The sequence below is a fragment of the Nonomuraea sp. NPDC048826 genome, from assembly GCF_043198225.1.
Classification (GTDB): Bacteria; Actinomycetota; Actinomycetes; order Streptosporangiales; family Streptosporangiaceae; genus Nonomuraea.
Genome location: NZ_JBICUQ010000005.1, coordinates 168,770 through 224,904, shown reverse-complemented (window position 1 = coordinate 224,904; position 56,135 = coordinate 168,770). Strand labels below are relative to the sequence as shown.

General features: G+C 71.1%; 50 protein-coding genes and 3 tRNA genes (2 of these 53 running past the window's edge). 22 read left to right on the top strand and 31 right to left on the bottom strand.

Going from position 1 to position 56,135, the window contains the following annotated elements; all coding sequences use genetic code 11:
* A protein-coding gene (locus tag ACGFI7_RS19375; protein WP_393406101.1) for a DUF3515 family protein crosses the window boundary here: on the top strand, positions 1-363 show its 3' portion. Its footprint begins 66 nt before the window's first position; only the last 363 of its 429 coding nucleotides appear in the window; its start codon lies beyond the left edge, outside the window; its stop codon occupies positions 361-363.
* On the opposite strand, the gene ACGFI7_RS19370 is transcribed toward ACGFI7_RS19375, so the two are convergent.
* The 3 genes from ACGFI7_RS19370 to ACGFI7_RS19360 are packed head-to-tail and all read right to left on the bottom strand — an operon-like array spanning position 346 to position 3,178.
* Positions 346-1,443, bottom strand: a complete 1,098-nt coding sequence (locus tag ACGFI7_RS19370) for a D-alanine--D-alanine ligase family protein (protein WP_393406099.1) — start codon at positions 1,441-1,443, stop codon at positions 346-348. The genes ACGFI7_RS19375 and ACGFI7_RS19370 overlap by 18 nt on opposite strands.
* A gap of 57 nt (positions 1,444-1,500) precedes the next feature.
* On the bottom strand, positions 1,501-2,511 hold the full coding sequence (locus tag ACGFI7_RS19365; RefSeq protein WP_393406097.1) for an NAD(P)H-dependent glycerol-3-phosphate dehydrogenase: 1,011 nt from the start codon (positions 2,509-2,511) through the stop codon (positions 1,501-1,503).
* Between the two features lie 4 nt (positions 2,512-2,515).
* Positions 2,516-3,178, bottom strand: coding sequence for a lysophospholipid acyltransferase family protein (locus ACGFI7_RS19360; protein ID WP_393406095.1), 663 nt, complete (start codon positions 3,176-3,178; stop codon positions 2,516-2,518).
* 127 nt (positions 3,179-3,305) lie between these two features.
* On the opposite strand from ACGFI7_RS19360, the gene cofC reads away from it, so the two are divergent.
* Both cofC and ACGFI7_RS19350 read left to right on the top strand, forming a co-directional pair.
* The gene (cofC, locus tag ACGFI7_RS19355; protein WP_393406093.1) at positions 3,306-3,944 is read left to right on the top strand and encodes a 2-phospho-L-lactate guanylyltransferase; all 639 of its coding nucleotides are present in this window, start codon (positions 3,306-3,308) and stop codon (positions 3,942-3,944) included.
* An 18-nt stretch (positions 3,945-3,962) separates the two neighbouring features.
* A complete protein-coding gene (locus tag ACGFI7_RS19350) occupies positions 3,963-4,163 on the top strand; it encodes a hypothetical protein (RefSeq protein WP_393406091.1) in 201 nt (66 codons plus the stop codon).
* Between the two features lie 47 nt (positions 4,164-4,210).
* On the opposite strand, the gene ACGFI7_RS19345 is transcribed toward ACGFI7_RS19350, so the two are convergent.
* From ACGFI7_RS19345 to leuC, 4 genes are all read right to left on the bottom strand, one after another.
* The gene (locus tag ACGFI7_RS19345) at positions 4,211-4,510 is read right to left on the bottom strand and encodes an HU family DNA-binding protein (RefSeq protein ID WP_393406089.1); all 300 of its coding nucleotides are present in this window, start codon (positions 4,508-4,510) and stop codon (positions 4,211-4,213) included.
* A gap of 99 nt (positions 4,511-4,609) precedes the next feature.
* Complete coding sequence (locus ACGFI7_RS19340; protein ID WP_393406087.1) at positions 4,610-4,837, bottom strand: hypothetical protein; 228 nt, start codon at positions 4,835-4,837, stop codon at positions 4,610-4,612.
* Positions 4,816-5,403: a 3-isopropylmalate dehydratase small subunit gene (leuD, locus tag ACGFI7_RS19335; protein WP_393406085.1), complete on the bottom strand. Its 588-nt coding sequence runs from the start codon at positions 5,401-5,403 to the stop codon at positions 4,816-4,818. The genes ACGFI7_RS19340 and leuD overlap by 22 nt, the downstream gene beginning before the upstream one ends.
* Positions 5,404-5,600: 197 nt before the next feature.
* Positions 5,601-6,986: a 3-isopropylmalate dehydratase large subunit gene (gene leuC / locus ACGFI7_RS19330; RefSeq protein WP_393406083.1), complete on the bottom strand. Its 1,386-nt coding sequence runs from the start codon at positions 6,984-6,986 to the stop codon at positions 5,601-5,603.
* A 99-nt stretch (positions 6,987-7,085) separates the two neighbouring features.
* Here leuC and ACGFI7_RS19325 point away from each other — a divergent pair, with 99 nt between their 5' ends.
* Complete coding sequence (locus ACGFI7_RS19325; RefSeq protein WP_393406081.1) at positions 7,086-7,802, top strand: IclR family transcriptional regulator; 717 nt, start codon at positions 7,086-7,088, stop codon at positions 7,800-7,802.
* A 98-nt stretch (positions 7,803-7,900) separates the two neighbouring features.
* Positions 7,901-9,619: a hypothetical protein gene (locus ACGFI7_RS19320; protein WP_393406079.1), complete on the top strand. Its 1,719-nt coding sequence runs from the start codon at positions 7,901-7,903 to the stop codon at positions 9,617-9,619.
* Positions 9,620-9,752: 133 nt separating this feature from the next.
* Here the strand turns inward: ACGFI7_RS19320 and ACGFI7_RS19315 are convergent.
* The 4 genes from ACGFI7_RS19315 to ACGFI7_RS19300 all read right to left on the bottom strand — a co-directional run bounded on the left by ACGFI7_RS19315 (position 9,753) and on the right by ACGFI7_RS19300 (position 10,693).
* Positions 9,753-9,825, bottom strand: a tRNA-Glu gene (locus tag ACGFI7_RS19315).
* 18 nt (positions 9,826-9,843) lie between these two features.
* A tRNA-Glu gene (locus ACGFI7_RS19310) sits at positions 9,844-9,919 on the bottom strand.
* A gap of 77 nt (positions 9,920-9,996) precedes the next feature.
* Positions 9,997-10,578, bottom strand: coding sequence for a hypothetical protein (locus ACGFI7_RS19305; protein WP_393406077.1), 582 nt, complete (start codon positions 10,576-10,578; stop codon positions 9,997-9,999).
* A gap of 43 nt (positions 10,579-10,621) precedes the next feature.
* A tRNA-Gln gene (locus ACGFI7_RS19300) sits at positions 10,622-10,693 on the bottom strand.
* 144 nt (positions 10,694-10,837) lie between these two features.
* Between ACGFI7_RS19300 and ACGFI7_RS19295 the strand changes: the two genes are divergently transcribed.
* A complete protein-coding gene (locus ACGFI7_RS19295; RefSeq protein ID WP_393406075.1) occupies positions 10,838-12,805 on the top strand; it encodes a M3 family metallopeptidase in 1,968 nt (655 codons plus the stop codon).
* Positions 12,806-13,837: 1,032 nt separating this feature from the next.
* Here the strand turns inward: ACGFI7_RS19295 and ACGFI7_RS19290 are convergent.
* The gene (locus ACGFI7_RS19290; RefSeq protein WP_393406073.1) at positions 13,838-14,383 is read right to left on the bottom strand and encodes a PadR family transcriptional regulator; all 546 of its coding nucleotides are present in this window, start codon (positions 14,381-14,383) and stop codon (positions 13,838-13,840) included.
* A gap of 55 nt (positions 14,384-14,438) precedes the next feature.
* On the opposite strand from ACGFI7_RS19290, the gene ACGFI7_RS19285 reads away from it, so the two are divergent.
* Positions 14,439-15,947 (top strand): MATE family efflux transporter, encoded by a 1,509-nt coding sequence (locus tag ACGFI7_RS19285; RefSeq protein ID WP_393406071.1) that lies wholly within the window; start codon positions 14,439-14,441, stop codon positions 15,945-15,947.
* Here the strand turns inward: ACGFI7_RS19285 and gltX are convergent.
* Positions 15,841-17,214, bottom strand: coding sequence for a glutamate--tRNA ligase (gltX, locus tag ACGFI7_RS19280; protein ID WP_393406069.1), 1,374 nt, complete (start codon positions 17,212-17,214; stop codon positions 15,841-15,843). The two genes, ACGFI7_RS19285 and gltX, sit on opposite strands and share 107 nt — an antisense overlap.
* Positions 17,207-17,983: a fumarylacetoacetate hydrolase family protein gene (locus tag ACGFI7_RS19275; RefSeq protein WP_393406067.1), complete on the bottom strand. Its 777-nt coding sequence runs from the start codon at positions 17,981-17,983 to the stop codon at positions 17,207-17,209. The genes gltX and ACGFI7_RS19275 overlap by 8 nt, the downstream gene beginning before the upstream one ends.
* A gap of 102 nt (positions 17,984-18,085) precedes the next feature.
* Here ACGFI7_RS19275 and ACGFI7_RS19270 point away from each other — a divergent pair, with 102 nt between their 5' ends.
* Complete coding sequence (locus ACGFI7_RS19270) at positions 18,086-18,466, top strand: antibiotic biosynthesis monooxygenase family protein (protein WP_393406065.1); 381 nt, start codon at positions 18,086-18,088, stop codon at positions 18,464-18,466.
* 13 nt (positions 18,467-18,479) lie between these two features.
* On the opposite strand, the gene ACGFI7_RS19265 is transcribed toward ACGFI7_RS19270, so the two are convergent.
* Positions 18,480-19,079, bottom strand: a complete 600-nt coding sequence (locus ACGFI7_RS19265; RefSeq protein ID WP_393406063.1) for an HD domain-containing protein — start codon at positions 19,077-19,079, stop codon at positions 18,480-18,482.
* Between the two features lie 134 nt (positions 19,080-19,213).
* Between ACGFI7_RS19265 and ACGFI7_RS19260 the strand changes: the two genes are divergently transcribed.
* Positions 19,214-20,845: a heparinase II/III family protein gene (locus ACGFI7_RS19260; RefSeq protein ID WP_393406061.1), complete on the top strand. Its 1,632-nt coding sequence runs from the start codon at positions 19,214-19,216 to the stop codon at positions 20,843-20,845.
* A 43-nt stretch (positions 20,846-20,888) separates the two neighbouring features.
* Here ACGFI7_RS19260 and cimA read toward each other — a convergent pair whose 3' ends face one another.
* Positions 20,889-22,463 (bottom strand): citramalate synthase, encoded by a 1,575-nt coding sequence (cimA, locus tag ACGFI7_RS19255; RefSeq protein WP_393406059.1) that lies wholly within the window; start codon positions 22,461-22,463, stop codon positions 20,889-20,891.
* 192 nt (positions 22,464-22,655) lie between these two features.
* On the bottom strand, positions 22,656-23,303 hold the full coding sequence (locus tag ACGFI7_RS19250) for a DsbA family protein (protein ID WP_393406057.1): 648 nt from the start codon (positions 23,301-23,303) through the stop codon (positions 22,656-22,658).
* 88 nt (positions 23,304-23,391) lie between these two features.
* Between ACGFI7_RS19250 and ACGFI7_RS19245 the strand changes: the two genes are divergently transcribed.
* The 4 genes from ACGFI7_RS19245 to ACGFI7_RS19230 all read left to right on the top strand — a co-directional run bounded on the left by ACGFI7_RS19245 (position 23,392) and on the right by ACGFI7_RS19230 (position 26,359).
* Positions 23,392-24,048 carry an O-methyltransferase gene (locus ACGFI7_RS19245; RefSeq protein ID WP_393406055.1) on the top strand — a complete coding sequence of 219 codons (657 nt, stop codon included), beginning with the start codon at positions 23,392-23,394 and terminating at the stop codon, positions 24,046-24,048.
* A gap of 91 nt (positions 24,049-24,139) precedes the next feature.
* On the top strand, positions 24,140-24,490 hold the full coding sequence (locus ACGFI7_RS19240) for a YciI family protein (protein ID WP_393406053.1): 351 nt from the start codon (positions 24,140-24,142) through the stop codon (positions 24,488-24,490).
* Between the two features lie 5 nt (positions 24,491-24,495).
* Complete coding sequence (locus ACGFI7_RS19235) at positions 24,496-25,725, top strand: RNA polymerase sigma factor (RefSeq protein ID WP_393406051.1); 1,230 nt, start codon at positions 24,496-24,498, stop codon at positions 25,723-25,725.
* Positions 25,726-25,813: 88 nt separating this feature from the next.
* Positions 25,814-26,359, top strand: coding sequence for a Uma2 family endonuclease (locus ACGFI7_RS19230; RefSeq protein WP_393406049.1), 546 nt, complete (start codon positions 25,814-25,816; stop codon positions 26,357-26,359).
* A gap of 37 nt (positions 26,360-26,396) precedes the next feature.
* On the opposite strand, the gene ACGFI7_RS19225 is transcribed toward ACGFI7_RS19230, so the two are convergent.
* From ACGFI7_RS19225 to serA, 3 genes are all read right to left on the bottom strand, one after another.
* Entirely contained in the window at positions 26,397-27,494 is a 1,098-nt protein-coding gene (locus ACGFI7_RS19225) for a branched-chain amino acid aminotransferase (protein WP_393406047.1), read from the bottom strand.
* A 173-nt stretch (positions 27,495-27,667) separates the two neighbouring features.
* The gene (locus ACGFI7_RS19220; protein ID WP_393406045.1) at positions 27,668-28,714 is read right to left on the bottom strand and encodes a 3-isopropylmalate dehydrogenase; all 1,047 of its coding nucleotides are present in this window, start codon (positions 28,712-28,714) and stop codon (positions 27,668-27,670) included.
* Between the two features lie 597 nt (positions 28,715-29,311).
* A complete protein-coding gene (serA, locus tag ACGFI7_RS19215; RefSeq protein ID WP_393406043.1) occupies positions 29,312-30,901 on the bottom strand; it encodes a phosphoglycerate dehydrogenase in 1,590 nt (529 codons plus the stop codon).
* A gap of 237 nt (positions 30,902-31,138) precedes the next feature.
* Between serA and ACGFI7_RS19210 the strand changes: the two genes are divergently transcribed.
* The 5 genes from ACGFI7_RS19210 to ACGFI7_RS19190 all read left to right on the top strand — a co-directional run bounded on the left by ACGFI7_RS19210 (position 31,139) and on the right by ACGFI7_RS19190 (position 36,739).
* A complete protein-coding gene (locus tag ACGFI7_RS19210) occupies positions 31,139-31,993 on the top strand; it encodes a hypothetical protein (RefSeq protein WP_393406041.1) in 855 nt (284 codons plus the stop codon).
* A 52-nt stretch (positions 31,994-32,045) separates the two neighbouring features.
* The gene (locus ACGFI7_RS19205; RefSeq protein ID WP_393406039.1) at positions 32,046-33,428 is read left to right on the top strand and encodes an MFS transporter; all 1,383 of its coding nucleotides are present in this window, start codon (positions 32,046-32,048) and stop codon (positions 33,426-33,428) included.
* Between the two features lie 75 nt (positions 33,429-33,503).
* On the top strand, positions 33,504-34,061 hold the full coding sequence (locus tag ACGFI7_RS19200; RefSeq protein ID WP_393406037.1) for an FHA domain-containing protein: 558 nt from the start codon (positions 33,504-33,506) through the stop codon (positions 34,059-34,061).
* Positions 34,062-34,185: 124 nt separating this feature from the next.
* A complete protein-coding gene (gene dacB / locus ACGFI7_RS19195; RefSeq protein WP_393406035.1) occupies positions 34,186-35,727 on the top strand; it encodes a D-alanyl-D-alanine carboxypeptidase/D-alanyl-D-alanine-endopeptidase in 1,542 nt (513 codons plus the stop codon).
* A gap of 220 nt (positions 35,728-35,947) precedes the next feature.
* Positions 35,948-36,739, top strand: coding sequence for a CAP domain-containing protein (locus ACGFI7_RS19190; RefSeq protein ID WP_393406033.1), 792 nt, complete (start codon positions 35,948-35,950; stop codon positions 36,737-36,739).
* Positions 36,740-37,014: 275 nt separating this feature from the next.
* Here the strand turns inward: ACGFI7_RS19190 and ACGFI7_RS19185 are convergent, their stop codons facing one another.
* The 6 genes from ACGFI7_RS19185 to ACGFI7_RS19160 form a co-directional block, all read right to left on the bottom strand.
* The gene (locus ACGFI7_RS19185) at positions 37,015-37,266 is read right to left on the bottom strand and encodes a hypothetical protein (RefSeq protein ID WP_393406031.1); all 252 of its coding nucleotides are present in this window, start codon (positions 37,264-37,266) and stop codon (positions 37,015-37,017) included.
* A gap of 328 nt (positions 37,267-37,594) precedes the next feature.
* On the bottom strand, positions 37,595-38,578 hold the full coding sequence (gene ilvC, locus ACGFI7_RS19180) for a ketol-acid reductoisomerase (protein WP_393407124.1): 984 nt from the start codon (positions 38,576-38,578) through the stop codon (positions 37,595-37,597).
* Positions 38,579-38,601: 23 nt separating this feature from the next.
* Positions 38,602-39,126, bottom strand: coding sequence for an acetolactate synthase small subunit (gene ilvN, locus ACGFI7_RS19175; RefSeq protein WP_393406029.1), 525 nt, complete (start codon positions 39,124-39,126; stop codon positions 38,602-38,604).
* Positions 39,123-40,859: an acetolactate synthase large subunit gene (locus ACGFI7_RS19170; protein WP_393406027.1), complete on the bottom strand. Its 1,737-nt coding sequence runs from the start codon at positions 40,857-40,859 to the stop codon at positions 39,123-39,125. The genes ilvN and ACGFI7_RS19170 overlap by 4 nt, the downstream gene beginning before the upstream one ends.
* 202 nt (positions 40,860-41,061) lie before the next feature.
* Entirely contained in the window at positions 41,062-43,683 is a 2,622-nt protein-coding gene (locus tag ACGFI7_RS19165; protein WP_393406026.1) for a putative bifunctional diguanylate cyclase/phosphodiesterase, read from the bottom strand.
* A 239-nt stretch (positions 43,684-43,922) separates the two neighbouring features.
* A complete protein-coding gene (locus ACGFI7_RS19160; protein WP_393406024.1) occupies positions 43,923-44,843 on the bottom strand; it encodes a 2-hydroxyacid dehydrogenase in 921 nt (306 codons plus the stop codon).
* 38 nt (positions 44,844-44,881) lie between these two features.
* Between ACGFI7_RS19160 and ACGFI7_RS19155 the strand changes: the two genes are divergently transcribed.
* Positions 44,882-45,931 carry a PQQ-dependent sugar dehydrogenase gene (locus ACGFI7_RS19155; RefSeq protein WP_393406022.1) on the top strand — a complete coding sequence of 350 codons (1,050 nt, stop codon included), beginning with the start codon at positions 44,882-44,884 and terminating at the stop codon, positions 45,929-45,931.
* A gap of 3 nt (positions 45,932-45,934) precedes the next feature.
* Here ACGFI7_RS19155 and ACGFI7_RS19150 read toward each other — a convergent pair whose 3' ends face one another.
* From ACGFI7_RS19150 to ACGFI7_RS19140, 3 genes are all read right to left on the bottom strand, one after another.
* Positions 45,935-47,899, bottom strand: a complete 1,965-nt coding sequence (locus tag ACGFI7_RS19150) for a VanW family protein (RefSeq protein ID WP_393406020.1) — start codon at positions 47,897-47,899, stop codon at positions 45,935-45,937.
* Positions 47,900-47,991: 92 nt separating this feature from the next.
* The gene (locus tag ACGFI7_RS19145; protein WP_393406018.1) at positions 47,992-48,654 is read right to left on the bottom strand and encodes a response regulator; all 663 of its coding nucleotides are present in this window, start codon (positions 48,652-48,654) and stop codon (positions 47,992-47,994) included.
* Complete coding sequence (locus ACGFI7_RS19140) at positions 48,651-50,198, bottom strand: ATP-binding protein (protein WP_393406016.1); 1,548 nt, start codon at positions 50,196-50,198, stop codon at positions 48,651-48,653. Before ACGFI7_RS19140 ends, ACGFI7_RS19145 begins: the two co-directional genes overlap by 4 nt.
* A 144-nt stretch (positions 50,199-50,342) precedes the next feature.
* Between ACGFI7_RS19140 and ACGFI7_RS19135 the strand changes: the two genes are divergently transcribed.
* The 3 genes from ACGFI7_RS19135 to ACGFI7_RS19125 are packed head-to-tail and all read left to right on the top strand — an operon-like array spanning position 50,343 to position 53,356.
* Positions 50,343-51,323, top strand: coding sequence for a Bug family tripartite tricarboxylate transporter substrate binding protein (locus ACGFI7_RS19135; RefSeq protein WP_393406014.1), 981 nt, complete (start codon positions 50,343-50,345; stop codon positions 51,321-51,323).
* The gene (locus ACGFI7_RS19130; RefSeq protein ID WP_393406012.1) at positions 51,323-51,835 is read left to right on the top strand and encodes a tripartite tricarboxylate transporter TctB family protein; all 513 of its coding nucleotides are present in this window, start codon (positions 51,323-51,325) and stop codon (positions 51,833-51,835) included. Before ACGFI7_RS19135 ends, ACGFI7_RS19130 begins: the two co-directional genes overlap by 1 nt.
* The gene (locus ACGFI7_RS19125; protein WP_393406010.1) at positions 51,836-53,356 is read left to right on the top strand and encodes a tripartite tricarboxylate transporter permease; all 1,521 of its coding nucleotides are present in this window, start codon (positions 51,836-51,838) and stop codon (positions 53,354-53,356) included.
* Between the two features lie 35 nt (positions 53,357-53,391).
* On the opposite strand, the gene ACGFI7_RS19120 is transcribed toward ACGFI7_RS19125, so the two are convergent.
* Complete coding sequence (locus ACGFI7_RS19120; protein ID WP_393406008.1) at positions 53,392-54,726, bottom strand: MFS transporter; 1,335 nt, start codon at positions 54,724-54,726, stop codon at positions 53,392-53,394.
* Positions 54,727-54,841: 115 nt separating this feature from the next.
* A protein-coding gene (gene gatB / locus ACGFI7_RS19115) for an Asp-tRNA(Asn)/Glu-tRNA(Gln) amidotransferase subunit GatB (RefSeq protein WP_393406006.1) crosses the window boundary here: on the bottom strand, positions 54,842-56,135 show its 3' portion. 212 nt of this gene lie beyond the right edge of the window; 1,294 of the gene's 1,506 nt are visible here — the last part of the coding sequence; its start codon lies beyond the right edge, outside the window; it ends in the stop codon at positions 54,842-54,844.

Below are 56,135 nucleotides of genomic sequence, written 5' to 3'. Positions count from 1 at the left end.
CCGCCGACGCCGGAGGGTGAGGCCGCGGCCGCCTGCGACCGTCTGGCCGGGCTGCTCCCCGAGACGCTCGACGGTGACGGCCGCACCGCGACCACGCCGGAGTCGCCGTACGTCACGGTGTGGGGCGAGGGCGCGATCGCGCTGCGCTGCGGCGTGCCGCGCCCCGCCAGGATGGCGCCCACCGACACGCTCCAGGAGATCGACGGGGTGGGCTGGTTCGCCGATCCGGAGACGCCCACCCTGTTCACCGCCGTCGCCGCGCCGCTCTACGTGGAGGTCACGGTCGGCGGCTCGCACGTGGCCGGCGAGGTGCTGGCCACGCTCTCGGGCCCGGTCGGGCAGGTCTCACCGCAGGCCGGGTGACCGGCTCAGGGCGAGCTGGATGAGCCTGTCGACCAGCTCGGGGTAGGACAGCCCGGACGCCGCCCACAGCTGGGGCGCCACCGACAGCGAGGTGAAGCCCGGCATGGTGTTGATCTCGTTGAGCACCAGCTCGCCCTCGGGCGTGTAGAAGAAGTCGGCCCGGGCCAGCCCCTCGCACCCGAGCGCCTCGAACGCGCGCACCGCCAGCGCCCGCACCTGCTCGGCCGTCTCGGCGGGGATGTCGGCGGGCACCGTTAGCGACATCTGGTCGGGGTAGTACTTGGCCTCGAAGTCGAAGAACTCCTGCCCGCCCTCGACCTTGACCTCGCCGGGCACGGACGCGGCCGGCGGGTCGTCGCCGAACGACTGCAGCACCGCGCACTCGATCTCCCGGCCGCCGACCGCCGCCTCGATGAGCACCTTGGGGTCGTGCTCGCGGGCGAACTCGACGGCGCGCTCCAGCTCGGCCCGGTCGTGCGCCTTGGAGATGCCCTGCGAGGAGCCGGCCCTGGCGGGCTTGACGAACAGCGGCCAGCCGAGCTGCTGCTCGGCCTCCTTCATCACCCGTTCGCGGCCGACCCGCCAGTCGCGGTCGCGTACGGCGAGATGGCGGCCGATCGGCAGCCCCGCGGCGGCCAGGACGGCCTTCATGTAGCCCTTGTCCATGCCGACGGCGCTGGCCAGCACGCCGGAGCCGACGTAGCGGACCCCGGCCATCTCCAGCAGGCCCTGGATGGTGCCGTCCTCGGCGAACGGCCCGTGCATGACGGGGAAGACCACGTCCACCGATCCCAGCTCGACCGGGATGCTGCCCTGGTCGTAGGCGACCAGCTCGGCGCCGCCGGTGGGCAGGGCGAGCGACGCGCCGGAGGTGTCGACGACGGGCAGCTCGCCGCCCTCGATCTGGAACCGCTGGTCACCGGCGGCCAGCACCCACCTGCCGTCCTGGGCGATCCCGATGGGGATCACCTCGTACTTGCTCGTGTCGATCGCCTCCAGCACGCTCCCCGCCCCCATCAGGGACACGGCGTGCTCGGAATTGCGACCTCCGAAAACGACGGCGACGCGTGGCTTGCTCATGTCGTCCGAATCTACCGGGGCGTTCCCCCCACAGCGAGCCAAGCGCGCGGTGGCGGATCAGACGCCGTAACGCTCGGGCTTGGGCGAACGGGACATCAGAAGCATTCCGGCCTCGGTCGGCGACATGCCGTCGTGGACCACGCCCACCACCACTTCGGTGATCGGCATCTCCACGTCGTGGTTTCTGGCCAGCTCCAGCACGGACTCGCAGGACTTGACGCCTTCGGCGGTCTGGCGGGTGGCGGCGATGACCTCGTCGAGGGTCATGCCGCGGCCGAGGTTCTCGCCGAAGGTGCGGTTGCGCGACAGCGGCGACATGCAGGTGGCCACCAGGTCGCCCATGCCGGCCAGGCCCGCGAAGGTGTGGGCGTCGGCCCCCAGCGCGGCGCCCAGGCGGGAGATCTCGGCCAGCCCGCGGGTCATGAGCATGGCGCTGACGTTGGCGCCCATGCCCATCCCTGCGGCCACGCCGACGGCCAGCGCGATCACGTTCTTGACCGCGCCGCCCAGCTCGACGCCCACCACGTCGGTGTTGGTGTAGGGGCGGAACCAGGGCGGCAGGTGGCACGCCTTCTGCAGCCGGGCCGCCACGCTCTCGTCGGAGCAGGCCACGACGGCGGCGGCCGGCTGGCGCAGCGCGATCTCCTTGGCGAGGTTGGGCCCGGAGACGACGGCCACCCGCTCGTCGGGCACGTCGGCCACCTCGCGGATCACCTCGCTCATCCGCTTGGTGGTGCCGAGCTCGACGCCCTTCATCAGGCTGACCAGGACCGCGTCGCGCGGGATGAGCGGACGCCAGGACTCCAGGTTGCCCCGCAACGTCTGGGAGGGCACGGCGAGCACCACGAACTCGGCCCCGTCGAGCGCCTCCGCCACGTCGGTGGTGGCGCGCAGCGAGGCGGGCAGCGCGATGCCGGGCAGGTAGTCGGTGTTCATGTGGGTACGGTCGATCGACTCGACCACCTCGCGCCTGCGGCCCCACAGAATCGTCCGGTTGCCCGCCTCGGCGAGGATCATCGCGAACGCGGTGCCCCACGAACCGGTGCCGAACACCGCGATCTTCGCCATCTCGTCACCGTCCGTCGGGATCGTAGGGGGTCTGCGGCGGCTTCTCGCCCCGGAGCTCCGCGAGCTGCGCGGTGATCGCCGCCATGATGTCGGCGGTCGCCTCGCGCAGCACCGACGCGTGCAGCGGCCGGCCGGCGTACTTGGACAGGTCGACCGGCTCGCCCACCATCACCCGGAACGTCTTGCGCGGGAACAGCCTGGGCTTCTTCTCACCGTACGGGAGCAGCTCCTGTGCGCCCCAGTGGGCCACCGGGATCACCTTGGCGCCGCTGTGCAGGGCCAGCCTGGCGGCGCCGGTCTTGCCCACCATCGGCCAGAGCTGCGGGTCGCGGGTGCAGGTGCCCTCGGGATAGAAGAGGATCGCCCCGCCGGCCTTGAGCCGCTCCTCCGACTCGTGCAGCGACTTGGCCGCCTCGCTGCTGCCGCGGTAGACCGGGATGGCGCGCAGCGAGCGCACCGCGTGACCCAGGAACGGCACCTTGAACAACGTGGACTTGGCCAGCACGATCGGCCAGCGGCCGTTGTTGTAGAGGAAGTGGGCCAGCAGCACGGGATCGGTCCACGAGAGGTGGTTGGCCGCGATGATGATGCCCTCGGTGCGCGGGACGCGGTCGCCCCGCCGCCAGTCGCGCTTGACCAGGAGCCACGAGAGCGGTTTGACGATCACGACGGCCAGCGTTTCCCAGAAACGCGATGGACGCGTAAAGCGGCTCATGGTCTCCTCCAGCGCTGACGGACGGCGCCCCAAGTCTCCCGGTTGGCGGCGCGGGATGTCGAGGCGGGATGCTTAGCCTATGAGCTTGCGCTGGTCCCTGGTGATCCCGGTGAAGACGCTGGTCGCGGCGAAGACCCGGCTGGCCGCCGCCACCGGGCCGCACCGCACGCGGCTGGCCGTGGCCGTCGCCTGTGACACGGTGACGGCGGCGCTCGCCTGCCCGGCGGTGGCGCGGGTGGTCGTGGTGACGGCGGACCCGGCCGCGGCGGGGCCGCTGGCGGCGCTCGGCGCCGACGTGGTGGAGGATCCCGACCGGGGGCTGAACACGGCGCTGCGCACGGGCGCGGCGTACGCGTCCCGGCTGGCGCCCGGCGACGCGGTGGGGGCGCTGCAGGCCGATCTGCCGGCGCTGCGGCCGGCGGAGCTGGCGACGGCGCTGGCCGCCGCCGCCGAGTTCGACCAGGCGTTCGTGCCCGACGCGCTGGATGTCGGCACCACGTTCTACGGGGTACGGCCCGGCCGCCCGTTCCGTCCCCGGTTCGGCGGGGAGTCACGGGCCAAGCACCTGGCGGGCGGGGCCAAAGAGCTGTGCCCGGACGGCATCGCCTCGCTCAGGCGGGACGTCGACACGCCCGACGATCTGCGCGCCGCGATGGCCCTGGGGCTCGGGCGGCACACCGCCGCGGTGGTGGCCGAGCTGTGGCCGGAGTCCGGCTGACCCTCTAGATTGGCGTACGTGCAGGCCACAGTGCGCAGCTTCGACACCGGCACCCGATCCGGCACGGTCTTCCTCGACGACGGGACCGTGCTGCCCTTCCCCACGCACGCCTTCGACGCGGGCCCGCTCCGGCTGCTCCGCACCGGGCAACGGGTCAACATCGCGGTGGCGGACGGCGAGATCACCTTCATCACGCTGTCGACCTTCCCGCTGCCATGAAAGAGCCCGGGCTGCCGATCGTGGAGCCCGGGCGCCGCCATCGGCGGTTACTTCTTCTTCGCGGCCTTCTTGCCGCCCTCGTTGACCAGCTCCTTGAAGTCGGAGCCGGGCCGGAACTTGGGCGCCCAGCTCTCGGCCACCTTGATCTCGGCGCCGGTCGAAGGGTTACGGGCCGTGCGGGCCGGCTTGTGCACCATCTCGAAGGCGCCGAACCCGGTGATCGAGACCTTGTCACCGTTCGACACGGCCTTCTGGACGGCGTCGATGATCGCGTTGACGGCCTCGGTGGCCGTCCTCCTGTCGCCCACGCGGTCCGCGATGGCGTCGACGAGCTCCCGCTTGTTCATGAAAGTTCTTTCCCCCCAGTTATGGCTCGGGGTTCCAGCTCACGAGTCCGGCGTAGAAACCCCGTACGCGCTCGAAAGTAGGCGGGATCGCGGGGGAACTCAATCACCGTGCGTGTTTTCGGCATCGCGTGGCGTGTCGAGCAGGGCCATCAGATTTTCCAGGCGGGCGGCGGCCCGAGCGGGGTCGCGTTTGGCCAGATCACAGATCGCGAGATAACGGCGGCCCATCCTCTCCCGGTCGGCGGCGGGCAGCATGCGGACGCGGCGGTGCGCTTCGCGCAACCGCCGCGCCAGTTCGTCGTCTTCTAGACGGTGGTCGGCAGCCATGGCTGCCGACCATTCTCGTACGCGTCGATGTTCCCGGCGTGACGCAGGGTCAGTCCGATGTCGTCGAGGCCCTCCATCAGCCGCCAGCGGGTGTAGTCGTCGATCTCGAACGCGACGGCCTCGCCGGCCCAGCGGACCTGGCGCTCGACGAGGTCGACGGTCACCTGGAGCTCGGGGTCGGCCTCGACGGCGCGCTGCAGTTCCTCGACCCGGTCGCCGGGCAGCACGACGGGCAGCAGGCCCATCTTGGTGGAGTTGTTGCGGAAGATGTCGCCGAAGCGGGCGGCGATGACGACGCGGAAGCCGTACTGCTGCAGCGCCCAGACGGCGTGCTCGCGCGAGGACCCGGTGCCGAAGTCGGGCCCCGAGACCAGGATCGAGGCGCCGGCGTGGGCGGGGTCGTTCAGCACGAACGAGGGGTCCTCGCGCCAGGCGGCGAACAGGCCCTTCTCGAACCCGGTGCGGCTGACCTGCTTGAGCCAGACGGCCGGGATGATCTGGTCGGTGTCGACGTTGCTGCGGCGCAGCGGCGCCGCCTTGCCGGTGTGCGTGGTAAAGGCGTCCATCGGTCTGGTTCTCCTCAGAGGTCGGCACAGGGGAAGCACGTCGGTCAGGCGGTCTGGCCGCCTGACCGTGGCCTCCTAGAGGTCTGCACAGGGGAAGCACGTCGGTCAGGCGGTCTGGCCGCCTGACCGTGGCCTCCTAGAGGTCTGCACAGGGGAAGCACGTCGGTCAGGCGGTCTGGCCGCCTGACCGCGACCTCCTAGAGGTCTGCGGGGGCGGTCAGGCGGCCGGTGATCGCGGTCGCGGCGGCGACCTGCGGCGACACGAGGTGGGTGCGGCCACCCTTGCCCTGCCGGCCCTCGAAGTTGCGGTTGGAGGTGGAGGCGCTGCGCTCGCCGGGCTGGAGCGTGTCGGGGTTCATGCCCAGGCACATGGAGCACCCGGCCTCCCGCCACTCGGCGCCGGCGGCCTTGAACACCTCGTCCAGGCCCTCCTGCTCGGCCTGCTGCTTGACCATCATCGAGCCGGGCACGACCAGCATGCGGGTGGTGACCGTGCGGCCGCGCAGGACCTCGGCGGCGGCGCGCAGGTCCTCGATGCGGCCGTTGGTGCAGGAGCCGACGAAGACGGTGTCGACCTGGATGTCGCGCAGCGGCGTGCCGGGGGTCAGCGCCATGTACTCCAGCGCCCGCTCGGCCGAGGACCGCGCCACCGGGTCGGTGAAGCTCTCCGGGGCGGGCACGCTGTCGCCGAGCGGCAGGCCCTGGCCGGGGTTCGTGCCCCAGGTGACGAACGGGGTGAGCGTCGTGGCGTCGATCTCCACGACCCTGTCGAACACGGCGTCGTCGTCCGTCTTGAGGGTCTTCCAGTACGCCACGGCCTGGTCCCACGCCTCACCGGCGGGGGCGTGCGGGCGGCCCTTCAGATAGGCGAACGTGGTCTCGTCGGGAGCGATCATGCCCGCGCGGGCGCCTGCCTCGATGGACATGTTGCAGACGGTCATGCGGCCCTCCATGGAGAGCTTGCGCACGGCCTCGCCGCGGTACTCGATGATGTAGCCCTGGCCGCCGCCGGTGCCGATCTTGGCGATGATGGCCAGGATCAGGTCCTTGGCCGTGACGCCGACGGGCAGCTCTCCGGACACCTCGATGGCCATGGTCTTCGGCCGGTAGGCGGGCAGCGTCTGGGTGGCCAGCACGTGCTCGACCTCGCTGGTGCCGATGCCGAACGCGATGCCGCCGAACGCCCCGTGGGTGGAGGTGTGGGAGTCGCCGCAGACGATGGTCATGCCGGGCTGGGTGAGGCCGAACTGCGGGCCGATGATGTGGACCACGCCCTGACCGGCGTCGCCCATCGGGTGGAGCCGGATGCCGAACTCGGCGGCGTTCTTGCGGAGGGTCTCGACCTGGGTCTTGGAAACCGGGTCGGCGATGGGGCCGAGCACCGTCGGGACGTTGTGGTCCTCGGTGGCGATGGTGAGCTCGGGCCTTCGCACCTTGCGGCCGGCGAGCCGGAGCCCGTCGAACGCCTGCGGGCTGGTGACCTCGTGGATGAGGTGCAGGTCGATGTAGAGCAGATCAGGCTCGCCGTCGGCACGGCGCACGACGTGCTGCTCCCAGACCTTCTCCGCCAGTGTGCGGCCCATAGTTTCCTCCTGCTTACTGCGATGCCACCGCGTCGTGGCCCGCTCGCTCGGAACGCAACCGACTTGCCTTCTCATATGGCGAGACTGCAGTATCGGTGTATGGACAACTCTAGCGGAGTCGGAGTACTGGACAAGGCCGTTCTGGTACTCAACGCCCTCGAAGCCGGACCGGCATCACTGGCGCAGCTCGTTCAGGCGACCGGCCTGGCCCGCCCCACGGCCCACAGGCTCGCCGTCGCGCTCGAACACCACAGAATCGTGAGTCGTGACACACAGGGCCGGTTCGTGCTCGGCCCGCGGCTTTCCGAGTTGTCCACGGCCGCGGGCGAGGACCGGCTGCTGGCGGTCGCGTCCCCCGTGCTGACCCAGTTGCGCGACACCACGGGCGAGAGCGCGCAACTCTACCGCCGCCAGGGAGACGAGCGGGTCTGCGTGGCCGCGGCCGAACGCTCCAGCGGCCTGCGTGACACCGTCCCCGTCGGCTCGGCGCTGCCGATGACGGCGGGCTCGGCCGCACAGATCCTGCTGGCCTGGGAGGAGCCCGACCGGCTGCACCGCGGGCTGCGCGGCGCCAAGTTCACCGCCGCGACCCTGGCGTCGGTGCGGCGGCGGGGCTGGGCGCACAGCGTGGGCGAGCGCGAGCAGGGGGTGGCCAGCGTGTCCGCGCCGATCAGGGGCAACGGCGGCAAGGTGATCGCGGCCGTCTCCGTGTCGGGCCCGATCGAGCGGCTGACCAGGGCCCCCGGGCGGCTGCACGCGGTGCCGGTGGTCGGGGCGGCGGAGCGGATCACCGAGGCGATGCGGCGCACCTCGTGAGCGGCTGACGGCGTCCGGCCGCCGTATCCGGTCGAATGCCGCGGCGGTCCACGGAATTTGGGGGGCCGAGTGTCTCGCGGGAGCACTAGCCTGAGTGCGTGACAGATCGCATCGAGGTAGCCGCCACTGAGCTGCGACCCCTGCTCGAAGAGTTCATCTTGTGGGCGCGCGCCAACGCGCCTGACAGCGACCCTGAGCTGGTGGGTCCCGCCGCCCTGTGGCACCGTCTCGCCTTCTCGCCGGACCTCGGCACCTGGAAGCGCGCCGACCTGCGCAACCTGCTGCTGGAGCGGATGCCGAAGGTCGTGGACGATCCCGACGCCGCGGCCGACGGCATGCTGCCGGCCGTCGACGCCTACCTGACGTTCCTCGCGCAGACCGGCAGGCTGACCACGGGGTCCGACAGCATCGACGATCTGCGGGCCGAGCTCGACGACGTCGAGGACCAGTTCGTCGAGGTCATGGAAGACCTGATCGACGACCTCGAAGGCGACGAGGACGACGAGGAGGAGGTCGGGGACCTCGGCGACCTCGAGCCGTTCGCCGACGCGCTGGCCGGTCTGCCGACCATCCGGCTGCGCCCGGACTCGGAGCTGGCCGCCGCCGCCCGGGAGGTGCCGCTGGTCGCCAAGGCCCGCGACCTCGCCCTGTGGGTGGGCTCGGGCCGGCGCATGGGCGACGACACCCTGCTCAGCGACGCCGAGATCGAGGAGGCGCTGACCGCCGTCGGCCTGCCCAGGCCCGACACGACGGGCCCGCTGGCCGAGTCCGTGCCCCAGCTGTGGAACATCTGGAACCTCGCCGTGGACCTGGAGTTCCTGGAGCCGGGCGAGGGCAACACGGTCGCGGTGCAGGACGACACCTCGGAGTGGCCGTTCGACGACGACGAGGACGTGCTCGACGCGTGGATGCTCGGCCTCCACTCGGTCGACTACGGCGACCCCGAGCCGTCCGACGACGACCTGGCCATGGCCCTGGCCGGCCTGACCCGCAACCTGCTCGTCCGGCTGCTGCTCGGAGGCGGTTCGCGGGAGCTGCCCGAGCTCCGCGAGGAGCTGGCCGAGGCCGTCGCCGACAACGACGAGCTGGGCGGCGACGCCTGGGAGGCGGCGGGCGACCCGCTGGCCTCGGTGCTCGACTGGCTGACCGGCTACGGCATGGTCGAGCTCGACGGCGACACCCTCAGGCTCACCGCGCTCGGCACCGAAGGCGTCGTCCACCTGGTGGACGACTCCGACATCGAGATCGACGCCCGCCCGGCGATCGAGTCGATGAGCGCCCACGACCTGCTGGTGCTCAGCGCCGAACTGCCCGAGGAGGAGGCCGACGCCGAGCTGGCCGCGTGGATGCGGCTGCGCGAGCCGGTCAAGGCCGCCGAGGAGCTGCTGGAGGCCGCCGCCGAGGACGAGGCCGACGCGCTGATCAGGGTGCAGGCGGCCAGCGTGGTCGGCACACTCGGCGCCGAGGCGGTCCCGGCCTGGCAGGCGGCGCTGAAGGAGCCCTCGCTGCGCCCGTACGCGGCCACCCACCTGAGCCAGCTGGAGGTGGAGGGCGCGCCGCAGCCGACGCAGGACGACACCTACTGGCTGATCCTCGACATGTGGACGATCTCGGCCGGGCTGGGCCGGGCGGAGTTCGTGGGCAGTCTGCGCGACATCGATCCCGAGATGCTCAACGAGCTGCTCGAAGTGATCTGGAAGATCCCGCACGCGCACGTCGAGGAGTTGCTGGACCGGATCTCCCAGGTCCACCCCGACAAGCAGGTGGCCAAGGCGGCCCGCCGGGCGCTGTTCAAGGCCCGCTCCGCCCAGGCGTAGCCCGGAAACCCGCCGTCCGCCTCATCAGGGGCGGGCGGCGGATTCGGTAAAAGGAGAAGCTCGCGAGAATGGCGGAAGTTTCCCGGGAAAAAGCGAAAGACCCGGTCTGCGGACCGGGTCTTCGTCGAAGGCGTAGTCCCGACCGGATTCGAACCGGCGCTACCGCCTTGAGAGGGCGGCGTCCTGGGCCACTAGACGACGGGACCTTCGTGAGCTTGCGACAGTGGTAGTCCCGACCGGATTCGAACCGGCGCTACCGCCTTGAGAGGGCGGCGTCCTGGGCCACTAGACGACGGGACCCTGTCCGCAAGCGGTGTGCCGGGGTCTCCCCGGCAACGGACGTAACTCTACCGCACGCCGAGGAGCACTCCAAACCACTATCCAGCCAGCAGATCGGGCCTGTGACGGCGCACCCAGTCGCCCATCCGACTGTGCTCCCACCGCGGTTCGACGGCGCCCAGCGGGATGCCGAGCCACTGCAATCCGGTGGCCGGGTCGACCGGCACCCTGGACAAATAGGCACGCATCCACCGGGGGATGCGGGGCGGCACCTCGCGCTCGCCCCAGCCGACCAGACCGAGGCTCTGCATCGCTCCGGCGCGCACCCGGACGCCGCCGGGCCTGCCGACGGTCCGGGGGCTGACCATGCGGCTCTCGACCACGTCCACCCGCTCGATGTCGGCCCACTTCAGCCGCAGGCGGAATCCGTACGTGTCGGCCATCTCCACTCCCGTGGCGGAGAAGCGGACGACGGTGTCACGGACCATGCGGCGGTAGCGGGCCGCCAGCACGCCGACGAGCGCGCCGGTGGCGGCCACGCCGATGAACAGGCTCCACGGGCCGTCACCGGTGAGGGCGCCGCCCAGCGCGGTGGTGACGATGAGGAACAGCAGGAGAGGGAGCGCGAAGGGCGCGACGAAGGCGCCGAAAGCCCGATGCCGAATCCGGAACTCGTCCATAAAAACAAAAAACGGATGTCGCATACCGGACATCCGTTACATGCTGGGGTACCAGGACTCGAACCTAGACTAACTGAACCAGAATCAGTCGTGCTGCCAATTACACCATACCCCACCGCTTGCGAGCCCCTGCGGGGCGCACTCGGCGACGTCCGAAAGAATAGCCCAGTGAAGGGGGTAAGGCCAAAACGAATCCGCGACACCCCTCCCGGCATGCCAAGCTGAAGGGGACGAACCACCACGTGGAGGAGCCTCAGCGTTGGCCGACAACCCGTTCTTCGCCCCGAGCAGCCTGCCCTACCGGCTGCCTCCCTTCGCCGAGATCCGCGAGGAGCACTATCTGCCCGCGTTCGAGCGGGGGATGGCCGAGCACCTGGCCGAGGTGGAGGCGATCGCCGGCAGCGACGACCCGCCGACCTTCGACAACACGATCGCCGCCCTGGAGCGCGCCGGCCGGATCCTCGACCGCACCGCCACGGTGTTCTTCAGCGTGGCCGCGTCCAACACCTCCGACGCCATCATGGAGCTCGAGAAGCGCATCTCCCCCGAGCTGACCCGCCACAGCGACGCGATCCGGCTCAACCGGGCGCTGTGGGCCCGCATCAAGCAGGTGACGACGGACGACCCGGAGCAGGCCTGGCTGCTGGAGAAGTACCGCGAGGACTTCATCAGGGCCGGCGCCGACCTGACCGAGCCGGAGCAGGAACGGCTGCGCGAGCTCAACCAGGAGCTGTCGAAGCTGTCGACCGAGTTCTCCCAGAACCTGCTGAAGGCGTCGACCGAGTCGGCGCTCGTGGTCGACGACCCGGCGGCGCTCGACGGGCTCGGCGAGGCCACGATCAGGTCGCTGGAGAAGGACGGCCGCTACGTCCTGCCGCTGCTCAACTTCACCAACCAGCCCGCGCTGGCCCAGCTCACCGACCGTGACGTGCGCAGGCGGCTGTTCGAGCTGAGCGTGGGCCGGGCGCCGGTCAACTTCGGGCTCGCCGCCCGCATGGCCATGCTGCGCGCCGAGCGCGCCGCGCTGCTCGGCTTCCCCAACCACGCCGCGTACGTGGTCGCCGACCAGACGGCCAAAACCGTGGAGGCGGTCGAGGAGATGCTGGACCAGCTCGTCGGCCCGGCCGTGCGCAACGCCGAGGCGGAGGCTGCGGCGCTGGCCGAGCAGGCGGGGTTCCCCATCGAGCCGTGGGACTGGTCCTACTACGCCGAAAAGGTGCGCCGGGCCCGCTACGACTTCGACGCCGACGCCATGCGACCCTACTTCGAGCTGGACCGGGTCTACCGCGACGGGGTGTTCGAGGCGGCCGGGCGGCTGTACGGGGTGACCTTCACCGACCGGCCCGACCTGGCGGGCTACCACGAGGACGTCCGCGTCTTCGAGGTGTTCGACGCGGACGGCTCCGCACTCGGCCTGTTCCTGCTCGACCCGTACGCCAGGGCCAACAAGCGCGGCGGCGCGTGGATGAACAACCTGGTCGACCAGTCGTTCCTGTTCGGCGAGAAGCCGGTGGTGGTCAACAACCTCAACATCACCAAGCCGGCGGAAGGCCCGACGCTGCTCTCGTACGACGAGGTCAACACGGCCTTCCACGAGTTCGGGCACGCGCTGCACGGGCTGTTCAGCGCGGTGCGCTTCCCGCGGGTGTCGGGCACGAGCGTGCCGCGCGACTTCGTCGAATACCCGTCGCAGGTCAACGAGATGTGGATCACCTGGCCCGAGATCCTGGCCAACTACGCCCGCCACCACGAGACCGGCGAGCCGATGCCCGCCGAGCTGGTGAAGAAGCTGGAGGCGGCGGAGAAGTTCAACCAGGGCTTCAAGACGGTCGAGTATCTCGCGGCCACGCTGCTCGACTGGGCCTGGCACAAGCTGGTGCCGGAGCACGAGGTGGCTGACCCGGTGGCCTTCGAGAAGGCGGCGCTGGAGGCCGCCGGGATCGCGTTCCCGCTCGTCCCGCCGCGCTACCGGACCAACTACTTCATGCACATCTTCTCGGGCGGCTACAGCGCCGGCTACTACTCCTACATCTGGAGCGAGGTGCTGGACGCCGAGAGCGTGGAGTGGTTCAAGGAGAACGGCGGGCTCAAGCGGGCCAACGGCGACCACTTCCGCCGGGAGCTGCTGTCGCGGGGCGGCAGCGTCGACCCGCTGGCGTCGTTCCGCGCCTTCCGCGGCCGCGAGCCCAGCATCCGCCCCCTCCTGGAACGCCGCGGCCTGATCTAGCACCCTGACTGTCTTCTGGTGGACCACGGCCGGATCCAGGATCCGGCCGCCCATCGGTGGACCGCGGCCGGATCCAGGACCTTGGCCACCCACTGGTGGACCGCGGCCGGATCCAGGACCTTGGCCACCCACTGGTGGACCGCAGCCAGATCCAGAACCTTGGCCACCCCCAGGTGGACCGCAGCCTGATCCAGAACCTTGACCCACCCGCAGGTGGACCGCTCCCCGCCGCCGCTGGTGGACCGGCTCGACCTGGTCCAGAACCCCGACGGAGTCCCTGACCGCCCGCTGCCGGAGCGGCGCGGTGTCTGGTCCAGAACCCGACCGAACGCCTCTGCCTGCCCGGCTGCCCCGCGCCGACGTGCGCGGCGGGCGACCGGTGCTTTGCCGAAGGCCCCTGTTGCGGGCGTTGACACCCCTCGGTGGCGCCGCGCGACCGCGGCCACGCGTGACCCCCGCCCGATGGGCCCGCACAGAGCGCGAGCAGCGCCCCTCCCAGCGGCGCCTCCGCATCCGCGTCCACGTAGTGATCTCATCCGAGAGTCCCTCGCAGACGTCGCGAACGCGCCAGCCCCGAGCCGAAGTCCCTCGGTGACCCTTCACATCAGCTCCCCGGATGCGATCAGCCGCCTCCCGGCCCGCGCGAATGCGCCAGGCCCGAGCCGATGTCCCTCGGGTGGGCCCTTCACATCCGCGCCACGTACGCAGTCTCCCGCCCGATCGCCTCGCGCAGGAGGCGCGCACGCGCCCCGGCCGGGGGCCGAAGTCCCCTCGGTGACCCCCTTCACACCCGCGCCACGTACGCAGTTCCCCACCCGATCGCCTCGCGCAGGAGGCGCGCACGCGCCCGGCCGGGGGCCGAAGTCCCTCGGTGACCCCTTCACACCCGCGCCACGTACGCAGTCTCCCGCCCGAGCGCCCCGCGCAGGACGTGCGGAAGGTGGCCGGCAGGAGGGTCCTGGCTCTCGGGGCGCACGCTGGGGCAGCTTGTTGGGATTTGCTGGTGAGGGGGCGTACGGGAGTTTTGTGAGGTCATGGGGAGGGCTCCAGCTCCGCCAGGCGCTCGCGGAGCCATTTCTGTTCTGCCTGGCTGGCGGCGCGGGCGACGATGAGCATGCCGCGGCGGTACGGGTCGGGCTCGTCCTTGATCTTGACCGGGCGGCCGCTCTTCTGAAAGAAGCTGCCCGGGGTCTCCAGGAAGGCGAGCCGGCGGCGCAGCACGGCGGCCTGCTCTGCCGGGTCCGGTAGCGCCGACAGGAAGGCGAGCAGGGCGAAGAACCGGGTCTGGTCGCTGATGTCGAGGTCGGTGGGCTCGCGCAGGCGGCGGTGCAGTTCCTCGCGGCCGGCCTCGGTGATCGTCAGCACCTGCCGGCGGGCGGCGTGCGCGCCGGCCTCCTCGTGCCGTTCCAGCAGGCCCTTGCTTTCGAGCCGGGCGATGGCCGGGTAGAGCGCTCCGTCGCTGATGGGGCGCAGGTGGCCGGTGAGCGCCGCCAGCTCGGCCTTGAGCTCGTAGCCGTGCATCGGGCGTCGGCCGAGGAAGCCCAGGATGGTGAGGGTCAGGTCACCGCCGCTTGCCATGCGATGCATCGTAACGCTATACATCGATTCGCTGTATATCGAATCGAGGTATGTCATGGTCAGACTGGCGCTGCCGATCTACGTGGAACTGCTGACCGCCGTGGTCGCGGTGGGCGTGATCGACCTGCTGTGGGTCTCGGGGCTCGGCGCGGAGGCCATCGCCGCGGTGACGGTGGGCACGACGGTCGAGTACCTGGCGTACGGGCTCTTCCTGGCCGTGCCGACCGGGGTGACCGTGCTGACCGGCCGTCGCGACGGGCGGGCCCCGCTCGGGCCGGTGGTCAGGGCGGGGTGGTTGCTGTGGGCGGTGTTCTCCGCGGCCATCGCGGTGCCGGGGGTGCTGCTGCACGAGCCGCTGGCGGCGCTGTTCACCGATGACGGCGGGCAGACGGCCGGTTTCCTGCTGGTGCTGTTCGCCGGGATGCCCGTCTACTTCGCCCAGACGGTGGTGGACGGGGTGCTGAAGGGGCTGGGCGACACCCGGCGGCCGATGCGGCACGCGCTGCTGTGCAACGCGCTGGTGGTGGCGCTGGACCCGGTGCTCATCTACGGGCTCGGGCTGGGCGTGCGGGGGGCCGCGCTGGCCACGGTGCTGGCCCGCGTGGTCACCCTCGCCGTAGCACTGCGCACGCTGCTCAGAACGCTGGCCACCCGCCCGGCGACCATGAGCGACGCGACGGGTGGTGCGGTGGGCGGTCCCGCAAGTGGCATGGCGGGCGGATCGGCGGGCGATCCAGCGGGCGATCCGATAGGCGGCCCGATGAGAAGCCCGGCGAGCCTCGCGACGGGCGACGCGATGAGTAGCGCGGCGGACGGTCCGGCAGGCGATCCGGTGGGCGACGCGATAGGTAGCGCGGCGGACGGTCCGGCAGGCGGTCCGGCAAACGGCGTGATGGGTGGCCCGGCGGGCGGTGCGATGGGGGGTGCCGCAGGTCAGGTGGTGTGGGTCGGGGGGCCGATGGCGGGGGATTTTCTGGCTCGGGCGCTGGTCGGGATGGCGCTGGTCGACATCGTGGCCGGGTTCGGGACGGCCGAGCTGGCGGGGTACGGCGTCGGGCAGAAGGTGATGCTGGCCGGGGTCATGGTGTTCTACGCGCTGCGGCAGGCCGCGCTGATCCGCACCGCGCGCGGTGAGCCGGCCGGGCGGCCGCTGGTCACCGGCCTGGCGGCGGGTGCGGTCGTGGCGGCGGTGCTCAACGTGGTGGCCGAGCCGGTCGCCGGGATGTTCGCCGGCGACCCGGCAGCGGCCGTGGGTTTCCTGCGCTGGATGACGCTGTATCTCGTGCCGTTCGGCGGCCTGATCTCCGTCGGCGGGGTGCTGCAGGCGAGCGGCAGGGGCGGGCGGCTGCTCGCGGCGACCCTGGCGGGCTTCGCGGTGCAGCTGCCCCTCGCCTACCTGCTGAGCGCCCGGCTGGGCGTCACCGGGGTGTGGCTGTCGATGGCGGCCGGGGCGGCGCTCAGCCTCGCAGGCGCGACAGCGCGGCGCGGATCCGCTCCTTGGCGCGCTCGCGGCCGAGCACCTCGATCGACTCGAACAGGGGCAGACCGACCGTCCGGCCGGTGACCGCCACCCGGACCGGGGCCTGGGCCTTGCCCAGCTTGAGCCCGTGTGCGCCGCCGACGGCCTCCAGCGCCTCCTTGAGCGACTCGGGGTCCCAGCTCACGGTGTCGAGCCGGTCGAGGTAGCCGGTGAGGATCTCCTCGGGGGCGTTCTTCATCGCCTTGTCCCAGGAGGCCTGGTCGAACACCGGCTCGTCCAGGAACAGGAAGTCGACGTTCTGCCGGATCTCCGACAGCACCCCGACGCGGGTCTGCGCCAGCGGCGCGACCTTGCTGAACAGCTCACGGTCCCAGGACGGGTCGAGGTAGGGCAGGCAGCGCTCCTCGAACGTCTCCAGCGGCAGCGCCCGGATGTATTCGCCGTTGAAGGCGCGCAGCTTCTTCTCGTCGAAGAACGCGCTGGAGGAGTTGACGTCCTCCAGCCGGAACAGCGGCACCATCTCCGACCACGGCATGATCTCGCGGTCGTCACCCGGCCCCCAGCCCAGCAGCATGAGGTAGTTGACCATGGCCTCGGCGAGGTAGCCCTCGGCGCGGTAGTCCTCCAGGGCGACCTTGTCGCGGCGCTTCGAGAGCTTCTTGCGCTGCTCGTTGACGATCACCGGCAGGTGGGCCCAGACCGGCGGGGTCGCGCCCAGCGCGGGCCAGAGCAGCTCCTGCTTGGCGGCGTTGCCGAGGTGCTCCTCGCCGCGCACCACGTGGGTGATGCTCTGGGTGATGTCGTCGACCGCGTTGGCCAGCACGTAGAGGGGCGAGCCGTCGGTGCGGGCGATGACGAAGTCTTCCTGGGCCTCGTTGGGGAACTCGACGTTGCCCCTGATCAGGTCTTCGACCACGGTCACCCCGTCGTCGGGGGTGCGGAAGCGGACCGCGCCCGCGGTCAGCCCGCGCTCGCGGCAGTGGCCGTCGTAGCCGCGGTGCTCGGAGCCGGTGCGGGCGACGAGCCGCTCGCGGGTGCAGTCGCAGTAGTAGGCGCGGCCGTCGGCCAGCAGCTTGGCCACCGCCTCGCGGTGCTGCGGCTCGAACGCCGACTGGAAGTAGGGGCCCTCGAACGCCGGGTTGGTGCCGTTGACGCCGATCCAGTCGAGGGCGGAGATGATGCCCTCGGTCCACTCGGGACGGTTGCGCGAGGCGTCGGTGTCTTCGATGCGCAGCACGAACCGGCCGCCGGACTGCTCGGCCAGCGCCCAGTTGAACAGGGCCGTGCGGGCGCCGCCCACGTGGAACATGCCGGTCGGGGACGGGGCGAAGCGCACCCGTAGATCAGTCACGTGCGACCACCTTGTTCGTGAGAGTGCCGATGCCTTCGATGCCGACGCTGACCTCGTCGCCGATCTCCAGCGGACCGACGCCCGCGGGCGTGCCGGTCAGGATCACGTCGCCGGGGATCAGCGTCATCACCGCGCTGACGTAGGCGACCAGAGCGGGGATGTCGTGGATGAGCTGGCTGGTGCGGCCGCTCTGCCGGATCTCGCCGTTGACCGTGGTGGTCAGCGCCAGGTCGGTGGCGTCGAGGTCGGTCTGGATCCACGGGCCGAGCGGGCAGAAGGTGTCGAAGCCCTTGGCCCGGGTGAACTGGACGTCCTTCTTCTGCAGGTCCCTGGCGGTCACGTCGTTGGCGCACGTGTAGCCGAAGACGACGTCCTTGACCCGCTCGACCGGCACGTCGCGGCAGAGCCTGCCGATGACCACGGCCAGCTCGCCCTCGTGGTCGACGCGGTGGGACAGCGACGTCGGGTAGGCGATCGACTCGCCGTGGCCGATCACCGAGGTGGACGGCTTGATGAAGATCAGCGGCTCGTCGGGCACCTCGTTGCCCATCTCACGGGCGTGCTCGGCGTAGTTGCGGCCGATCGCCACGACCTTGCTCGGCAGCATCGGGGCGAGCAGCTTCACCTGGGACAGCGGGAACCGCTCGCCGGTGAACTGCACCTGGTTGAACGGATGACCGGCGACGGCGGAGACGAACTCCTCTCCGGGGCCGCCTTCGACCACGCCGAACGCCACGCCTTCGCCTGCGGAGAACCTCGCTATACGCACCCGACAAGGCTATCGCCGACACCGGCGGGGTCTGCCCAATGAGGGGGTCGCCCCCGTGATTTGCTTGTCGGGCAAACGCCGGAACGTCCTGGAGGAGCTCCCGTGTCCGTGGTGAAGATCAACGTGCTGACCGTGCCCGCCGAGATGCGCGAGACGCTGGAGAAGCGTTTCTCGAACCGGGCGGGCCTGGTGGAGTCGGCCGACGGGTTCGAGTGGTTCGAGCTGCTCCGCCCGGTCGAGGGCACCGACCAGTACCTCGTCTACACCCGCTGGCGCAGCGAGGAGGACTTCCAGCGCTGGCAGGAGAGCCAGGCCTTCCAGCGCGGCCACGCCCAGGCCGCCGCGGAGCGCGGCGGCGAGGGCCACGGGCACGGTCAGGGTCAGGGTCAGGGTCAGGGGCACGGACACGGCCAGGGCCCGGCCGCGTCCGGCTCCGAGGTGTGGACGTTCGAGGTGGTCCAGCACGCCGCTCCGGCGTCCTGAGCACCGGCCTGGATCAGAGGCGGTCCAGCGGGTTGGCGGCGATCCGCTCGATCGCGCCGCGCCGCAGGAAGGACCCGGCGATGCTCGACGGCTTGCGCCGCCCCTGCTCGCTGAGGCACCCGGCGAATTCCTTGGCCAGGTCGAGCCGCGGGTGGCGGCGCAGCACCTCGTCACGCACGCCCGGCGGGATGTCGTCGGTGCGCCGTCCCGAGATGTCCATGCCGGTCGACAGCTCCAGCAGGTGACCCTCCGGGTCGCGCTCGACCGGCACCTCGTCCCACATGTGCCGGACGATCACCTCGGCGGCGCGCACCCGCCGCTCCTCCGGCCACCCGGCGCCCGCCGTGAACGCCCAGGCCAGGTGGCCGCCCGCCTCCTCGAACGGCACCGTGTGGCTGTCGAACTCCGGCGTCAGCCCCATGTCGTGCAGCATCGCCGACACGTACAGCAGCTCCGCGTCGAACGCGATGCCGTTCGCCTGCCCGTAGGCGGCGGCGAACAGGTAGGCCCGGATCGAGTGGTTCATGAGCGAGGGCGTGTGGTACTTGGCCGCCACCTCGCGGGCGGCGTGGCATACGGGGGTGTCCGGAAGCACGATGTCGTCGTATCTCATGTCATTCAGCATGTCCGACGGCGAGCCGCGGCGGAGGCATCGGGCGGCTAACGATCGAGCGCCCGACTTGACCTGGTGATCGGGATTCGGACAGCATGATTCACCCCCACCCCTTTGGTCCGAAAGGAACAGGCGTGCGCCGCCTCGCGATCCCTCTTGCCCTCACGCTCGCCCTCGGCGTCGCCGGGAGCCCGGCGCAGGCGGAGGCCCCCGTCAAGCGCACCGCCGAGTGTCAGGGCGACTGGCTGCCCGGCACACCGACGGCCGACGACGTGATGCGCGGCGAGATCTCCCTGGTCGGGCTGCCCGCTTACAAACTGGGCAAGAAGATCAACTGGGGCGCGAGCCCGTACCGGAACCGCTCGTGGGAGTACGTCTACCACTCGCTGCGCTGGATGGGCACGCTCGTCGTCGAGTACGAGAACACCGGCGACAAGCGTTTCCTGGAGCGCGCCAAGGAGATCACCAAGGACTGGGTGGCGAACAACAAGCACGGCGCCCGCGGCACCGAGGCGTACGTGTGGAAGGACCACCCGGTCTCGCTCCGCACCCAGCCGCTGATCTGCCTGAGCAAGCACGTGAACGAGGGCTGGCTGAAGGAGAGCCTGGCCGTGCACGCCAAGCTGCTGTCGGACGCCCGGCTCTACAAGAAGGGCCACAATCACGGCATCGACCAGGACATCGCGCTCATGGCCATCGGCTGCCGCTACGGCCGCAAGGACTGGTCCAACCTGGCGTCCCGGCGGCTGACCGGCACGGTGAAGCTGGACGTCGACTCCCAGGGCGCGCTGATGGAGCAGGCCCCGCGCTACGCCGTCTACGTGTACGGCAGGCTCCAGGTGGCGATGACGAACATGAAGGCGTGCGGCCGCGCGGTGCCGGGCGAGATCAGCAAGCGGGCCGAGGCGCTGAAGGACTTCATCGCCCACTCCACCCAGCCCAACGGCTACATGGTGCCCATCGGCGACGGCAGCGCCGAGACCGAGCCCAAGATGGAGACGGGCACGCCGAAGCAGAAGGTCCGCACGTACCGGGCCGGGTACGTCTACGGCCGCACCGACTGGGACAAGCGCGACTCGGCGTACTACTCGATCAGGTACGGCCCCGGCATGAAGTATCACGGCCACGAGGACCACCTGGGCGTCACCTACTACGCGCAGGGCCGCGACATCCTCGTGGACGGCGGCTTCCACTCCTACGAGAAGACCGCGTACCGCTACTGGACCCTCTCCCCCGAGGCGCACAACGTGCCGACCGTGGTGGGCCAGCGGTTCCGGCCGCGCACCGCGAGCAAGCTCGACAAGACGAGGTACGGCAAGGACCGGCAGGCCTTCCGGCTGTCCGACCGGGCCTACGGCGTCACCCGCACCCGGTCCGTGCTGGTCAACCACGGCGAGGACGTGATGGCGGTGCTCGACACCGCCTCGGGCGGGAAGAAGGCCCGCAACCTGTGGCGGTTCGCCGAGGATCTGAAGGTGATCTCGAACAAGGGCGGCCGGGTCGTGCTCGGCGACGGCTCGTACAAGGTCACGCTGGTGCAGTTCTCCTCGTGCCGGCCGGTGAGCGGGCAGAAGGTGGAGCGGGGCGGCAAGCTCGGCTGGGTGTCGCCGACCTACCTGTCGAAGAAGCCCGCCAGCGTGGTGGTCTCGCCCGCCGTGACGTCGCTGCTGACGATCGTGGTGCCGGGCACCGACGACCCGAAGGTGTCGTGCTCGGGCGGGAAGGTCAAGGTCAACGGCGTGACCTTCTCGGCCAAGCTCCTCTAGCCGCCGGGGCGCCGCCGGACCTCCGGCGGCGCCGTCGGGGTGATCAGCAGTCGTGCCCGGCGCGGAGCAGGCCGTACGTGACCGCCTGCTCCAGCGCCTGCCAGGAGGCGTCGATGATGTTCTGGCCGACGCCGACGGTGGACCACTCGGTGGCGTCGTCGCTGGAGGTGATGAGCACGCGGGTGATGGCGCCGGTGCCGTGGGTGCCTTCGAGTATGCGCACCTTGTAGTCGACCAGCTCCACCTTGGCCAGGTCGGGGTAGAGCTTCTCCAGCCCCAGCCGGACCGCCTTGTCCAGGGCGTTGACCGGGCCGTTGCCCTCGCCGGTGGCGACGATCCGCTCGCCCTTGGCGTGCAGCTTGACGGTGGCCTCGCTGACCAGGTCGCCGCCCTTGGTGTGCTCGACGATGACCCGCCAGGACTCGACCTCGAAGTGGCGCCTGCGCTCGCCGTGCACGGTGTCGCGCAGCAGCAGCTCGAACGAGGCGTCGGCGGCCTCGAACGTGAAGCCCTTGGACTCCAGGTCCTTGACCCGGTCGACCAGCGTCTTGGTGTTGCCGGGGGTGAGCTCGTAGCCCAGCTCGCGGCCCTTGAGCTCGACCGACGCGCGCCCGGCCATGTCGGAGACCAGCATGCGCATGTCGTTGCCGACCTCGGCCGGGTCGATGTGCTGGTAGAGGTTCGGGTCGACCTTGATGGCGCTGGCGTGCAGGCCGGCCTTGTGGGCGAACGCCGAGGCGCCGACGTACGGGGCGTGGGAGTTGGGGGTGACGTTGGTGACCTCGGTGATCGCGTGCGCGATGCGGGTCATGTCGGCGAGCGCCTGCGCCGGCACCAGGTCGAATCCCCGCTTGAGCTGGAGGTTGGCGACCACCGTGAACAGGTTGGCGTTGCCGGAGCGCTCGCCGTAGCCGTTGGCGCAGCCCTGCACGTGGGTGGCGCCCGCCTTGACGGCGGCCAGCGTGTTGGCGACGGCGCAGCCGGTGTCGTCGTGGCAGTGGATGCCGACCCTGGCGCTGGTCTGGACGGCGTTGTGGACGATCTCGGCCAGCTCGTCGGGGAGCATGCCGCCGTTGGTGTCGCACAGGGCGATCACGTCGGCCCCGGCCTCGGCGGCGGTCCTCACCACCTCCAGCGCATAGGCTGGGTTGGACGTGTAACCGTCGAAGAAGTGCTCGGCGTCGAGGAAAACGCGCTGACCCTCCGCACGAAGGTGAGAGACCGTGTCGCGGATCATCGCGAGGTTCTCCTGGAGAGTCGTGCGGAGGGCCAGCTCCACGTGCCGGTCGTGACTCTTGGCGACAAGGGTCACGACCGGCGCGCCGGATTCGCGCAGAGCGGCGACCAGAGGGTCGTCGGCCGCCTTCACACCTGCCCGGCGGGTCGCGCCGAACGCGGCAAGCTGCGCGTGCCTCAGGTCGAGCTCTGTTTGAGCCCGCCTGAAGAACTCGGTGTCCTTGGGGTTGGCGCCGGGCCAGCCTCCTTCGATGAAGCCGACGCCCAGCCCGTCCAGGTGGCGTGCGACAGCGAGCTTGTCGGCCACCGTGAGGTTGAGGCCCTCTTGCTGTGCACCGTCACGCAGCGTCGTGTCATAGACGTGGAACCGGTCGTCGGCCATGGTTTCTCTTTCTGAGAGTCGAGGAAAACAAAAAGACCCCTCACGGACGTGAGAGGTCTGCGCGCTGGCGGTGTCCCTGCGTTAGCCAGCGCGCCTGCCGATAATGAGCAGACCGTAGAACATGGTGCTAACGAGTCTGCCACACGATTGCAGTGCCCTGGACACCGATCTCAGAGTTCGGGACGGATTTTGTCAGACGGTTACGCCGTCACCGCCCGTGATGGCCTTCTCCAGCGCGGCCGGGTCGAAGACCTCGTTGCCGAGCACCCGGCCGTCGAGCATGACGGTCGGGGTGCCTTCGAGGCGGATGCCGGCGGTGTCGCGCAGGTGGGCCTCCGCGTACGCCTGGGAGGTGACGCAGGACTCGGCGGAGGCCGCGCCGGCCTTGCGCGCGGCGGCCGTCAGCTCCTCCACGGTGAACCCGGACGCCACGCCGTGCGGCGCCGGCTGCATCGCGTACAGCTCGTCGCGGAACGCGAGCCAATTCGACTCGGGAACGCAGCGGGCGGCCGCGGCGGCCCTGACGGAGTTCGAGCGGGACGGCTCCTGCTGGAAGATCGTGACGGGGTGGTAGACGACCTTGACCTTGCCCTCCCTGGCCAGCCGCTCGATCGTGTCGTCGACCCGGGAGTGCAGCTCCTTGCAGACGGGACATTCGAAGTCCTCGTACAGGTCCAGCACCGGCGCGTCGCCGCCCCGGTCGGCCAGCACCATGGACCCGTCGGCCTGTCGCATCAGCCGCACGCCCTCGGCCGCGGGCCCCTGCTGGACCAGCGTCACGATGGCCATCACGGCAAGGACCGCCACGGCGGCCACCACGGCCGCCACCCTCTTGTTCATCCGCCCTGCTCTCGTACGCCGATCGCGGAGACCCTACCGGAACTGGGAACATAGGTGTTATCCGGCACCATCCGGCCAGAATCACCCCATGAAGGCATTCGTCCTCGATCAGGCCATCGCCCGGTACATCCTCGACCACTCCACGCCGCCCGACCCGCTGCTGCGCGAGCTGGCGGCGGAGACCGCCGCGGCCACCGGCGAGGCCGCCGGGATGCAGATCTCCGCCGACCAGGGCACGTTCCTGACGATGGTCACCCAGCTCATGGCGCCGGAGGTGGCCGTGGAGGTGGGGACGTTCACCGGCTACTCCTCGCTCTGCATCGCCCGCGGGCTGTCCGGCGGCACGCTGCACTGTTTCGACGTGAGCGAGGAGTGGACGGCGATCGCCCGGCGCTACTGGGAACGGGACGGTGTCGCCGACCGGATCACGCTGACGATCGGGCCGGCCCTGGAGTCGCTGCGGGACTTCGCCGGGCCGATCGACCTGGCCTTCCTGGACGCCGACAAGCCGAACTACCCCGGCTACTACGAGCTGCTCGTAAGCAAACTGCGGCCGGGCGGGCTGCTCATGGTGGACAACACCCTGTGGACCGGCTACGTGGCCGACCCGGACAGGAACGACCGGGCGACGGTGGGCATGCGCGAGTTCAACGACCTGGTCAGCGAGGATCCCCGGGTCACCGTGGTCATGCTGCCGGTCGCGGACGGGCTGACGCTGGTCCGCAAGCGGGTGTCACCCGGCTGACGAACAAGAGGGAAAATGTCGCCTCGGTGTGTCCTTCTGGCGGGGCCCCGTTCGTAGACATGGCACCAGCACGACAGAAGGAGCGAGAACCATGAAGTACATGCTGCTCATCAACAGCCCCGGCGCCGACGAGGCCGAGGAGGGCTGCGAGGCGTCGTTCGACGACTGGACCGCCTACGACAAGGCCGTGCACGAGGCCGGGATCTTCGTGTCCGGCCACTCGCTGGCCGACCTGGTCACCGCGACGACCGTGCGGGTCGACGCCAAGGGCGAGCGGACCATCACCGACGGGCCGTTCGCCGAGACCCGCGAGGTCCTCGGCGGCTACTACGTGATCGACGTGCCCGACCTCGACGCGGCGCTCGACTGGGCGGCCCGCTGCCCCGGCGCCACCGGCGGCGGCTCGGTGGTGGTGCGGCCGATCGCCGACTTCGAGGGCTGACGGTCATGACCGGCCCGGACGTCGAGTCGGTGTTCCGCGAGGAGCGCGGCCGGCTGCTCGCCGCGCTCGTGCGCCGCTTCGGCGACCTGGACCTGGCCGAGGAGGTCACGTCCGAGGCGATCGAGGCCGCGCTGGTGCGCTGGCCGGTCGACGGCGTGCCGCCCAAGCCGGGCGCGTGGCTGATGACCACGGCCCGGCGGCGGGCCGTGGACAGGCTGCGGCGCGACCGGACGTACGCCGCCCGGCTGGCTCTTCTGCAGGTGGAGGCCGACCGGGCGGCGCCCCCGCCCGCCGGCGCGGGCGGCGACCTGCCCGACGAGCGGCTGCAGCTCTTCTTCACCTGCGCCCACCCGGCACTGAACGCCGAGGACCGCGGGGCGCTGACGCTGCGCTGCCTCGCCGGGCTGGCCACCCCGGAGGTCGCGCGCGCCTTCCTGGTGCCCGAGGCCACGATGGTCAAGCGGATCGTACGGGCCAAGAAGAAGATCCGTGAGGCGCGCATCCCGTTCCGCGCCCCCGGCCCGGAGGAGCTGCCCGACCGGCTTCCCGGCGTGCTCCAGGTCATCTACTCGATCTTCACCGAGGGGTACGCGGCCAGCGCGGGGCCGGACCTGCAACGGCTCGACCTGGCCGAGGAGTCCATCCGGCTGGCCCGGATCCTGCGCCGCCTGCTGCCCGCCGAGCGCGAGGTCGCGGGCCTGCTCGCGCTGATGCTGCTGATCCACGCCCGGCGCGACGCCCGCACCGGCCCAGGCGGCGAGCTGGTCCTGCTCGACGAGCAGGACCGGAGTCGCTGGGACCGCACGATGATCGAGGAGGGCCGCCGGCTGGTGCACGTCGCGCTCACCGGCGGCCCGCCAGGCCCGTACGGGGTGCAGGCCGCGATCGCCGCGCTGCACGACGAGGCCGCGGACGTCGCGACCACCGACTGGCCGCAGATCGTGGCGCTCTACGACGTGCTGCTCGCGCTCGCGCCCTCACCGATCGTCGAGCTCAACCGGGCCGCGGCGGTCGCCCTGCGCGACGGCCCCGAGGCGGGCCTGGCCCTGCTCGACGCGCTGGCCGGGGAACCGCGGCTGCGCGGCTACGCCCCCTACCCGACGGCCCGCGCCGACCTGCTGCACCGGCTCGGCCGCTTCGCCGAGGCCGCGGCGGCCTACCGCGAGGCGCTTGACCTGGCCGGCACCGAGCCCGAACGCGCCCACCTGCGCCGCCGCCTGGCCTCCGTCACCTGACCTCCGCCCGGCCATTGTCGGCGCCGCCCCGGCCACGCGAGAATACGCTCGGTCACTGAGCGATCACCGAGGAGGCGAGGGCGGATACATGATCAGGCCTGTCGAAGAGCGCTACCGCACTGTCCGGGACCTCTTCCCGGAGCTCCGCATCGAGCTGGTCAACGGCCGCATCGTGGTCAACGAGCCCGGCACCTGGCAGCACAACACCATCATCGCCCAGGTGCTCGCCCAGCTCTCGCCGGTGGTGTGCGAGCGGGGCTGGGAGATCTGGCCGAACATCACCGTCCATCTCGGCGCCGAGGCCGACCGGTACGTCCCCGACCTGACGATCGTGTCGCAGGAGCCGGTGATGGAGACCGACGAGGCCGTCCACGGAGCCAGCACCGTGCTGCTGGTGGACGTGGTCTCGGCCGGCAACGCCTACGACGACCACGTGGTCAAGCCGATGGGCTACGCGCCCGCCGGGGTGCCCCTCTATCTGGTGATCGACCCGTTCCAGCGGCTGCTCAAGCTCCACAGCGAGCCGGGGCCCGGCGGCTACACCCGCGAGACGGTGGAGCCGGTGGGGGCCCCGCTGCCCCTGCCGGCCCCGTGGGACTGCCTGCTCGACACCACGAGGCTGCTGAACCTCTGACGGCGGGCACCGGGGCGTCCCGGTGCCCGGTCCACCCTCAGATGATCTTGTGGACCCAGTTGTGGGTGTCCGGGCGCGCGCCGTACTGGATCCCGACCAGCTCCTCGCGGACCCGCATCGTCACCGGCCCCGGCGTGCCCTCGCCGACGGTCCAGGCGCGGTCGGCGCCCTTGACGGACCCCACCGGCGTGACGACCGCCGCCGTCCCGCACGCGAACACCTCGGTGAGCTCGCCGGACTCGCACCCGGCCTGCCACTCGTCGACGGTGATGGAGCGCTCCTCGGCGCGCAGCCCGAGGTCGGCGGCGAGGGCGAGGATGGAGTCGCGGGTGATGCCGGGCAGCAGGGTGCCGGTCAGCGCCGGGGTGACGAGCTTGTCGCCGAAGACGAAGAACAGGTTCATCCCGCCCATCTCCTCGACGTACCGGTGCTCGGCCGCGTCCAGCCAGACCACCTGGTCGCAGCCGTTCTCGACGGCCTGGCGCTGGGCCACGAACGCGGCCGCGTAGTTGCCGCCGCACTTGGCGAAGCCGGTGCCGCCGGGGGCGGCGCGGGTGTACTCGGTGGACAGCCAGACGGAGACGGGCTTGATGCCGCCGGTGAAGTAGGACGCCGCGGGCGAGGCGATGGCCAGGTAGCGGTAGGTCTTGGAGGGCCAGTTGACGCCCAGCCCGACCTGGGTGGCGATCATGAAGGGCCGCAGGTAGAGGCTGTGGCCCTCGGTGGTCGGCACCCACTCCTTGTCCGTCTGGACGAGGAGTTCGAGCGACTCGACGAACGTCTCCTCGGGCAGCTCGGGCATCGCCATGCGCACGGCGGAGCGGTTGAACCGCGCGGCGTTGGCGTACGGCCTGAACACCACCACCGAGCCGTTGACCTGACGGTAGGCCTTCAGCCCTTCGAACAGCTCCTGGGCGTAGTGGAAGACGGACGTCGCCGGGTCGAGGGTGAGCGGCGCGTACGGCTCCAGGCGGGCGTCGTGCCAGCCCTCGCCCTCGGTGTAGTCGATCGAGACCATGTGGTCGGTGAACACCTGCCCGAAGCCGGGACTCGCCAACACCTGCTCGCGCTCGGCCGCGGTGCGAGCGTGGTCGGATAGCTGCACGTCGAAGCTGAGCTTCTGAGCGATGGTCATGACGCGGGTCCTTCTCTCTACGGTTCCTGCGGGTGCTGCCGCGAAGGGGCAGTCCGTACTTCCTATTGTCTCGCCATTTGGGATGGCAAGGGGTAGTTGTCCGTTTGGACATGAAAAAGCGCCTGGCAGGTCCTCGTGCGGACCGCCAGGCGCTTTCTGAGCAAGGGCGGCCCCTAGCTCGATACTCGCTCGGTGATGTCGTCGCCGATCTCGCGGGTGGTGCGGCTGCTCCACCCGGCCAGCCGCTCGACGATGTCGTCGGCGACGGCCTGCTCGACCTTGGCGGCCTCGGCGGCCAGGCCCAGGTGGTCGAGCATCATGGCGACGGACAGGATGGTGGCGGTGGGGTCGGCCTTGCCCTGCCCGGCGATGTCGGGGGCGCTGCCGTGGACCGGCTCGAACATGCTCGGCGCGGCGCCCTCGGGGTTGATGTTGCCGCTGGCGGCCAGGCCGATGCCGCCGGCGATGGCGGCGCCGAGGTCGGTGATGATGTCGCCGAAGAGGTTGTCGGTGACGACCACGTCGAACCGCTCGGGCTGGGTGACGAAGAACATCGAGGCGGCGTCGATGTGGCTGTAGTCGGTGGTGACGTCGGAGTATTCCTCCGCGACGCGGTTGACCGTGCGCTGCCAGAGGTCGCCGGCGAAGGTGAGCACGTTGGTCTTGTGGACCAGCGTGAGCTTCTTGCGCGGACGCGAGCGGGCCTTCTCGAACGCGTAGCGCACCACCCGCTCGACACCGTGGGCGGTGTTGAGCGACTCCTGGGTGGCGATCTCGTACGGGGTGCCGCGGCGCATGGTGCCACCGGTGCCGGCGTAGAGGCCCTCGGTGCCCTCGCGGATGACGACCATGTCGATGTCTTCGGCGGGGGTGTCGGCCAGCGGCGTCTCGACGCCCGGGAAGAGCTTGACCGGGCGCAGGTTGACGTAGTGGTCGAAGGCGAAGCGGATCTTGAGCAGCAGGTCGCGCTCCAGCACGCCCGGCGGGACGCTGGGGTCGCCGACGGCGCCGAGCAGGATGGCGTCGTAACCGCGCAGCTCCTCCAGCACGGAATCCGGCAGGGTCTCGCCCGTGCGGTGATAGCGGGCGGCGCCCAGGTCGTAGTGGGTGGCGTCGATCTTCGTGCCGACGGCTTCGAGGACCTTCAGACCCTCGGCCACCACCTCGGTGCCGATGCCGTCTCCAGGGATGACGGCCAGGCGGATGTTGCGCGACTCCATGGGCGTACCTTACCGGCTCGTCTCGGCTGACGAACACATGATCTCATTGTGTGGACAGTGTGGTCCTGCTGTCCCCAGACTTTCACACCCCGGGCGCGACGTGGTCTCACGACTGCCGAGAAGGCATCCCCACGCGCGCCCGTCGTCCGGGGACCGCCGCACACGGCCGTCGGCTACCGGCCGGAGTTCTGCGGGGCGCCGCCGTTGTCACGGCGGTCCAGGGCGGTCTGCAGGGCCTCGGCGGCCTCGTCGCGGTGCTCGTCAGTGGTGTACTCGCGCATGGCAATCATCTCGTTTCGCGGGGTGTGGGCTTGCACTGAGTCGGAACCCCGGTCGCGGACCCGACCGGGCCTGAGCTCGCCGTCCGGGTCACGGACTGGGCGATGGGGCTTACCGGCCGACGCGACACCGCTCACCGCGGCGGGTCGTCGACCTGCCCTAACAGGCCCCGCCGCGGCAGGCAATGAGTACGAGCACCTGACGCATCACCCGCCAGATTACCTGAGCATCTCGTTGGATGTCCTAGCATCTCGCATGCTGAGACACGCGAACGGCCGCCACCGGAACCCCGGTGGCGGCCGTCGTCGCGTGGGCGGGTCAGTCCTCGAGGTCGACCGAGCGGCCGCTCTCGGCGCCGATCTCCTGGCAGATCTGCTCGACCACCTCGGCCGGGATGGCCGTGTCGACGGTCAGCGCGATGAGCGCCTTGCCGCCCTTGGCGTGCCGGGAGACCTGCATGGAGGCGATGTTGATGCCCTGCTCGCCGAGGATGCGGCCGACGACGCCGACGATGCCCGGCCGGTCGGTGTAGGTGAAGAACGACAGGTGGGCGGTCGGCTCGATCTCCATCTGGTAGCCGTTGACCTCGACGATCTTGGTGATCTGCCGGGGGCCGGAGAGCGTGCCGGAGACCGAGACCTGGCGGCCGTCGGCCAGCACGCCGCGCACGGTCACCACGTTGCGCCAGTCGGGGCTGTCGGAGCTGGTGACCAGCTCGACGCTGATGCCCCGGTCCTTGGCCAGCAGCGGCGCGTTGACGTACGTGACCTGCTCCTCGATCACGTCGGTGAAGACGCCCTTGAGCGCGGCGAGCTCGATCACCCGCACGTCCTGCGCGGCGATCTCGCCGCGCACCTCGACGTCGAGCTTGGTGGCCACCTCGCCGGCCAGCGCGGTGAAGACCCGGCCCAGCTTCTCGGCCAGGGGCAGGCCCGGCTTGACGTCCTCGGCGACCGCGCCGCCCTGGACGTTGACCGCGTCGGGCACGAACTCGCCGGCCAGCGCGAGCTTCACGCTCCTGGCGACCTGGGTGCCGGCCTTCTCCTGGGCCTCGTGGGTGGAGGCGCCCAGGTGGGGCGTGACGACGACCTGGTCGAGCTCGAACAGCGGGCTGTCGGTGCACGGCTCCTTGGAGAACACGTCCAGGCCGGCGCCGGCGACCCGGCCCTCCTTGATCGCGGAGTAGAGGGCCGCCTCGTCGACGATGCCGCCGCGGGCGACGTTGACGATCCGCACCGAGGGCTTGACCTCGTGCAGCTCGCGGTCACCGATGAGGCCGAGCGTCTCCTTGGTCTTGGGCAGGTGGACGGTGATGAAGTCGGCCTGCTTGAGGACCTCCTCCAGGCTGAGCAGCTGGACGCCCATCTGCGCGGCGCGGGCCGGCGGCAGGTAGGGGTCGTAGGCGATCAGCTCGACGCCGAACGGCTGCAGCCGCTGCGCCACGAGCTGGCCGATCTTGCCGAGGCCGAGGATGCCGACGACCTTCTCGTCGAGCTCGACGCCGGTGTACTTGGACCGCTTCCACTCGCCGTTCTTCAGCGCGGCGTGGGCCTGCGCGGTGTTGCGTGCGCTGGCCAGGATGAGCGCGACGGTCTGCTCGGCGGCGCTGGTGATGTTGGAGGTCGGCGCGTTGACCACCATGACGCCGGCCTTGGTGGCCGCCTCGACGTCGACGTTGTCGAGTCCGACGCCGGCCCGGGCCACCACGCGCAGCTTGGGCGCGGCGGCGATCGCCTCGGCGTCCACCTTCGTGGCGGACCGGACGATGAGCGCGTCCACGTCGGCGAGGGCGGGCAGCAACTGGGACCGATCGGCGCCGTCGGTGTGGCGGACCTCGAAATCGGCGCCGAGCACGGCCAGGCCGGCCTCGGACAGCTCCTCTGCGACCAGTACGACGGGCTTGTTCACGAGCGTGAGTCCTTAGTAGCGTGCGGCGGGCGTCAGGGACACGTCGATGGGTCCCCGTTTCCCCACGAGTCTATCGGTGGCTTGTGAACGCTTTCACGAAGGCTCAGCATCTGAGATGAGACGCCGCGTACCCAGGGGCGCGCAAAGTCATCCACACCGCAGCCATCTTCATCTTGATCGGGAGAATTATTCGGCATTAGCCTGATAAGCCGTGGCCGACTACCTATGGTTCGTCATATGAGCATCGGGAACCCTGCGCTTGCCGACGTGCTCGCCCAGCATGGTGCTCCGCACCGGTTGCTGGCGGCTCTCGCCGACGGTGGAGTCCTGGTGGCCGTGCGACCAGATCGATCCGTCGTCCTGGGCACTACCCAGGCCGGTGACCGGGTGCTGCTCGGATACACCAGTGCGGCGACCTACGCCAGGCACCACGGCAGTCATTCGCTGTCGGCGTGCGACGCCGACACCATCCTGGACATCCAGCGCGTGACCGGCGTGCGGGAGATCGTGATCGACGCCGCCGGCCCCGCCGCGGCCGCCGTGCCCATCGACGATCTCCAGCGTTTCCTCACCTCGACCCGCACCGGGCCCACGCCCGTCCTGTCGGGGGCCGCGCCCGCCGCGTACGCGACCGGCGCCATGGCCATGGTGTCGCGGGCCGGCACCATCGCCCCCGCCGCGCCGCGGCAGCAGGAGGCGCCCGCGATCCCGTGGATCCCGGCGCCGCGGCCGCACCTGTCGGGGCCGATGCAGCAGGTGGACCCCGGCTACCGCCGGTGCACGCACCCGATCCTGCCCGCGCTGCGCCAGGCCGTCGCACAACTGCTCATGGACTTCCCGCTGGTCCACCACGTGTGGATCTCCGAGGCCCGCACCGCCTCCGGCGCCCCCGGGATCATGCTGCACGTGAAGGTGCACATGTCGGCCGCCGAGGACGTGGTGCGCGACCTGCACCGCGGCGTCCGGGCCCGGCTCCCGCAGCTCGCGGCGAGCGGGGCGCCGATCCTCATGGCCAGGGTGGCCGACTCGCGCAGCGAGCGCCGCATGGTCGAGATCGGCGCGCACGTGGTGTGCGCCAACGTGAACGAATAACAGCGGATCCGGCCGAACTGGGCCCTACCGGACGGGGTCCGACTCGGCTTCAATGAGTCCCGTGATCGCACCCGCCATGGCCGCCCCCACGGTCCCCCGAGGCGTCCGGCTGGGTTACGGCGTCGGATCCTTCTGCACGGCCACCTTCGGCGCCGTCCCCGGGCTGCTCCTGCTGTTCTACATGACCAACTTCCTGGCGGTGCCCGCGTGGCTGGCCGGGGTCGTGGTGACCGCGCCCAAGGTGTGGGACCTGCTGCTCAACCCGATGGTGGGCCGCTGGTCCGACCGGACCTCCTCGCGGCTCGGCCCGCGCCGGCCCTGGCTGCTGGCCGGCGCCTGCACGCTGCCGATCGCGTTCTTCCTGGTCTTCGCGGGCCCGCCGCTGACGGGCGTCCCGGCCGCGCTGTACGTGGGCGTCTGCTTCATGGCGGCGGCCACCGCCTACGCGCTGTTCGAGGTGCCGTACAAGGCGATGCCCGGGGAGATGACCGACGACTACCACGAGCGGACGTCGCTGCTGCAGTGGCGGATGGTCTTCGTCGGCGCGGCCACGGCGATCGCCGGCGTCGCGGCCCCGGCCATCGTCAACAGTCAGGGCGAGAGCGGCACGCTGGCGAGCTACCGCCTCATGGGCGTGGTGATCGCGGCGGTGCTGCTGGCTTCCATGCTGGGAGCTTTCTTCGGTACGGCCAAGGCCCCGATGACCGGTGCGCCGGAGGCGGACGGCGGCAACCTGTTCAAGCAGTTCGCGGTGGTCAAGGGCAACAAGGCGTTCCTCTGGCTGACGGCGCTGAGCTGCACGCAGCAGCTCGCGGTGGCCATCATGCTGGCCGCCGCCCCGTACTTCGCCACCTACACGATCGGCGACCCCAAGGCGACCACCACGCTGTTCGCGGCGCTGGTGGGCCCGATGATGCTGACGATGCCGATGTGGACCTGGCTGTCCAGGCGCTTCGACAAGCGGGGCGCGATGATCATCGCCGCGGCCACCTTCTCCGGCGGCACCGGGCTTGCCCTGGCCACGCCGTTCTTCGGCGGCTGGTACGCCCACGTGATGATCCTGCTGGTGGGCACCGGGGTCGCCGGGGTGACGCTGCTGCAGTTCTCGATGCTGGCCGACGTGATCGCGGTGGACGCGGCCACCACCGGGAAGCGGCGGGCGGGGGTGTTCACCGGGCTGTGGACCGCGATCGAGAGCGGCGTCAGCGCGTTCGGCGCGCTGATCTTCGGCCTCACCCTGACGATCGGCGGCTTCGTGTCGTCCGTGGCGAGCCAGCGGGTGGAGCAGCCGGACAGCGCGGTGACCGCGGTGCTCATCGGGCAGACGGCGGTGCCCGCGGTGATCATCCTGCTGTCCGTGGTGATGACGCTGAGGTACCAGCTCAGGGACCCCGGACGGGTCGTCTCCCCGGCGGCTCCCGGCACGGCCGGGTGACCGGTCGCCCCGCGGCCCCGGCAACAGATCCGCGTATTCTGGACAGGGCGCGCACTTCAGGCCGATACTCGGGGAATGAGCTCGACGCCACCACCGTTCCGCGCGTCTGATGATGAACGGGACCGCGCGATCGACGAGCTCCGGGAGCGCGCCGTCGAAGGACGGCTCTCGCACGACACCTTCGTGGTCCGCGTGGACCAGGCGCTGCGCGCCCGCAACCAGCAGGAGCTCGACGCGCTCGTCGCCGACCTGCCCCGGCGGACGACGTTTCGCCTGCGGGTGACCAACGCGCTCACCGGCGCGGTCTCGGCGGTCTCCGGCTTCACCACCGCCCTGCAGTCCGCCTGGCGCAAGCCGCGGCTGCCCCGCCTGGCCCTGCCCGAGGACGACCGGCGGCGGTTCGTGGTCGGCCGCGGGTCCGCCTGCGACCTCGTCCTGTCGGACCTGACCGTCTCCCGGGTCCACGCCGAGCTGCGCCGCGAGGACGACGGCGGGTGGTTGCTGGTCGACCTGGGCTCGCTCAACGGCACCCGGCTCAACGGCTGGCGGCTGGTCGGCCCGGCCCGGGTCAAGTCGGGCGACGAGGTGGCGTTCGGTGACTGTGGCTTCCTGGTGAGCTCCGAAGGCCCGTAAACCACGGCATTCCACGCATCGTTCGCGCCTCCGTAAAGATACGGAGATTTGCGGATTACACCGTGCGCCGCCTGGCCCATGATCGCAGGCGAGACCCTTGTCGCATCCCTTTTGGAGACCCCCTATGCGGCGCACCTCAGCCTCTCTCGTCGCGGGCGCGCTCGTCGCGGCCCTCGCGTGGGCGTCCGGACCCTCCTCCCCCGCGATCGCCCTCGAACCCTCGCCCGGCGTGGCCGACCTCACCCAGGACCTCAACCAGATACTCGCCGACTCCCGGCTGACCATCGCCCAGGCCGGCGTGGTGGTCAGGAGCGCGGCCAACGGTGAGGAACTGTACGCGACCGACGCGGGCAAGCTCCTGATGCCGGCGTCCAACACCAAGCTGTTCACCTCGGCCGCGGCGGCGGAGGTGCTCGGCCTCGACTACCGGTTCACCACCAGCGTGCTCGGTGCGGGCCGCAAGTCCGGCCCGGTGCTCAACGGCGACCTGGTGCTGCGCGGCACCGGCGACCCGACCCTGCTGGCCGAGGACTACGACGCGCTGGCCGCCGAGGTCGCCAAGGCCGGGGTCAAGCTCGTCACCGGCAAGCTGGTGGCCGACGACACCTGGTTCGACGACGTACGGCTCGGCCAGGACTGGGCCTGGGACGACGAGACGGCCTACTACGCGGCCCCGATCTCCGCGCTCACCGCCTCGCCCGACCGCGACTACGACGCCGGCTCGGTGGTCGTCTCCGTCGCGCCCGACGGGGACCGCGTCAAGGTGTCCACCACGCCGGAGACCGGCTATCTGAAGATCGTGAACAACGCGAAGACCGGCTCGTCCACCGACGTGCTCATCGAGCGCAAGCACGGCACGAAGACCGTGGTCATCTCCGGCACGGTCGCGTCCACGTACAACGAATGGGTGGCGGTGGACGATCCGACCGCCTACGCCGCGACGCTGTTCCGCGACGCGCTGGAGAAGCGCGGCGTGCGGGTGCTCGGCAAGACCACGACCGGCGCGGCCCCCGAGGGCGCCAAGGAGCTGGCGAAGAAGGAGTCGATGCCGCTCAGCGAGCTGCTCGTGCCGTTCATGAAGCTGAGCAACAACATCCACGCCGAGATCCTCACCAAGGCCATGGGCCGCAAGGTCGCCGGCCAGGGCACCTGGGCCGCCGGGCTCAAGGCGAGCACCGACTTCGCCCGCGCCAACGGGGTGCAGGTGCTCAACCTGCGCGACGGCTCCGGCCTGTCGCGCCGCGACGGCATCACCCCCACCTCGATCGCGCAGCTGCTCCTCGCCGTGCGCGACAAGCCGTGGTACCCGACCTGGTACGCGTCGCTGCCGATCGCGGGCAACGCCGAGCGGTTCGTCGGCGGCACGCTGCGCAGCCGGATGCGTGACACTCCCGCGGCGAACAACGTGCACGCCAAGACGGGGTCGCTGACCGGCGTCACCGCGCTGTCGGGCTACGTGACGAGCGCCGACGGCGAGCCGCTGGTGTTCTCCATCATGCTGAACCAGTATCTGTCGTCCTCGCCCAAGGACATCGAGGACAAGATCGCGGTCCGGCTCGCGCAGTTCTCCAGGAACGCGCCGGTCGACGCGGCGGTCCAGCTCAAGTCGGCCACCCAGGACCACCCCGACCTGGAGTGCTCGTGGCTCAAGCCCGCGCAGTGCTAGCACGTACGCCTGATTGACCGGGTGCGCCGCGACCGGCGCACCCGGTTTTTTTGCGCCTGGACGCGTGATCGTGGAGATGGGTTTACCGAGGTAGCCGAGTTAATTGTTACGATTGCGACACATGGAGCTCCAGGTATAGCGGAGTTTTTCAGGACATAGCTGACGTGGGCGGGCCAGAATGCGGTCTCGACGCAGCGTCTCACCTCATCGGAGGGCAGCAATGCGCAGACGGCTCCAGGCCCTGGCCTGCCTCGGGGGTCTCGCGGCGATGAGCGTCCCCGCGTCGGGCACCGCCGCCGCCCAGACCCAGCAGGACACGCGGGCGGCGTGCCGCGTGGTCGTACTCAAGCCGGTCCTGGACGCCGCCGGGATGATCAGGGGCATCGCCGGGCGGACCGGCTGCGACGACCGCGCCCGGCTCCGGGTGCGGATCAAGCAGGCCGTCACCGGCACCGACCGCACCCTGAAGAGCGGCTCCCGCGTGCTGGAGAACGGCCGCATCACGGCCAAGCTCCGCTGCTCCGCCACCCCGCGCCGCTACTACGTCACGGCCCTGGACTACACCGGCGGCACCGCCGCCTCGCGCAGCGTGGTGCTGTCCTGCAAGGACCCGGCCAGGACCGGTTCGGGCGCTTCTGCCGCCGAGTCCGAGGTCGTCAGGCTCACCAACCGGGCCCGCGCCGGCAACGGCTGCCGGCCGCTGGTGCACGACGCCAAGCTCCGCAAGGCGGCCGAACGGCACTCGGCGGACATGGCGGCGCGCGGCTACTTCGATCACACCGGCAGGAACGGCAGCTCGGCGGGCGACCGCATCCAGGCCGCCGGGTTCGCCCCGATCCGGTCCTGGGGCGAGAACATCGCCATGGGCCAGCGCACCGCCGCCCAGGTCGTGCAGGGCTGGCTCGACAGCCCCGGGCACCGGCAGAACATCATGAACTGCTCGTTCACCCACATCGGCGTCGGCCACCACCCCAAGGGCCCGCACTGGACCCAGGTCTTCGCCAGCCACTGAGGCTCCCGCGGCTGTGTTGGCCACGGAGCGCCGGGCAGACCGGCCCCACCCGAGCCGGTTCCCACCGCATGTCCCGCGCTCCCCTCAGGCGGGCCCGGCCACGACTCCCCCGCATCGGACCGTGGCCGGGCCCGCACACCGGCGGGCGGCGGCTGCTGCGATCTGGGGGACGGGGTGTGGGGGGTCACGGAGTGTGACGGTTGAAAGGGGCCCTGAAACGGGTGGGGGGCCCACCTCATCGCTGAGGTGAGCCCCGCCGAATGTCCCGCTGTACCTCAGTCGTGCAGGTCGAGGAGGTCCACGACATCATTGAGAAGGTCCAGGTCGAGGAAGTCGTTGTCGGAACCGTTGTTGGTCCACTCGCCGTCCTGCGACCTGTTGTACCTGATGTCGTCGCCCTCGTCGTCGTCGTGGTACGTGTTGGCCAGTACCGGTGCGGTGGTGTAGCCCTGGGCGAGCGCGGGAGCGCCGCCCAGCATGACCATCCCGCCGATCAGGCCGGTCAGGACAAGTCCCGTCTTGTACATCGGATCTCCTCTGTTACCTCTTGACTACTCTCCGTAGGTAGCGGTCGGAGATCTCCCCGAGCCCCTCACCGGCCAAACGCCGAGATTTCCGCTTTGACGTGGGAAGAGGCCTCTCTTGGGTGAACCTAGACGCATACCGGTCGTCCATGACGATCGACGTACCACTGGACAAGGTCACCGGGATGCCGTCCCGTACGGTCGCCAGAGGGTGAGAGCCCCGGACGATCAGCCACGAGATGGCAAAAAGACGCGGCCCCGGCCGGGGGATTCCCCGGCCGGGGCCGCGTCGCGGGCACGCGGCCGGACGGCCGCGTAACGCCACGGAAGATCAGGCCTTGAGCCAGCTCATCATCGGACGGAGCGTGGCGCCGGTCTTCTCGATCGGGTTGCCCTCCAGCTCCTCACGGTGCCGCTGGAACTCCTTCTGGCCGCCGTCGAACTCGTCGACCAGCTCGCGGGCGAACCGGCCGTCACGGATCTCGGCCAGGATCTCGCGCATCGCCTTGCGGGTGTCCTCGGTGACCACGCGCGGGCCGCGGGTGTAGCCGCCGTACTCGGCCGTGTCGGAGACCGACCAGTACATCTTCGAGATGCCGCCCTCGTACATGAGGTCGACGATGAGCTTCATCTCGTGCAGGCACTCGAAGTAGGCCACCTCCGGCTGGTAGCCCGCCTCGATGAGGGTCTCGAAACCGGCCTTGATCAGCTCGGAGACGCCGCCGCACAGCACGGCCTGCTCACCGAACAGGTCGGTCTCGGTCTCCTCGGTGAAGGTGGTCCTGAGCGCGCCGGCGCGGGTGCCGCCGATGCCCTTGGCGTACGAGAGCGCCAGGTCGAGGGCCTTGCCCGAGGCGTCCTTCTCCACGGCGACCAGACAGGGCACGCCGCGCCCCGCCTCGAACTGGCGGCGCACCAGGTGGCCGGGGCCCTTGGGGGCCACCATGCACACGTCGACGCCCTCCGGCGCCTCGATGAGGCCGTAACGGATGTTGAGCCCGTGGCCGAAGAAGAGCGCCTCGCCCTCCTTGAGGTTCGGCGCGACGTGCTCGGCGTAGAGGTGGCGCTGGATGTGGTCCGGCGCGAGGATCATGGTGAGGTCGGCCTCCTTGACCGCCTCGCCGGGGGTGACCACCCGCAGCCCGTCGTTCTCGGCCTTCTCCCGGCTCTTGGAGCCCTCGGGAAGGCCGACCCGCACGTCCACCCCGGAGTCACGCAGGGAGAGCGCGTGGGCGTGGCCCTGGCTGCCGTACCCCAGCACGGCCACATGGCGCCCCTGGATGATCGAGAGGTCGGCCTGGTCGTCGTAGAAGATCTCGGTCACTTGCGAAAAACCTTTCAGGCGGTACGGTCCAGTGCCCTGAGGGACCGGTCAGTGATGGAACGGGCGCCGCGGCCGATGGCCACCATGCCCGACTGGACGAGCTCTTTGATCCCGAACGGCTCGAGCACCTTGATGAACGCGTCGAGCTTGTCGGGCGTGCCGGTGACCTCGATGGTCACCGCGTCGGCCGCCACGTCGATGCAGCGCGCGCGGAAGAGCTGGACGAGCTCCAGCACGTGCGAGCGGCTGTCGGCGTCGGCCTTGACCTTGATCAGCATCAGCTCGCGCTGCACCGACTGGGACGGGTCGAGCTCCACGATCTTGAGCACGTTCACCAGCTTGTTGAGCTGCTTGGTGACCTGCTCCAGCGGGAGTTCCTCGACGCTCACGACGATCGTCATACGGGAGATGTCGTCGTGCTCGGTGGGGCCGACGGCCAGCGAGTCGATGTTGAAACCGCGCCGGCTGAACAACGCGGACACCCGCGCCAGCACACCCGGCTTGTTCTCCACGAGCACCGACAGCGTGTGTCTGCTCATTCCTCGTTCTCCCACGTAGGCGCCATGTCACGGGCGTACTTGATGTCGTCGTTGCTCGTCCCGGCCGCGACCATGGGCCAGACCATGGCGTCCTGGTGGACGACGAAGTCGACCACCACCGGCACGTCGTTGATCTCCATGGCCTTCTTGATGGTCGCGTCCACGTCCTCGGGACGCTCGCACCTCAGGCCAACACAACCATAGGCCTCAGCCAGCTTGACGAAGTCGGGGATCCGGCGAGTCGCCTGCAGGTCGGTGTTGGAGTAGCGCTGGTCGTAGAAGAGGGTCTGCCACTGGCGCACCATGCCGAGGTTGCCGTTGTTGATGACGGCGATCTTGATCGGCACGCCTTCCAGGGCGCACGTGGCCAGCTCCTGGTTGGTCATCTGGAAGCAGCCGTCGCCGTCGATGGCCCACACGACGGCGTCGGGGTCGCCCATCTTGGCGCCCATCGCGGCCGGGACCGCGAACCCCATGGTGCCGGCGCCGCCGGAGTTGATGAACGCGCCGGGACGTTCGTGCGCGATGAACTGGGCGGCCCACATCTGGTGCTGGCCGACGCCGGCCACGTAGTAGGCGTCGGGCCCGGCGATGGCGCTCAGCCGCCGCATCACGTACTGCGGGGCCAGTGAGCCGTCGTCGAACTCGTCGTAGCCCAGCGGGTAGGTCTCCTTGTAGCCGTTGAGCACCGTCCACCAGTCGGCGTAGTCGCCCTGCTGGCCGGACGCCTCCACGGCGGCGATCAGGTCGCCGATGACCTCCTTGCAGTCGCCGACGATCGGCACGTCCGCGTGGCGGTTCTTGGAGATCTCCGCGGGGTCGATGTCAGCGTGCACGATCTTGGCGTGCGGGGCGAAGGTGGAGAGCTGCCCGGTGACGCGGTCGTCGAAGCGCACGCCCAGGCCGACGATCAGGTCCGCCCGCTGCAGCGCGCCCACCGCCGCGACCGAGCCGTGCATGCCGGGCATGCCCAGGTGCTGCGGGTGGCTGTCGGGGAACGTGCCGCGGGCCATCAGCGTGGTGACCACCGGGATGCCGGTCACCTCGGCCAGACGGATCAGCTCCTGGGAGGCGCGGGCCTTGTGCACGCCGCCGCCGACGTACAGCACCGGCCGGCGGGACTCGGCGATGAGCTTGGCCGCCTCGCGGATCTGCTTGGAGTGCGGCCGGGTGACCGGACGGTAGCCCGGCAGCTGCATGACCGGCGGCCAGTGGAACTCGGTCTCGGCCTGCAACGCGTCCTTGGCGATGTCGACCAGCACCGGGCCGGGGCGGCCGGTGGCGGCGATGTGGAACGCCTCGGCGATCGTCCGCGGGATGTCGGCCGGGTTGGTGATGAGGAAGTTGTGCTTGGTGATCGGCATGGTGATGCCGGAGATGTCGGCCTCCTGGAAGGCGTCCGTGCCGATCGCCGCGGTCGCGACCTGGCCGGTGATCGCCACGATCGGCACCGAGTCCATGTAGGCGTCGGCGATCGGCGTCACCAGGTTGGTCGCCCCCGGCCCGCTGGTCGCCATGCACACGCCGACCTTCCCGGTGGCCTGCGCGTATCCCTCGGCGGCATGCCCGGCGCCCTGCTCGTGCCGTACAAGCACGTGCCGGACCTTGGTCGAGTCGTACAGGGGATCGTAGGCGGGGAGGATGGCGCCGCCAGGGATCCCGAACACGGTGTCGACTCCCACGTGCTCCAGCGCCCTGACCAGGGCCTGTGCACCTGTCATCCGTTCGGTCATCGGCTCGTTCCTTGTGTGGTCACACGTCAGGACATAAAAAATGCCCCTTCCCACGGAAGGTGGGAGCGGGGCGGCGCGCAGGTCGGAGTGCTTCGCTAACGGCCTGCGCGCCGGCGAAGTACTACGAGAATCTCACTGCGAAGCATGGCTTACACCATAGCCGCTAGGAATGCCCCGGTGTCAACTTGGTGGGACACAGGTCTCACACGGTGAGACTCGTTCTCATCAGCGAGTCGACGCCCCTGGCCGCCATGGGCCTGGCCACGAGGAAGCCCTGGCCGCGGGTGCAGCCCATCTCGCGCAGCAGGTCGAGCTGCTCGGGCCGCTCGATGCCCTCGGCCACCACGATGAGCCCGAGGTCGTGGCCGAGCCGCACGATGGTCCGGGTGAGCAGGGTCAACGTGTCGTCCTGGCCCAGGCCGGACACGAACGACGGGTCGATCTTGATCATGTCGACCGGGAGCTGCCGGAGGAACGCCAGCGAGGCGTAACCGGTGCCGAAGTCGTCGATGGCCAGCCGCACGCCCAGGGCGCGCAGCTCGGACAGCCGCCTGACGGTCTCGTCGGCGTCCTCGACGAGCATCTCCTCGATCACCTCGAGGGTGAGCGCGGAGGCGGGCAGCCCGCTCTCGGCCAGCGCCTCCTCGACCGCCTGGACGAACCTGGGCGCGGTGATCTGGCGGGCGGACAGGTTGAGCGACAGCCCGATGTCCCACGACTCCGCCCGCCAGGCGGCCACCTCACGGCACGCCTCGCGGAGGATCCACTCGCCCAGCGGCACGATGAGGCCGGTGTCCTCGGCCGGGCCGAGGAACTGGTCGGGCGGCACGAACACCGAGCCGCGGCACCACCGCACCAGCGCCTCGACCGCGGTGACCCGGGAGGTGGCCAGGTCGACCACGGGTTGGTACTCGATCGCGAACTGGTGCTCGATCAGCGCCCGCTGCAGGTCGGCGGCGAGCTCCAGCCTGCGGACCACGTCGGCGTGCATCTGCGCGGCGAACACCTCGACCCGGCGCCCGCCGAGCTCCTTGGCCCGCGCCATGGCCACGTCGGCGTTGCGGATCAGGTCGCCGGCCGGGAGGTCGTCCTCGGCGAAGGCGACGCCGACGCTGCCGGTGAGCGCCACGTCGCGGTCGGCCACCCGGAACGGCTCCTGCGAGACCGCGCGCAGCAGCCGCTCGGCCAGGTCGACGGCGAGCTGCGCGTCGCCGCCGGTCTCGATGAGCACCGCGAACTCGTCGCCGCCCCAGCGGGCGAGCGTGTCGTCGGGGCGCACGGCGCCGCGCAACCGCCGGGCGGCCTGACCGAGGAGGTAGTCGCCGCTGGCGTGGCCGACGGAGTCGTTGACCGAGGTGAACCCGTCGAGGTCGAGGAAGATCACCGCAACGTGGCCGGAGCCGCCGAGCACCTCGCGGGTGCGCTCCTCGAAGTAGGCGCGGTTGGGCAGCCCGGTGATGCCGTCGTGGAAGGTCAGGTGGGCGACCTGGTTGCGGAGCGCCTCCTCGTCGCTGATGTCGCGGGTGGTCACCAGGATCTGGTCCTCGCCGGTGGCGTGGCGGGTGGCGACCGACTCGGTGGGCCGCCAGGTGCCGTCGGCGGCGCGCACCCGGCAGGCGATGAGGCAGGCGCCGGGGCCGGCCTCGTCGTCGTCGTCATCGAGGCCCATGGCGCGCAGGGAGGACTGGATCTGCGGCACGTCCTCGGGGTGGATGTAGTCGAAGATCGAGCCGCCGACGATCTGCTCGGGGCGGTAGCCGTAGGTCTCCTCGACCCCGGCCCCGATCTCGTGCACGGTGCCGTCGTGGTCGCAGATGAGCACCACGTCGCCGGTGCTCTCGGCCAGGTCGCGCAGCTGCTTCTCGGCGCGCGAGAGCAGCGTGCGCAGCCGCAGGTTGACGCCGGACAGCACGAACAGCCGCAGCAGCAGGAGCAGCACCATCGAGGCGGCGATCAGCACGACGCCGGCCACCGGCGGCTCCTGCCCGCCGCTCGACAGGTGGACGACCAGGGTCACCGTGGCCACGCCGACCAGCGCCAGCGGCAGCAGCGCGAGGAGGCTGCCCACGACCGGCCAGGCCGTGACCTCGCGCGGCCGCGCCCAGGGCACGGCGGTGAGCAGCAGGAAGGCCGCGGGGGCGAGCGCGAGGGTCCAGCCCGGCTGCCCGCCGCCGTCGAGCCTGGCCACCGCGCCGGCCATGGTGAAGGTCGTGGTGGCCGCCAGCACGCACAGGCCGGCCACGCCGAGCGGCAGCGCCACGGGCCTGCCGGTGACCATGGACGGCACGACCGTGCACGTCACCAGCAGCGCGAGCATGGGCGGCAGCATCGAGAAGGTGAAGAGCGCCGGGTCGGCGGTGTTGTCGTAGACGTGGCGCAGCGCCACCACCCAGCCGACCACGAACAGCGCGGCGGCGCACAGGTAGGAGTCGGTGACGTGGCGGAGCACGACCAGGGCGGGCGGGCGGCGCCCGCCGGCGATGAGCGCGCCCCCGCCGATGAGCACGGTGCCGAGCAGCACGAGCAGGTCGGCGAAGCTCACCATGAAGCTGGAGCTGTCGGTGAAAGGGCGCACGGCCACGCCGACGGCCCAGACAGCGGAGCCGCCGGCCATCCAGCGCACGCCACGGGCCATGGAGCCGCGCTCCCCCGGCCGTCCGGAGGCGAGCAGCAGCGAGCCGGCGGCGAGCATGGCGGTGAAGAATCCGGCGATCGCGCCGATGTAGAGAGCCGGGCCGCCCGCTAGGAGCGCAGCCGCGACCCCGGCCGCGCCGATCGCCGCACCGGCGGTCAGCGATGCCCGTGGATCACGCCAGCGGATCACAGTCGTTGCCCATCCCGTCCTCGAAGCCTGCTCCCGTGGCCGCCGAAGCCCGGCGCGTCCACATCGCCAGTGTGTGCGGTCACGGGTGCGCGGGTGGTGACAACGCCGATGTCGTCACCGATCTGATAACCACACGGACCAATTGCCGCCAAATTTTCCTTGACAGGGAGTCAGGAAGCCTTGGATAGACGCAACGGTACGCACCGAAGGTCACGGCCCAGCCACGGTCCGGATTCTCCTCAGTACGCGTCGGTGATGATGTTGTCGAGCGGCTCGCCCCGCAGGTAACGGGAGATTTGCGCGCGGATGAGCGTGAGCATGCGCCGGCCGGACGCGGGCGTGCTGCCGGCCACGTGCGGGGTGATCAGCACGCCGGGCGCGCTCCACAGGGGGTGGTCGTCGGGCAGCGGCTCCGGCGCGGTCACGTCGAGCGCCGCGCGCAACCGGCCGGCCTTGAGCTCGGCGACCAGGGCGGCGGTGTCGACCACCGTGCCCCTGGCGGCGTTGACCAGCACGGCGCCGTCCTTCATGCGCGCCAGGAACCCGGCGTCCACCATGCCGGTCGTGTCGGGGGTGGAGGGCACGAGCAGGACGACCACGTCGGCCGCCGGCAGCAGGGCGGGCAGCTCGTCCATGCCGTGGACCGGGCCGTACTCGCTCTCTCTGGCGCTCCTGGCCACCCGGACGATCTCCACCTCGAAACCGGACAGCCGGCGCTCGAGCGCGGCGCCGATGGAGCCGTAGCCGACGATCAGCACCGTGGAGTCGGCGAGCACGCCGGTCTGGCGGTAGGTCCACGCGCCGCGCCGCTGCGCCTCGACGAACGCGGGGAACTCGCGGACCACCGCGATCATCGCGCCGGCCGCCCACTCGGCGGTGCCGGCGTCGTGCACGCCGCGGGCGTTGCACAGCACCACGCCCTGCGGCAGGTGCGGCCGGTAGGCGTCGACGCCCGCGGTCACGGTCTGGAGCAGGCGCAGCGAGCGCATGCGGGCCAGGACACCGGGCACGTCGGTAACGAGCACGAGGGGCGGGACCCACACCTCGACGTCCTCGATCCCCGCCGGCTCCGGCACGTCGCGGTGGAACACCGCGCACTCGACGCCGGGCAGGTCGGACAGGACTTCGGCGACGGCGTCGGAGGGCACCCAGATCTTCATGCGGGAAACCTTAAGGGTCGGGGGCGAGTATGGAACACATGAGGCGTATCTGGCTGATCATGTCCCTGGCGGCGCTGACCGCCTGTTCAGGCGCCGGCGGGGCGGCGACGACGCCCACGGCGTCCGTCGTGCCCGAGCGTTCCCCGGGCGAGCCCGCCACGGTGGCGCGGGACCTCGCGGTGCCGTGGTCGATCGCGTTCCTGCCCGGGGGCGACGCGCTGGTGACCGAGCGCGACACCGCCAGGTTGGTCCGGGTGGGCGCCTCCGGCCAGGTCAGCGAGGTGGCCACGATCGACGGGGTGGTCCCCGACGGCGAGGGCGGGCTGATGGGGCTGGCGGTCAAGGACGACCTGCTGTTCGTCTACTACACGGCCGCCGACGACAACCGGATCGTGCGTTACCGGTTCGACGGCGAGCGGCCGTCGGATCCGAAGGTGATCGTCCAGGGCATCCCCAAGGGCGGCATCCACAACGGCGGCCGGCTGGCGTTCGGTCCTGACGGCCACCTGTACGCGAGCACCGGCGAGACCGGCGACCGGCCGCTGTCGCAGGAGCGTGACTCGCTGGCCGGCAAGATCCTGCGGATGACCATCGAGGGCGAGCCCGCTCCCGGCAACCCGTTCGGCACGCTCGTCTACAGCCTCGGCCACCGCAACGTGCAGGGGCTCGCCTGGGACGAGCAGGGCAGGCTGTACGCGTCCGAGTTCGGCGCCAACAGCTTCGACGAGATCAACTTGATCGAGGCGGGCGGCAACTACGGCTGGCCCGAGGTCGAGGGGCGCGGCGACAACCCGGCGTTCAAGAACCCGATCGTCACCTGGGACACCTCGGAGGCGTCCCCGTCCGGGCTGGCCTACGCGGACGGGTCGCTGTGGATGGGCGCGCTGCGCGGCGCCCGGCTGTGGCAGATCCCGCTGGCCCAGGACGGCGCTCCCGGCACGCCGGTCGCGCACTACAGCGGCGTGTACGGCAGGCTCCGGGCGGTCACGCGGGCCCCTGACGGCGCGCTCTGGGTGGGCACCAGCAACAAGGACGGGCGGGGCGACGTGCGTGACGGCGACGACAAGATCATCGCCGTCACGCCGTGACGGTCAGTTCCCCGAGGCGCAGACGACCTCGGCCCGCGGCCGGTACTTGGTGGTCAGCTTCTTGTCGCGCTTGACCACCTTGCCGTCGTTGTAGAAGACCCGGGTGACGTCGATGGTGAAGCCCTGCTGGCCCGGGACGGGCTGGCAGTCGGCGGCGTCGCTGGTCTCACGGCGGAACGGGGTGAAGTCCCGCTTGTCCGACTCGACCGCCTCGATCTTCTCGTACCGCCTGGTGCTGTAGAGCGTGACGGTGACCGACGTCTCGGTGGACGACGTCTTGATCAGCACGCCGTGGTCGGAGTCGTTGCGCCACTTCACGTCGAGGTCGGGGTAGAGCAGCGCGGCGTCGCGGCCGGCCGGGAAGCGGGCCGAGTGGTAGTCCATCGGCGTGTGCGCGACGTCCACGTAGCCGCCGAAGAAGACCGCGTTGTAGAGCGTGGTGGCGAACTGCGACGCGCCGCCGCCCATGATGGTGAGCAGCCGGCCGCCGACCACCTGCGGCGCGGGCACGTAACCGCCCTCGGCGGTGCGCTCGCCGACCTGGTCGTTGAGCGAGAACGTCTGGCCGGGCTTGACCAGGTGACCGTCCAGGTCGGCGGCCATCTGCCTGATGTTGGTGACCCTCGGCTGGCAGCAGTCGAAGGTGGAGGTGAACGACCCCACGGCCTCCTTGATGCCGAGCCCGCTCACCTCGTCGGTGGTGATCTCCGGCGGCGCGGCCGCCAGCCTGACCGGGACGACGCGTTCGCCGCCGCGCCGCAGCATGATCGCGATGTCGCGGGAGAGGCGATCCTCGTCGACGCCGCGTCCCACCCGCGAGGGCACGAGCCGGGGCCGGCCTTCGACGATCTCGTACGTGGCGTCGCGGGGTGCCTGGGCCGCGTCCACCAGGGTGCTCTCCACCGGTTCGAGCGCCTTGGCGGCGTCGAACGCGGGCCGCAGCGCCCCTTCCCCGTCGGCGACGAAGGTCAGGCTGGCCGCGATGGTCTCCGGGCCGAGCTGCGCCTGCTTGCCGTCGAGGGTCAGCGTGATCGGGGCCTCGACGGCCCGCCTGGCCTGGGTCCTGGCCCGGGTCACGGCCGTCTGGGTGGTGGTCGGGTCGGCCCGCTCGAGCGTCAGCGACGCGGCGCCCGAGCCGGTGAGGAAGGCGTCGCTGATCGCCTTGACGGCGTCGGCGCGGTCGAGCAGCACGCCGTCGCGCGGCTGGGTGACGACGGGGCGCAGGCCCTCGTACGCCACCTTGCCCTCGACCGGGGGCTTGTCGACGGTCTCGGCCAGCGCCTCGACGGTCCTGGCGAGCTGGGAGGCGTCGACGGTGACCTTGGGCTCCAGCTCGGTGGTGCCGGTCAGCGCCCGCCACACCTCGACGGGGCTGGGGAAGCCGCTGGGCACCTGGTTGATCGTGCTGACGACGTCGAGCTGCAGGCCCGCCTCGTCGGGCTGGATGGTGTCCTCGCGGTCGCCGATGCGCACCACGACGGGCTTGCTGAGCTGGGCGGCGAGCTCGGTGCGGAGCTTCTCGGCCGCCTGTGTGACGGTCAGGCCGCCGATGTCGACCCCGGCCACGCGGGTGCCGCGCAGCACCGAGCCGGACATGAGCACGGCCGGCACCAGGTACGCCAGGAGCGCGGCGAGAAGCAGGAGCACGCCGACGGCGGGCAGCAGGCGGCGGCGCCGGGACGGCTCGGAGTCGGTGAAGGCGGACGGCGGCTCGGTGTAGGACGGCGGCTCCACGTTGACCGGCCACGGCTGGGCCTGGGGCGCGGCCGGCGGCAGTGCGCCGTTGGCGGTCGTCGAGGGCCGGCCCGCGGGCCGGGGCTCCGGACGGCCGGTCTGGGGACCGAAGATGTCCCTGGACACGCCGGGAGGAAGACCTTCGATCTTCGGCTTCCGCGAGGTGGCGCGCTGCGGTAAGGGCACCGAGGCGAACGGGTCGGTCGGCGATTCGATCGGTCCGGCGTTACGCACGCCTCAATCTCCTCCCGCTCCGCAGCCACTTCTCAGGAAACAGTAAGGCACGCGGGTCCGGATATGTCACGGGAAAAGACTACGGAAGTGTGTCAGCCGATCCACCGGTAACGGTGTTCCGGTCTGCCCGCCGTTCCGTACTTGGGCCGCAGCTCCGCCCGGCCGGCCCCGCACAGGTACTCCAGGTAGCGGCGGGCGCTCACCCGCGACAGCCCCGTCAGCGAGGCCGTCTCCACCGCCGACAGGTCGCGGCCCGCCTCTCGCAGCGCCGTCACGACCAGCGCGCAGGTCGCCGGCGACAGGCCCTTGGGCAGCGCCGCGGGGGTGCCGGAGACGCCGAAGAGCCGGTCCACGTCGTCCTGGCGGGCCTCCGGCCCGATGGCGCTGAGCTGCCTGCGGGTGTGGGCGTACTGCTGGAGCCGCTCGGTGAGCGCGGCGGCGGCGAACGGCTTGATCAGGTAGTTGACCGCCCCGCCGCGCATGGCCTCCTTGACCGTCGGCACGTCACGGGCGGCGCTGATGACCAGCACGTCGACGCCGCTGAGCGCCTTCAGCACCGCCAGGCCGGACATGTCGGGCAGGTAGAGGTCGAGCAGCACGAGATCGGGCCGGGCCTCGGCCGCGGCCGCGATCGCGGCGGCCCCGCTGTGGGCGGTGGCCACCACCTCGAACCCCGGCACCCGGGCGACGTAGCCGCCGTGGATGCGGGCGACCATGAAGTCGTCGTCCACGATCAGGACCCGGATGTCGCTCATGACGTCGCCTCCGCGGGCAGCAGGGCGGTGAACACCGCGCCGCCGGAGTTGCGCACCTTGACCCAGCCGCCGCGGCGCAGGCACGCCTGCCGGGTGAGCGCCAGCCCGAGCCCGCGCGGCCCGGAGCGGGCCGCCTTGGTGGTGAACCCCTCGCGGAAGACCTCCTCCACCAGCTCGGGCGTGATGCCCGGCCCGGAGTCGCGAACCCGCACGCGCAGCCCGCCGGCGTCGGCCACGACCGAGACCTCGATCGTGCCGCCCCCGCCGTCGAGCGCGTCGATGGCGTTGGCCACCAGGTTGCCGACGACCAGGACGGCGTCCTGCGGGTCGCCGAGCACGCCTTCGGGCACCGCGGAATCCTCCGACAGCACCAGGCGGGCGCCCCTCTCGGCCGCCTCGGCCGACTTGGCCAGCAGCAGCGCGGCCAGCGTCGGGTCGGCGATCCGCTCGCGCAGCTCGCCGGCCACCACGCCGGGGGCGGTGCTGGTGATGAACGCGATGGCGGCGTCGTGCTCGCCCAGCTCCAGCAGCCCGACCACGGTGTGCATGCGGTTGGCGAACTCGTGCGCCTGGGCCCGCAGCGCCTCGGTCGCGCTGCTGGTCGACTCCAGCTCCCGGGCCAGCCGGACCAGCTCGGTACGGTCGCGCAGGGTGATCACCCAGCCGCGTTGCTGGCCGCGTACGGACACGGGGGTGCGGTTGAGCACCAGCACCCGGTCGCCGTGCAGGACCACGCGGTCCTCGCCCGGGTCGGCGCCGCCGAGCACGTCGCGCATGCGGTCGGAGACCGGCATCCTGGTCAGGTCGTCGCCGACGTCGCCGAGCAGCTCGCGGGCGGCGTCGTTGACCAGCGTCACGCGGCCTTCGAGGTCGAGCGCGAGCACGCCCTCCTTGACGCCGTGCAGCACGCCCTCGCGCTGCTCCAGCAGGGCGGCGATCTCCCTCGGCTCCAGCCCGAACGTCTGCCTGCGCACCCGGGCGGTGATCAGGGCGGCCGCGGCCAGCCCGGCGACGAGCACGGCCACCGCGGTCCACAGCAGCGGCGGCAGCGCTGCCGCGACCTCGCCGATGACCGTCGTCTCCAGCACGCCGACCGAGACCAGGCCGATGACCGCGCCGTACTCGTCGCGGACCGGCGTCTTGCCCCGGACCGTGATGCCGATCGTGCCCTTCTGGGTGCCCACCCAGTCGTCGCCGGTGGTCAGCACGTAGCTGCCGTCGGTCGACAGCCGGTGGCGGATGAGCGAGGCGTTGGGGTGGGCGTAGCGGACCTGATCGGTGTTGGCGATCACCACGTAGTCGGCGCCGGTGGTCTGCTGCACGCTCAGCGCGAGCGGCTGCAGCACGGTCTCGGGCCTGCGCAGCTTGAACGCCTCGCGCACCTGCGGCAGGGCGGCGACCGACTGGGCGATGGCCAGCGCGCGCTGCTCGTAGCGGGAGTCGTACTGGTTGCGGGTGTGCTGTGCCCACACAGCGGCGGTGCTCCCGACGGCGAGCAGCACGATCGCCATCTGCAGGACGAACAGCTGGGTGCCGAGTCTCACCCGTCACATGCAAACAGCGCCAGGTCACGGGCTGGTCGCGACCAATACGACCACTACGAACGCTACCGGCAACAGACTCGACGCGACGGCCTCCGGCCCGCACGATCCAGGGTCCATAGATGTGAGAACCCCCCTGGAGTGAACATGCGTATGCGCGTCATCGCCGCCCTCGCGGCGCTTTCCGTGGCCGCGCTGGCCGGCTGCGGCGGCAACGGCGGCAACGGCGGCGCCGGCGGCGGCACCAGCACCTTGCGCATCATGGCGCCGGCCGCGCCCGGCGGCGGCTGGGACCAGACCTCCCGCACCGCGGAGCAGGCGCTGAAGTCCGCCGTGCCGGACCGCGGCGTCGAGGTCTTCAACGTCCCCGGCGCCGGCGGCACGATCGGGCTGGCCCAGCTCGCCGGCGAGAAGGGCAACGGCAACCTGCTGATGACGATGGGCCTGGTCATGGTCGGCGCCATCGAGCAGAACAAGTCCAAGGTCACGCTCGCGGAGACGACCCCGATCGCCAAGCTGACCGAGGAGTACGAGATCGTCGTGGTCCCGGCGGAGTCCCCGCTGAAGTCCCTGGACGACCTGGTGGCCGCCTGGAAGTCGGACCCGGCGAAGGTGTCGGTGGCGGGCGGCTCGGCCGGCGGCACCGACCACATCGTGGCCGGGCTGATGGCCAAGGCCGCGGGCGTCGACCCCAAGCAGGTCAACTACATCGCGCACTCCGGCGGCGGCGAGGCGCTCAACGCGCTGCTCGGCAACAAGGTGACGATCGGCGTCTCGGGCGTCGGCGAGTTCGCCGAGCACGTCAAGTCCGGCAAGCTGCGGGCGCTCGGCGTCACCTCGGGCGAGCGGCTGCCCGGCCTGGACGCGCCCACCCTCAAGGAGGGCGGCCTGGACGTGGAGCTGGCCAACTGGCGCGGCTTCGTCGCCCCCGCCGAGCTCAGCGAGGCCGACCGGAAGGCGCTGACCGACCTGGTGACCAAGATGCACGACTCGCAGCCGTGGAAGGACGCGGTGGCCAAGAACGGCTGGATCGACTCGTTCATGACCGGCCAGGAGTTCGCCGACTACCTGAAGTCTGAGGAGACCCGGGTCAAGGGCATCATCGCCGAGATGGGGCTCGTGTCCTGATGTCCTCTCCCGAGGGAACCGGCGTCAAGCGTGGCCGGTGGCGGCCCGAGCTGGGGCTGGCGCTGGTGGTGCTCGCCCTCGGCGGGTTCGTCGTCGTGGGCACGCTCGACGTGTCGGCCGCGGCCTCCCGGCTCGGGCCGGGGCCGCGGTTCTTCCCCCTGCTGGTCGGCGGTTCGATGATCCTCATCGGCCTGTTCTACGTGGTCGACGTGCTGCGCGGCGGGCGCGGCGACCCGGAGAAGAGCGAGGACGTGGACGCCGAGGCGCCCGCCGACTGGCGCGGCGTCGGCCTGGTGAGCGGCGTCTTCCTCGCCTTCACCGCGGTGCTGGACGTGCTGGGCTGGATCATCGCCGGGAGCCTGCTGTTCTTCGGGCTCTCGCTGGCGCTCGGCGCGGAACACAAGATCCGCGCGGCCGTGATCGCGGTGGTGCTGGCCGTCGCCACGTACCTGGTGTTCGTCGAGGGGCTGGGCGTCACGCTGCCCGCGGGGCCGCTGTCGGGGGTGATCTGAGTGGAGTCGCTGCAGCTGCTGCTCGACGGGTTCGCCGCCGCGCTGACACCCGTCAACCTGCTGTACGCGCTCGTCGGCGTCACCCTGGGCACCCTGGTCGGGGTGCTGCCGGGCATCGGGCCCGCGATGACCGTGGCGCTGCTGCTGCCGGTGACGTTCACGGTGCCGCCGGCCAGCGCGTTCATCATGTTCGCCGGCATCTACTACGGGGGCATGTACGGCGGCTCGACCACGTCCATCCTGCTCAACACGCCCGGCGAGTCCTCCTCCATGATCACCGCGTTGGAGGGCAACAAGATGGCCAGGCGCGGGCGGGCCGCGCAGGCGCTGGCGACGGCGGCCATCGGCTCGTTCGTGGCGGGCACCATCGCCACCGCGCTGCTGGTGTTCGCGGCGCCGGTCGTGGTGGACTTCGCGATCTCGTTCGGCCCCGAGGACTACTTCGCGCTGGCGATCCTGGCCTTCACCGCGGTGTCGTCGGTGCTGTCCCGCTCGGTCGTGCGCGGGCTGGCCTCGCTCGTGCTGGGGCTGGCGATCGGGCTGGTCGGCATCGACCAGCAGACCGGGCAGGCCCGGCTCACGCTGGGCATCCCGCAGCTCCTCGACGGCATCGACGTGGTGATCGTCGCGGTCGGGCTGTTCGCGGTGGGCGAGGCGCTGTACGTGGCCTCGCGGCTGCGGCACGCCCCGCCGGACGTGGTGCCGGTCGGGCGGGCCTGGATGGGCCGCGCCGACTGGGGCCGGTCGTGGCGGCCGTGGCTGCGCGGCACCGCGCTCGGCTTCCCGTTCGGCGCGCTGCCGGGCGGCGGGGCCGAGATCCCCACATTCCTCTCGTACGCGGCCGAGAAGAAGCTGGCCCGGGGAGTGGCGCGGGAGGAGTACGGGAAGGGCGCGATCGAGGGCGTGGCCGGGCCGGAGGCGGCCAACAACGCCTCGGCGGCGGGCACGCTCGTGCCGCTGCTGACGCTGGGGCTGCCGACCTCGGCCACGGCCGCGATCATGCTGGCGGCCTTCCAGCAGTACGGGCTGCAGCCCGGCCCGCAGCTCTTCGACCACAACCCGGCGCTGGTGTGGGCCATGATCGCGTCGCTGTTCATCGGGAACACGATGCTGCTCGTGCTCAACCTGCCGCTCGCGCCGGTCTGGGCCAAGCTGCTGCGGATCCCGCGCCCGTACCTCTATGCCGGGATCATCATGTTCGCCGCCCTCGGCGTCTACGCGCTGAACGCCAGCGCCGTGGACCTGGTGGTGCTGTACCTGCTCGGGCTGCTCGGGTTCGCCATGCGGCGGTTCGGGCTGCCGGTGGCGCCCGCGGTGATCGGCATGATCCTCGGGCCGATGGCGGAGATCCAGCTCCGCCGGGCGCTCGCCATCGGCGCCGGCGACGTGACCGTGCTGGTAGGCAGCCCGGTCGCGGTGGTGCTGCTCGCGCTGTCGGTGCTGGCCCTGCTGACGCCGCTGCTGCGGCATCTCATGGCCAGGCGGCGGATGGCGCCGCTGCCGGTCTCGCGCGAGGACTGAACAGGTGGCCCCGGCACCCGCCGGGGCCACGCCGGTCAGGCCACCGTGACGGCGGGCCGTCCTTCCCCGACGGGGGCCGGGGAAGAAACGGCGCGGGGCACGACCAGCAGCCCCGCCGCCGCCATGACCAGGGCCGCGGCGAACACCGTCCAGTAGGCCGAGCCCGACGCGGTGAACAGCGCCGCCGTGACGGCCACCGCCACCACCGAGAGCACCGACTCGCCGAGCTGCAGGGCCGCGCTGTTCGCGCCCTGCTCGGCGGGGGCCGACAGCTCCAGCGTGAGCACTGACAGCGTCGGGTAGATCAGGCCCATCCCGAAGCCGGCCGCGATCCACGACGGGTAGGCCAGCGCCAACGGCACCCCGGGGAACGCCACCGCCCCCATCAGCAGGATGCCGGCCGACAGCGAGACCGTGCCCAGCCACAGGTTCGTGCTCCGCCGGAACACCTCTCGCCCCTGCAGCCAGGAGGCGAACGACCAGGTCAGCGCGCCACCGGTGAGCGCGATGCCGGCGGTGAACACCGACATGCCGCGCTCTTCGTGCAGCAGGAACGGCACCATCACCTCGGCCGCGAAGAAGGCCCCGGCCGCCAGCCCGCGCAGCCCCACCACCGCGGGCAGCCCCCTGGCCGCCTTGAGCGTCCCGGCGGGCAGCAGCCTGGGCAGCGCCACCAGCAGCAGCACCAGCCCGACGGCCAGCATCGGGAACCGGCCGTCGCTTCCGTACTGCATGAGGACCGCGGCCACGGCCGTCACCGCCGCCCAGGTGAACTTGGCCAGGAGCCCCGGCGTCGGCGTGCCGTGCCCGCCCCGGACCGGCTGCCCCGCCAGCCCGCGCAGCAGCACCAGCCCGGCCGCCACGGTGAGGAACGGCACCGACAGGAACACCCAGCGCCACCCCACGGTCTCCACGATCAGCCCGACGACCGCGGGGCCCGCCATGGACGGGACCACCCACGCCGTCGCGAACAGGGAGAACACCCGTGGATGCAGCTCCTCGGGATAGACCCTGGCCACCACCACGTACAGCGCCACGCTCACCAGCGCCCCGCCGAAGCCCTGGACCAGCCGCCCGGCGATCAGCACTTCCATGATCGGGGCCAGCCCGGCCAGGGTCAGCCCGCCGATGAACGCGGCCACGCCCGCCCACAGCGGCGCCAGCGGCCCGCGCAGGTCGGCCCAGCGGCCGCCGAGGACCGTGCCCACCACCCCGGCGGCCAGCGCGCTGCTGAACGCCAGCCCGTACAACTCGCGGCCGCCCAGTTCGCTCGCCACCACCGGCATCGCGACCGCGACCGCCACGTACTCGAAGGCCACCAGCGACACCGTCGCCACCAGGCCAGCCGTCAATGCGGATGTCTTCGTCACGACGACGAACCTAGTTTCGCCGCCGACCGGCCGCATCCAGCGCCGGTCCTAGGTCCTGCCCCGGAGATCGTCCTAGGCCCCGCCGCCCCCGGCAGAGGCGGCGGGGCCACCGGACTCACTCGGAGACGCCCAGCTTCTCCAGGATGAGCTGGCGGGCGCGGGCCGCGTCGGCCTTGCCGCGGCTGGCCTTCATCACGCCGCCCACGAGCGCGCCGACCGCGGCGATCTTGCCGGCGCGCACCTTGTCGGCGGCGTCGGCGTTGCTCGCCAGCACCTCGTCGATCATCGCCGACAGCTCGCCCTCGTCGCTGACGATCTTCAGGCCGCGCTTGTCGACCACCTCGTCGGGGGCGCCCTCGCCGTCGAGCACGCCCTCCAGCACCTCACGGGCCAGCTTGTCGTTGAGCGCGCCGGAGGCCACCAGCTCTGTCACCCGGGCCACCTGGCGCGGCGTGATCGGCAGGTCGGCCAGCGCCCGGCCGCTCTCGTTGGCGCGACGGGCCAGCTCGCCCATCCACCACTTGCGCGCGTCGGCCGCGGGCGCGCCCGCGGTGACGGTGGCCTCCACCAGATCGATGGCGTCGGCGTTGTGCATGGCCTGCATGTCGAGATCGGACAGGCCCCACTCGGCCTGCAGCCGCTTGCGCTTGACCGACGGCAGCTCGGGCAGGGCCGCCTTCAGCTCCGCCACCCACTCCTGGTCCGGCGCGATCGGCACCAGGTCGGGTTCGGGGAAGTAGCGGTAGTCCTGCGCCTCCTCCTTGGACCGTCCGGACGTGGTGGTGCCGGTGTCCTCGTGGAAGTGGCGGGTCTCCTGCACGATCCGGCCGCCGTCGGCGAGGATCGCCGCCTGCCGCTCGATCTCGCCGCGCACCGCGCGCTCGACGCTGCGCAGCGAGTTGACGTTCTTGGTCTCGGTACGGGTGCCCCACTCGGACGAGCCGCGGGGCATGAGCGACACGTTGACGTCGCAGCGCAGCGAGCCCTCCTCCATGCGCACGTCGGAGACGCCCAGCGAGCGCATGATCTCGCGCAGCTCGGTCACGTACGCCTTGGCCACCTCGGGCGCGAGCCTGTCGGTGCCGGGGATCGGCTTGGTGACGATCTCGACCAGCGGGATGCCGGCCCGGTTGTAGTCGACGATCGAGTAGTCGGCGCCGTGGATGCGGCCGGTGGCGCCGCCCATGTGGGTGGACTTGCCGGTGTCCTCCTCCAGGTGGACCCGCTCGATCTCGATCCGCACGGTCTCGCCGCCGACCTCGACGTCGAGGTAGCCGTCGAAGCAGAGCGGCTCGTCGTACTGGGAGATCTGGTAGTTCTTCGGCATGTCCGGATAGAAGTAGTTCTTCCGGGCGAAGCGGCACCATTCGGCGATCGAGCAGTTCAGCGCGAGACCGATCCTGATCGTC

Bases quoted from the DNA above. Each gene is read 5' to 3' on its own strand.
- ACGFI7_RS19370 (WP_393406099.1), bottom strand. From the start codon at position 1,443: ATGAGCAAGCCACGCGTCGCCGTCGTTTTCGGAGGTCGCAATTCCGAG.
- ACGFI7_RS19365 (WP_393406097.1), bottom strand. From the start codon at position 2,511: ATGGCGAAGATCGCGGTGTTCGGCACCGGTTCGTGGGGCACCGCGTTC.
- cofC (WP_393406093.1), top strand. From the start codon at position 3,306: ATGAGCTTGCGCTGGTCCCTGGTGATCCCGGTGAAGACGCTGGTCGCG.
- ACGFI7_RS19345 (WP_393406089.1), bottom strand. From the start codon at position 4,510: ATGAACAAGCGGGAGCTCGTCGACGCCATCGCGGACCGCGTGGGCGAC.
- ACGFI7_RS19340 (WP_393406087.1), bottom strand. From the start codon at position 4,837: ATGGCTGCCGACCACCGTCTAGAAGACGACGAACTGGCGCGGCGGTTG.
- leuD (WP_393406085.1), bottom strand. From the start codon at position 5,403: ATGGACGCCTTTACCACGCACACCGGCAAGGCGGCGCCGCTGCGCCGC.
- leuC (WP_393406083.1), bottom strand. From the start codon at position 6,986: ATGGGCCGCACACTGGCGGAGAAGGTCTGGGAGCAGCACGTCGTGCGC.
- ACGFI7_RS19325 (WP_393406081.1), top strand. From the start codon at position 7,086: ATGGACAACTCTAGCGGAGTCGGAGTACTGGACAAGGCCGTTCTGGTA.
- ACGFI7_RS19305 (WP_393406077.1), bottom strand. From the start codon at position 10,578: ATGGACGAGTTCCGGATTCGGCATCGGGCTTTCGGCGCCTTCGTCGCG.
- ACGFI7_RS19290 (WP_393406073.1), bottom strand. From the start codon at position 14,383: ATGGCAAGCGGCGGTGACCTGACCCTCACCATCCTGGGCTTCCTCGGC.
- ACGFI7_RS19285 (WP_393406071.1), top strand. From the start codon at position 14,439: ATGGTCAGACTGGCGCTGCCGATCTACGTGGAACTGCTGACCGCCGTG.
- ACGFI7_RS19265 (WP_393406063.1), bottom strand. From the start codon at position 19,079: ATGAGATACGACGACATCGTGCTTCCGGACACCCCCGTATGCCACGCC.
- cimA (WP_393406059.1), bottom strand. From the start codon at position 22,463: ATGGCCGACGACCGGTTCCACGTCTATGACACGACGCTGCGTGACGGT.
- ACGFI7_RS19250 (WP_393406057.1), bottom strand. From the start codon at position 23,303: ATGAACAAGAGGGTGGCGGCCGTGGTGGCCGCCGTGGCGGTCCTTGCC.
- ACGFI7_RS19245 (WP_393406055.1), top strand. From the start codon at position 23,392: ATGAAGGCATTCGTCCTCGATCAGGCCATCGCCCGGTACATCCTCGAC.
- ACGFI7_RS19240 (WP_393406053.1), top strand. From the start codon at position 24,140: ATGAAGTACATGCTGCTCATCAACAGCCCCGGCGCCGACGAGGCCGAG.
- ACGFI7_RS19235 (WP_393406051.1), top strand. From the start codon at position 24,496: ATGACCGGCCCGGACGTCGAGTCGGTGTTCCGCGAGGAGCGCGGCCGG.
- ACGFI7_RS19230 (WP_393406049.1), top strand. From the start codon at position 25,814: ATGATCAGGCCTGTCGAAGAGCGCTACCGCACTGTCCGGGACCTCTTC.
- ACGFI7_RS19225 (WP_393406047.1), bottom strand. From the start codon at position 27,494: ATGACCATCGCTCAGAAGCTCAGCTTCGACGTGCAGCTATCCGACCAC.
- ACGFI7_RS19220 (WP_393406045.1), bottom strand. From the start codon at position 28,714: ATGGAGTCGCGCAACATCCGCCTGGCCGTCATCCCTGGAGACGGCATC.
- ACGFI7_RS19210 (WP_393406041.1), top strand. From the start codon at position 31,139: ATGAGCATCGGGAACCCTGCGCTTGCCGACGTGCTCGCCCAGCATGGT.
- ACGFI7_RS19205 (WP_393406039.1), top strand. From the start codon at position 32,046: ATGAGTCCCGTGATCGCACCCGCCATGGCCGCCCCCACGGTCCCCCGA.
- ACGFI7_RS19200 (WP_393406037.1), top strand. From the start codon at position 33,504: ATGAGCTCGACGCCACCACCGTTCCGCGCGTCTGATGATGAACGGGAC.
- dacB (WP_393406035.1), top strand. From the start codon at position 34,186: ATGCGGCGCACCTCAGCCTCTCTCGTCGCGGGCGCGCTCGTCGCGGCC.
- ACGFI7_RS19190 (WP_393406033.1), top strand. From the start codon at position 35,948: ATGCGCAGACGGCTCCAGGCCCTGGCCTGCCTCGGGGGTCTCGCGGCG.
- ACGFI7_RS19185 (WP_393406031.1), bottom strand. From the start codon at position 37,266: ATGTACAAGACGGGACTTGTCCTGACCGGCCTGATCGGCGGGATGGTC.
- ilvN (WP_393406029.1), bottom strand. From the start codon at position 39,126: ATGAGCAGACACACGCTGTCGGTGCTCGTGGAGAACAAGCCGGGTGTG.
- ACGFI7_RS19170 (WP_393406027.1), bottom strand. From the start codon at position 40,859: ATGACCGAACGGATGACAGGTGCACAGGCCCTGGTCAGGGCGCTGGAG.
- ACGFI7_RS19160 (WP_393406024.1), bottom strand. From the start codon at position 44,843: ATGAAGATCTGGGTGCCCTCCGACGCCGTCGCCGAAGTCCTGTCCGAC.
- ACGFI7_RS19155 (WP_393406022.1), top strand. From the start codon at position 44,882: ATGAGGCGTATCTGGCTGATCATGTCCCTGGCGGCGCTGACCGCCTGT.
- ACGFI7_RS19145 (WP_393406018.1), bottom strand. From the start codon at position 48,654: ATGAGCGACATCCGGGTCCTGATCGTGGACGACGACTTCATGGTCGCC.
- ACGFI7_RS19135 (WP_393406014.1), top strand. From the start codon at position 50,343: ATGCGTATGCGCGTCATCGCCGCCCTCGCGGCGCTTTCCGTGGCCGCG.
- ACGFI7_RS19130 (WP_393406012.1), top strand. From the start codon at position 51,323: ATGTCCTCTCCCGAGGGAACCGGCGTCAAGCGTGGCCGGTGGCGGCCC.